This window comes from Streptomyces lienomycini (genome assembly GCF_027947595.1).
In the GTDB taxonomy this organism is placed as follows: Bacteria; Actinomycetota; Actinomycetes; order Streptomycetales; family Streptomycetaceae; genus Streptomyces; species Streptomyces lienomycini.
In genome coordinates this window covers 227,167-282,594 of sequence record NZ_CP116257.1, presented here as the reverse complement: position 1 = coordinate 282,594, position 55,428 = coordinate 227,167, and the positions used below count along the sequence as shown (strand labels likewise).

54 protein-coding genes and 2 pseudogenes (2 of these 56 cut by a window edge) are annotated in these 55,428 nt (G+C 73.0%); 15 read left to right on the top strand and 41 right to left on the bottom strand.

What is annotated here, in order from left to right; all coding sequences use genetic code 11:
• The 3 genes from mgtA to BJ961_RS01360 all read right to left on the bottom strand — a co-directional run.
• Positions 1–1,490, bottom strand: the 5' portion of a protein-coding gene (gene mgtA / locus BJ961_RS01370) for a magnesium-translocating P-type ATPase (RefSeq protein ID WP_381158316.1). It extends 1,081 nt beyond the left edge of the window; 1,490 of the gene's 2,571 nt are visible here — the first part of the coding sequence; it begins with the start codon at positions 1,488–1,490; its stop codon lies off the left edge, out of view.
• Positions 1,483–1,854, bottom strand: coding sequence for an ArsR/SmtB family transcription factor (locus BJ961_RS01365; protein WP_271319489.1), 372 nt, complete (start codon positions 1,852–1,854; stop codon positions 1,483–1,485). Before BJ961_RS01365 ends, mgtA begins: the two co-directional genes overlap by 8 nt.
• Positions 1,855–2,083: 229 nt before the next feature.
• The gene (locus tag BJ961_RS01360) at positions 2,084–3,856 is read right to left on the bottom strand and encodes a S9 family peptidase (RefSeq protein ID WP_408648753.1); all 1,773 of its coding nucleotides are present in this window, start codon (positions 3,854–3,856) and stop codon (positions 2,084–2,086) included.
• Between the two features lie 242 nt (positions 3,857–4,098).
• Between BJ961_RS01360 and BJ961_RS01355 the strand changes: the two genes are divergently transcribed.
• On the top strand, positions 4,099–4,953 hold the full coding sequence (locus BJ961_RS01355; RefSeq protein WP_271319487.1) for an SURF1 family protein: 855 nt from the start codon (positions 4,099–4,101) through the stop codon (positions 4,951–4,953).
• 91 nt (positions 4,954–5,044) lie between these two features.
• On the opposite strand, the gene BJ961_RS01350 is transcribed toward BJ961_RS01355, so the two are convergent.
• The 6 genes from BJ961_RS01350 to BJ961_RS01325 form a co-directional block, all read right to left on the bottom strand.
• Complete coding sequence (locus BJ961_RS01350) at positions 5,045–6,403, bottom strand: hypothetical protein (RefSeq protein ID WP_271319486.1); 1,359 nt, start codon at positions 6,401–6,403, stop codon at positions 5,045–5,047.
• Positions 6,400–6,972 (bottom strand): SigE family RNA polymerase sigma factor, encoded by a 573-nt coding sequence (locus tag BJ961_RS01345; protein ID WP_271319485.1) that lies wholly within the window; start codon positions 6,970–6,972, stop codon positions 6,400–6,402. Before BJ961_RS01345 ends, BJ961_RS01350 begins: the two co-directional genes overlap by 4 nt.
• A 505-nt stretch (positions 6,973–7,477) precedes the next feature.
• Positions 7,478–8,554 (bottom strand): aspartate-semialdehyde dehydrogenase, encoded by a 1,077-nt coding sequence (locus BJ961_RS01340; RefSeq protein WP_271319484.1) that lies wholly within the window; start codon positions 8,552–8,554, stop codon positions 7,478–7,480.
• A complete protein-coding gene (locus BJ961_RS01335; RefSeq protein ID WP_271319483.1) occupies positions 8,554–9,831 on the bottom strand; it encodes an aspartate kinase in 1,278 nt (425 codons plus the stop codon). The genes BJ961_RS01340 and BJ961_RS01335 overlap by 1 nt, the downstream gene beginning before the upstream one ends.
• A gap of 400 nt (positions 9,832–10,231) precedes the next feature.
• Entirely contained in the window at positions 10,232–10,675 is a 444-nt protein-coding gene (locus BJ961_RS01330) for a GNAT family N-acetyltransferase (RefSeq protein ID WP_271319482.1), read from the bottom strand.
• Entirely contained in the window at positions 10,672–11,859 is a 1,188-nt protein-coding gene (locus tag BJ961_RS01325; protein ID WP_271319481.1) for an MFS transporter, read from the bottom strand. Before BJ961_RS01325 ends, BJ961_RS01330 begins: the two co-directional genes overlap by 4 nt.
• Before the next feature lie 82 nt (positions 11,860–11,941).
• Here BJ961_RS01325 and BJ961_RS01320 point away from each other — a divergent pair, with 82 nt between their 5' ends.
• Positions 11,942–12,856: a LysR family transcriptional regulator gene (locus BJ961_RS01320; RefSeq protein WP_271319480.1), complete on the top strand. Its 915-nt coding sequence runs from the start codon at positions 11,942–11,944 to the stop codon at positions 12,854–12,856.
• A 15-nt stretch (positions 12,857–12,871) separates the two neighbouring features.
• Here BJ961_RS01320 and BJ961_RS01315 read toward each other — a convergent pair whose 3' ends face one another.
• From BJ961_RS01315 to BJ961_RS01305, 3 genes are all read right to left on the bottom strand, one after another.
• Positions 12,872–13,531 carry a DUF5063 domain-containing protein gene (locus tag BJ961_RS01315; RefSeq protein ID WP_271319479.1) on the bottom strand — a complete coding sequence of 220 codons (660 nt, stop codon included), beginning with the start codon at positions 13,529–13,531 and terminating at the stop codon, positions 12,872–12,874.
• Positions 13,524–14,123 (bottom strand): recombination mediator RecR, encoded by a 600-nt coding sequence (gene recR / locus BJ961_RS01310; RefSeq protein ID WP_087808111.1) that lies wholly within the window; start codon positions 14,121–14,123, stop codon positions 13,524–13,526. The genes BJ961_RS01315 and recR overlap by 8 nt, the downstream gene beginning before the upstream one ends.
• An 83-nt stretch (positions 14,124–14,206) precedes the next feature.
• Positions 14,207–14,560, bottom strand: coding sequence for a YbaB/EbfC family nucleoid-associated protein (locus BJ961_RS01305; RefSeq protein WP_271319478.1), 354 nt, complete (start codon positions 14,558–14,560; stop codon positions 14,207–14,209).
• Between the two features lie 260 nt (positions 14,561–14,820).
• Here BJ961_RS01305 and BJ961_RS01300 point away from each other — a divergent pair, with 260 nt between their 5' ends.
• Entirely contained in the window at positions 14,821–15,582 is a 762-nt protein-coding gene (locus tag BJ961_RS01300) for an SLATT domain-containing protein (RefSeq protein WP_271319477.1), read from the top strand.
• A gap of 37 nt (positions 15,583–15,619) precedes the next feature.
• Here BJ961_RS01300 and BJ961_RS01295 read toward each other — a convergent pair whose 3' ends face one another.
• Entirely contained in the window at positions 15,620–17,473 is a 1,854-nt protein-coding gene (locus BJ961_RS01295; protein WP_271319476.1) for a serine/threonine-protein kinase, read from the bottom strand.
• A 204-nt stretch (positions 17,474–17,677) separates the two neighbouring features.
• Between BJ961_RS01295 and BJ961_RS01290 the strand changes: the two genes are divergently transcribed.
• The 3 genes from BJ961_RS01290 to BJ961_RS01280 all read left to right on the top strand — a co-directional run bounded on the left by BJ961_RS01290 (position 17,678) and on the right by BJ961_RS01280 (position 20,666).
• Positions 17,678–19,033, top strand: coding sequence for an aspartate aminotransferase family protein (locus BJ961_RS01290; RefSeq protein ID WP_271319475.1), 1,356 nt, complete (start codon positions 17,678–17,680; stop codon positions 19,031–19,033).
• Between the two features lie 126 nt (positions 19,034–19,159).
• Positions 19,160–19,873, top strand: coding sequence for a GntR family transcriptional regulator (locus BJ961_RS01285; RefSeq protein WP_271319474.1), 714 nt, complete (start codon positions 19,160–19,162; stop codon positions 19,871–19,873).
• Positions 19,874–20,015: 142 nt separating this feature from the next.
• The gene (locus BJ961_RS01280) at positions 20,016–20,666 is read left to right on the top strand and encodes a hypothetical protein (RefSeq protein ID WP_271319473.1); all 651 of its coding nucleotides are present in this window, start codon (positions 20,016–20,018) and stop codon (positions 20,664–20,666) included.
• A 34-nt stretch (positions 20,667–20,700) separates the two neighbouring features.
• On the opposite strand, the gene BJ961_RS01275 is transcribed toward BJ961_RS01280, so the two are convergent.
• The 3 genes from BJ961_RS01275 to BJ961_RS01265 form a co-directional block, all read right to left on the bottom strand.
• A complete protein-coding gene (locus tag BJ961_RS01275; RefSeq protein ID WP_271319472.1) occupies positions 20,701–20,901 on the bottom strand; it encodes a hypothetical protein in 201 nt (66 codons plus the stop codon).
• Positions 20,902–20,980: 79 nt separating this feature from the next.
• Positions 20,981–21,469 carry a DUF3515 family protein gene (locus BJ961_RS01270; RefSeq protein ID WP_271319471.1) on the bottom strand — a complete coding sequence of 163 codons (489 nt, stop codon included), beginning with the start codon at positions 21,467–21,469 and terminating at the stop codon, positions 20,981–20,983.
• A gap of 204 nt (positions 21,470–21,673) precedes the next feature.
• Positions 21,674–22,957 (bottom strand): adenylosuccinate synthase, encoded by a 1,284-nt coding sequence (locus BJ961_RS01265; RefSeq protein WP_271319470.1) that lies wholly within the window; start codon positions 22,955–22,957, stop codon positions 21,674–21,676.
• Positions 22,958–23,143: 186 nt separating this feature from the next.
• On the opposite strand from BJ961_RS01265, the gene BJ961_RS01260 reads away from it, so the two are divergent.
• Positions 23,144–24,061, top strand: coding sequence for a diacylglycerol kinase family protein (locus BJ961_RS01260; protein ID WP_271319469.1), 918 nt, complete (start codon positions 23,144–23,146; stop codon positions 24,059–24,061).
• Between the two features lie 40 nt (positions 24,062–24,101).
• On the opposite strand, the gene BJ961_RS01255 is transcribed toward BJ961_RS01260, so the two are convergent.
• Positions 24,102–24,611 (bottom strand): GbsR/MarR family transcriptional regulator, encoded by a 510-nt coding sequence (locus BJ961_RS01255; protein ID WP_271319468.1) that lies wholly within the window; start codon positions 24,609–24,611, stop codon positions 24,102–24,104.
• Between the two features lie 88 nt (positions 24,612–24,699).
• Here BJ961_RS01255 and BJ961_RS01250 point away from each other — a divergent pair, with 88 nt between their 5' ends.
• From BJ961_RS01250 to BJ961_RS01235, 4 genes are all read left to right on the top strand, one after another.
• Entirely contained in the window at positions 24,700–25,617 is a 918-nt protein-coding gene (locus tag BJ961_RS01250; RefSeq protein ID WP_271319467.1) for an ABC transporter ATP-binding protein, read from the top strand.
• Positions 25,614–27,233, top strand: a complete 1,620-nt coding sequence (locus BJ961_RS01245) for an ABC transporter permease (protein WP_271319466.1) — start codon at positions 25,614–25,616, stop codon at positions 27,231–27,233. The genes BJ961_RS01250 and BJ961_RS01245 overlap by 4 nt, the downstream gene beginning before the upstream one ends.
• 123 nt (positions 27,234–27,356) lie before the next feature.
• Positions 27,357–27,821, top strand: a complete 465-nt coding sequence (locus BJ961_RS01240) for a cupin domain-containing protein (RefSeq protein ID WP_271319465.1) — start codon at positions 27,357–27,359, stop codon at positions 27,819–27,821.
• 67 nt (positions 27,822–27,888) lie between these two features.
• The gene (locus tag BJ961_RS01235; RefSeq protein ID WP_271319464.1) at positions 27,889–28,155 is read left to right on the top strand and encodes a hypothetical protein; all 267 of its coding nucleotides are present in this window, start codon (positions 27,889–27,891) and stop codon (positions 28,153–28,155) included.
• Here BJ961_RS01235 and BJ961_RS01230 read toward each other — a convergent pair.
• The 4 genes from BJ961_RS01230 to BJ961_RS01215 all read right to left on the bottom strand — a co-directional run bounded on the left by BJ961_RS01230 (position 28,138) and on the right by BJ961_RS01215 (position 30,683).
• Entirely contained in the window at positions 28,138–29,367 is a 1,230-nt protein-coding gene (locus BJ961_RS01230) for a cytochrome P450 (RefSeq protein ID WP_271319463.1), read from the bottom strand. The genes BJ961_RS01235 and BJ961_RS01230 overlap by 18 nt on opposite strands.
• Before the next feature lie 63 nt (positions 29,368–29,430).
• Positions 29,431–29,610 carry a DUF397 domain-containing protein gene (locus tag BJ961_RS01225; RefSeq protein ID WP_271319462.1) on the bottom strand — a complete coding sequence of 60 codons (180 nt, stop codon included), beginning with the start codon at positions 29,608–29,610 and terminating at the stop codon, positions 29,431–29,433.
• Positions 29,611–29,643: 33 nt separating this feature from the next.
• On the bottom strand, positions 29,644–29,832 hold the full coding sequence (locus BJ961_RS01220; RefSeq protein ID WP_271319461.1) for a DUF397 domain-containing protein: 189 nt from the start codon (positions 29,830–29,832) through the stop codon (positions 29,644–29,646).
• Positions 29,832–30,683, bottom strand: coding sequence for a helix-turn-helix domain-containing protein (locus BJ961_RS01215; protein ID WP_271319460.1), 852 nt, complete (start codon positions 30,681–30,683; stop codon positions 29,832–29,834). The genes BJ961_RS01220 and BJ961_RS01215 overlap by 1 nt, the downstream gene beginning before the upstream one ends.
• Before the next feature lie 223 nt (positions 30,684–30,906).
• Here BJ961_RS01215 and BJ961_RS01210 point away from each other — a divergent pair, with 223 nt between their 5' ends.
• A complete protein-coding gene (locus BJ961_RS01210; RefSeq protein WP_271319459.1) occupies positions 30,907–31,344 on the top strand; it encodes an ATP-binding protein in 438 nt (145 codons plus the stop codon).
• Here BJ961_RS01210 and BJ961_RS01205 read toward each other — a convergent pair.
• The 19 genes and pseudogenes from BJ961_RS01205 to BJ961_RS01115 all read right to left on the bottom strand — a co-directional run bounded on the left by BJ961_RS01205 (position 31,314) and on the right by BJ961_RS01115 (position 51,350).
• Positions 31,314–31,979 carry a response regulator gene (locus BJ961_RS01205; RefSeq protein WP_271319458.1) on the bottom strand — a complete coding sequence of 222 codons (666 nt, stop codon included), beginning with the start codon at positions 31,977–31,979 and terminating at the stop codon, positions 31,314–31,316. The genes BJ961_RS01210 and BJ961_RS01205 overlap by 31 nt on opposite strands.
• Positions 31,976–33,400, bottom strand: coding sequence for a histidine kinase (locus tag BJ961_RS01200; RefSeq protein WP_271319457.1), 1,425 nt, complete (start codon positions 33,398–33,400; stop codon positions 31,976–31,978). The genes BJ961_RS01205 and BJ961_RS01200 overlap by 4 nt, the downstream gene beginning before the upstream one ends.
• 13 nt (positions 33,401–33,413) lie before the next feature.
• The gene (locus BJ961_RS01195; protein ID WP_271319456.1) at positions 33,414–34,100 is read right to left on the bottom strand and encodes a response regulator; all 687 of its coding nucleotides are present in this window, start codon (positions 34,098–34,100) and stop codon (positions 33,414–33,416) included.
• A complete protein-coding gene (locus BJ961_RS01190; protein WP_271319455.1) occupies positions 34,097–35,557 on the bottom strand; it encodes a sensor histidine kinase in 1,461 nt (486 codons plus the stop codon). The genes BJ961_RS01195 and BJ961_RS01190 overlap by 4 nt, the downstream gene beginning before the upstream one ends.
• Positions 35,550–36,755, bottom strand: coding sequence for an acyltransferase family protein (locus BJ961_RS01185; RefSeq protein WP_271319454.1), 1,206 nt, complete (start codon positions 36,753–36,755; stop codon positions 35,550–35,552). Before BJ961_RS01185 ends, BJ961_RS01190 begins: the two co-directional genes overlap by 8 nt.
• Positions 36,748–37,737: an alpha/beta hydrolase gene (locus BJ961_RS01180; protein ID WP_271319453.1), complete on the bottom strand. Its 990-nt coding sequence runs from the start codon at positions 37,735–37,737 to the stop codon at positions 36,748–36,750. Before BJ961_RS01180 ends, BJ961_RS01185 begins: the two co-directional genes overlap by 8 nt.
• A 230-nt stretch (positions 37,738–37,967) precedes the next feature.
• Positions 37,968–38,882, bottom strand: coding sequence for an alpha/beta hydrolase (locus tag BJ961_RS01175; protein ID WP_271319452.1), 915 nt, complete (start codon positions 38,880–38,882; stop codon positions 37,968–37,970).
• Between the two features lie 191 nt (positions 38,883–39,073).
• Positions 39,074–40,309, bottom strand: a complete 1,236-nt coding sequence (gene kynU, locus BJ961_RS01170) for a kynureninase (protein WP_271319451.1) — start codon at positions 40,307–40,309, stop codon at positions 39,074–39,076.
• Complete coding sequence (locus BJ961_RS01165) at positions 40,302–41,117, bottom strand: tryptophan 2,3-dioxygenase family protein (RefSeq protein ID WP_271319450.1); 816 nt, start codon at positions 41,115–41,117, stop codon at positions 40,302–40,304. Before BJ961_RS01165 ends, kynU begins: the two co-directional genes overlap by 8 nt.
• Before the next feature lie 148 nt (positions 41,118–41,265).
• Positions 41,266–41,679, bottom strand: a complete 414-nt coding sequence (locus BJ961_RS01160; RefSeq protein WP_271319449.1) for a DUF3151 domain-containing protein — start codon at positions 41,677–41,679, stop codon at positions 41,266–41,268.
• A 204-nt stretch (positions 41,680–41,883) separates the two neighbouring features.
• Positions 41,884–43,338, bottom strand: coding sequence for an MFS transporter (locus tag BJ961_RS01155; protein WP_271319448.1), 1,455 nt, complete (start codon positions 43,336–43,338; stop codon positions 41,884–41,886).
• A gap of 73 nt (positions 43,339–43,411) precedes the next feature.
• Positions 43,412–44,443 carry a class II fructose-bisphosphate aldolase gene (gene fbaA / locus BJ961_RS01150; RefSeq protein ID WP_271319447.1) on the bottom strand — a complete coding sequence of 344 codons (1,032 nt, stop codon included), beginning with the start codon at positions 44,441–44,443 and terminating at the stop codon, positions 43,412–43,414.
• Between the two features lie 164 nt (positions 44,444–44,607).
• On the bottom strand, positions 44,608–45,180 hold the full coding sequence (pyrE, locus tag BJ961_RS01145; protein WP_271319446.1) for an orotate phosphoribosyltransferase: 573 nt from the start codon (positions 45,178–45,180) through the stop codon (positions 44,608–44,610).
• A gap of 10 nt (positions 45,181–45,190) precedes the next feature.
• Complete coding sequence (locus BJ961_RS01140; RefSeq protein WP_271319445.1) at positions 45,191–45,997, bottom strand: aldose epimerase family protein; 807 nt, start codon at positions 45,995–45,997, stop codon at positions 45,191–45,193.
• A gap of 51 nt (positions 45,998–46,048) precedes the next feature.
• A pseudogene (locus BJ961_RS01135) lies at positions 46,049–46,893 on the bottom strand (SRPBCC domain-containing protein).
• A 53-nt stretch (positions 46,894–46,946) separates the two neighbouring features.
• Positions 46,947–47,657, bottom strand: a complete 711-nt coding sequence (locus BJ961_RS01130; RefSeq protein WP_271319444.1) for a response regulator — start codon at positions 47,655–47,657, stop codon at positions 46,947–46,949.
• Positions 47,654–48,814: a sensor histidine kinase gene (locus BJ961_RS01125; RefSeq protein WP_328658528.1), complete on the bottom strand. Its 1,161-nt coding sequence runs from the start codon at positions 48,812–48,814 to the stop codon at positions 47,654–47,656. The genes BJ961_RS01130 and BJ961_RS01125 overlap by 4 nt, the downstream gene beginning before the upstream one ends.
• A gap of 251 nt (positions 48,815–49,065) precedes the next feature.
• A pseudogene (locus BJ961_RS01120) lies at positions 49,066–50,716 on the bottom strand (polyamine aminopropyltransferase).
• A 97-nt stretch (positions 50,717–50,813) separates the two neighbouring features.
• Positions 50,814–51,350, bottom strand: a complete 537-nt coding sequence (locus tag BJ961_RS01115) for a DUF2617 family protein (RefSeq protein ID WP_271319443.1) — start codon at positions 51,348–51,350, stop codon at positions 50,814–50,816.
• Between the two features lie 936 nt (positions 51,351–52,286).
• On the opposite strand from BJ961_RS01115, the gene BJ961_RS01110 reads away from it, so the two are divergent.
• Both BJ961_RS01110 and BJ961_RS01105 read left to right on the top strand, forming a co-directional pair.
• Positions 52,287–53,084: a maleylpyruvate isomerase family mycothiol-dependent enzyme gene (locus tag BJ961_RS01110; RefSeq protein WP_271319442.1), complete on the top strand. Its 798-nt coding sequence runs from the start codon at positions 52,287–52,289 to the stop codon at positions 53,082–53,084.
• 253 nt (positions 53,085–53,337) lie between these two features.
• Positions 53,338–54,528: a pyridoxal phosphate-dependent aminotransferase gene (locus BJ961_RS01105; protein ID WP_271319441.1), complete on the top strand. Its 1,191-nt coding sequence runs from the start codon at positions 53,338–53,340 to the stop codon at positions 54,526–54,528.
• 75 nt (positions 54,529–54,603) lie between these two features.
• Here the strand turns inward: BJ961_RS01105 and BJ961_RS01100 are convergent, their stop codons facing one another.
• Entirely contained in the window at positions 54,604–55,158 is a 555-nt protein-coding gene (locus tag BJ961_RS01100; protein ID WP_271319440.1) for a YbjN domain-containing protein, read from the bottom strand.
• 140 nt (positions 55,159–55,298) lie between these two features.
• On the opposite strand from BJ961_RS01100, the gene BJ961_RS01095 reads away from it, so the two are divergent.
• Positions 55,299–55,428 carry the 5' end (the start) of a hypothetical protein gene (locus tag BJ961_RS01095; protein WP_271319439.1) on the top strand. The gene runs 395 nt beyond the window's last position, so 130 of the gene's 525 nt are visible here — the first part of the coding sequence; it begins with the start codon at positions 55,299–55,301; its stop codon lies off the right edge, out of view.

Below are 55,428 nucleotides of genomic sequence, written 5' to 3'. Positions count from 1 at the left end.
GTGTAGGGGCGGGTGCGGGCCGCGCGCTCGCCGGTGGCGACGGCCAGCACCCGCACCCCCCGGGCCGCGAGCCGGGCGGCGTCCCGGGCCAGTCGCTCCCGCTCGGCCCCGTCCATCGTGCACCGCTCGAGCACGGATTCCGCCGCTCCCTTGACGAGGAGGGTGTGGCCACCGAGCAGGCCGGGAGTGCGCACGACGGCCGTGGACAGCCGGCGCACGGTGTCGAAGGGCAGCGCGGCCACCGGGTCGTACGCCATCGCCTCCTCCGGGTCGCAGGCGTCCAGGAGGGCCTCGTCGAGCGGGTCGGGGACGGGCAGGTCGGCGATGTGCAGGGTCCACCAGGCGTTGACCGCCGCCCGGGCCAGCACGTCCGGCGCCGCGCGGCCCGCGGCGTCGACGGCCTCGGCGGCCACCGGCCGGTCCTGGGTGAGCGTGCCGGTCTTGTCCAGGCACAGCACGTCCGTCGCGCCGAGGTCGTGCAGGGCGGGCGGTCGGCGGACGATCACCCCGTGGGTGCGGGCGAGCGTGGCCGCGCCCCGGGTCAGGCAGGTGGTGACGACCACCGGGAGCATCTCCGGCGTCAGTCCCACCGCGACCGCGACGGCGAACGGCAGCGTCTCCAGGCCGCGCCCGCGCAGCGCCGCGTTCGCCATGAGCACCAGCGGCGGAGTGAGCAGCACGAACCGGATCAGCACCCACGAGATGCCGTGCACCGAACGGTCGAACGCGCTCGGCGGACGCGGACCGCCCGGCGCGTGCCCGGCGGCGAACCGGGTGCGGGCGCCGGTGGCGGCCACCACGGCGGTGGTGCTGCCCGCGACGACCGTGCTGCCCTGGAAGCACATGTCCCGGCGCGCGAACGGGGTGTCCGTGCCGGGCGGTTCGCCGGCCTCCTTGGCCACCGGGGCCGACTCGCCGGTCAACGCCGACTGGTCCACGGTCAGCCCGTGGGCGCGCAGCAGCCGTACGTCGGCCGGGACCAGGTCGCCCGGCCCGAGCCGGACGACGTCGCCGGGCACGACCTCGTCGACGGGTATCTCGCGCACGACGGGATCGGCCCCGGGACCGGCCCGGCGCCGCACACTCACGGTGGTGGCGACCAGGTCCCGCAGGTGGTCCATGGCCCGCTCGGCCCGGTGCTCGCCGTGCGAGCGCAGTACGCAGCTGACCGCGACCAGGGCCAGGATCACCCCGGCCGTGCCCCAGGAGGCGACGGCGGCGGAGACCACGCCGAGGGCGAGCAGCACCGCCGTGAACGGATCGCGCAGGCCGCGCGCCAGGCGCACCGGCCAGGAGGCGGCCCGGCGCGCGGGCAGCAGGTTGGGACCGTGCGCGCCGAGGCGGACCGCGGCGTCGTCCTCGGTCAGCCCGCGTGGTGACGCGTCCAGCGCCCGGAGCAGTTGCAGGGAGGTCAGACCACCGGTCGCCGGAGCGTCGGCGGACCCGGGGCCCGCCGGCCGGGCCGGTGCCGCCAGGAGGCGGTCAGGCACCGGTCCCGCGCAGCCGGCGCAGCGGCCGGGCGCCCTGCTCGCGCTCCTGCTCGGTGAGCTGCCCGATCATGAGGCGCACCACCGCCACGACGCCCGGGTCGTCGACGTAGTACACCTGGCGGCGGCCCTCGCGGCGGGAGCGCACCAGGCCGGCCAGCTTCAGCTTCGACAGATGCTGGCTGACGGCCGGCAGCGCGCCGCCGACCTGCTCGGCCAGGCCGCTGACGTCCTTCTCCCCCCGGGCGAGGAGCCAGACGATGTGCAGCCGCGCGGGGGCGGCGAGCAGGCCGAACGCCTCCGCCGCCCGGCCCAGCACCTCGTGGGACGGTTCCTCCTGGTCCGTTCCCCCCGCTCCTGCCGTCACAGTCCCGCTCCTGTCCCGTTCGTCGCCCCGCCGGCCGTCGGACCCGCCGGGGCGGGCCCAGTCTAGGCGGCGGGTCCGGCGGCGATCCCCGGACGGACGTGCGCGGACCCGCCCCGGGCGGACTGATCGGCACCACCCTGACCGGCGGCTCCCTCGTCCTGCTCGTCGGCCACCGCCTCCTGTCCGGCAACTCCCGCCACTGACCGCCCCCCGGGCCGTCCCGGCGTGATCAGGCCAGGTGCCGCGCCGCGAAGTCCAGCTCGAGGCGCACCTGCTTGATCCGTTCGTCCACGACCAGGGAGCCGTGGCCCGCGTCGTAGCGGTACACCTCGTGGACGGCGCCCCTGGCCTCCAGGCGCTCGACGTAGTTCTCGACCTGGCGGATCGGGCAGCGCGGGTCGTTGACGCCGGCGGAGATGTACACGGGCGCCTTGACCTCGTCGACGTAGGTCAGCGGCGAGGACGCCTCGAAGCGCTCGGGCACCTCCTCGGGGGTGCCGCCCAGCAGGGTGCGGTCGAGGGCCTTCAGCCCCTCCATCTCGTCGTGGTACGCGGTGACGTAGTCGGCGACGGGCACGGCCGCGATGCCCAGCGCCCACGCCCCGGGCTGGGTGCCGACGCCGAGGAGGGTGAGGTAGCCGCCCCAGGAGCCGCCGGTGAGGATCAGACGCTCGGGATCCGCGAGGCCCGAGGTGACCGCCCACTCCCGCACCGCCGCGACGTCCTCCAGCTCGATGAGCCCCACCCGGTGCTTGAGGGCGTCGGTCCAGGCACGGCCGTACCCGGTGGAGCCGCGGTAGTTGACGCGGACCACCGCGTACCCGTGGTCGACCCAGGCGGCCGGGCCCGCGGCGAAGGAGTCGCTGTCGTGCCAGGTGGGGCCGCCGTGGATGTCGAAGACGGTCGGGAACGGACCGGCCGCGCCCGCCGGCTTCTGGACCAGGGCGTGGATGCGGCCTCCCGGGCCCTCCACCCACACGTCCTCCACCGGCACCGAGCGGGGCGACTTCATGCCGGGCGGGTCCAGGACGACCCGGCCGGTGGTGGAGCGGACGGCGGACGGCTCGGCGGCCGAGGACCACAGGTACTCCACGGTCCCGTCGGGCCGGGCGGTCGCGCCGGATACGGTGCCCGCGGGGGTCTCGATCTCCGTCAGCTCGCGCTCGGCGAAGTCGTAGCGGAACAGCTCGCTGCGGGCCTCGAAGCCGTGCACGACCAGCAGCCCGCTGCCGTCCGGATACCACTCGGCGCTGACGTCGCCGGGCAGCTCCAGCGCGAGGTCGGTCTGCTCGCCCGTCGCCACGTCCCACACCAGCGGCTCCCAGCGGCCCCGGCGCTGATGGCCGATGAGCAGCCGGGTGTCGCCGTCGACCGGCGCGAAGCCCAGCACCTCCAGGCCCAGCTCCTCCTCGCCGCCCCTGGTGTCGTCCAGCTCGGCGACCGTGCTGCCGTCGGGACGCAGGACGCGCAGCGCCGAGTGCATGGCGTCGCCGTGCTCGGTGTGCTCGATCGCGATCAGGGAGCCGTCGTGGGAGAGGTCGCCGACGCCCGCGGACTCGCGGTGCCGGTAGATCTCCGCCGGGGCGCCGCCGTCCCCGCGCGCGAGGTGGATCGTCGTACCGTCCTCGTCGGTGGAGCGGCCGATCACCGCCGTGCGGCCGTCCCGGCCGAGGGCGAGGCCCGCCGGGTAGGAGGGGTCGAGACCGGGCACGGCCTCCTCGTCCGCGCCGCCCGCGAAGGGCTGGCGGCGCCAGACGCCGAACTCGTCGCCGTCCTTGTCGTCGAACCACCAGATCCAGTCGCCGTCGGGCGCGAGCACTCCGTCCGTCGTGCCGTTGGGCCGGTCCGTGACCTGGCGCTGCTCGCCGCTCGACCGGTCCCAGGCGTACAGCTCGTACGTCCCCGTCGCGTTCGACACGAACAGGGAGCGGTCAGGGGCGTCCTCCGCCCAGTCGGGCAGGGAGACCCTCGGCGCCCGGAAGCGCTTCTCCCAGTCGGGCATCCGCTCGTCCCGCGCCTGCCGCTCGTCCTTGTTCACGTCCACGTCCCTGTCCACGTCCACGTTCGCGTCCCGGGGAACGGACCCGTTGCTCTCAGTCATGGCCCCATACTGCCCCGACCCGGCGACAACGCGCCGAGGAGATCCCCAGCCTGTGGACAACCTCCTCCGCCCGACCGCACCCGCACCCGTTTTCCACAGCCCCGAGGCGGGGTCTCCGGGGCGCGCACCGTACCGTGGAGGGCGTGTACCGGTTTCTGCTGACGCCCCGATGGTGGGGGATCAACGTCTTCGTCGTCCTGGCCATCCCCTTCTGCATCTTCATGGGTTCCTGGCAGCTGGGCCGCTTCGAGGACCGGGTGCAGGACCACGAGACCGCCTCGACCCAGCAGGAGTCGGCGGCCCGGGAAGCGGCACGCCCGCTGACCGGGATGCTGCCGGTGGACAAGGCGACGGTCGGCAAGCAGACCACCGTGAGCGGCCACTACGAGGACCAGCTGCTCGTCCCGGAGCGCAAGCTGGACGACCGGGAGGGCTTCTACGTCCTCACCCTGCTGCGCACCGACGCCGGTCAGGCCCTGCCGGTCGTGCGCGGCTGGCTGCCCGGCGACCCCGACCCGGCGAAGGCCCCGGCCCCGCCCACCGGCGAGGTCACCGTCACCGGGGCGCTCCAGGCCGCCGAGTCACCCGGCAGCAACGGCGTCAGCGGCCGCTCCGGGTGGCCCGAGGGGCAGACCGGCGCGATCAGCGCGGCGACGCTGCTCAACCTCGTGCCCTACGACGTGTACGACGCGTGGGTCACGCTGAACGCGGGCGACTCCGGGATGCGGGCGGTGCCCGTGAGCGCGCCGCAGAACTCGGGGCTCGACCTGAAGGCGTTCCAGAACCTCGGCTACACCGCCGAGTGGTTCGCCTTCGTCGGCTTCGTGATCTTCATGTGGTTCCGGCTGCTGCGCCGCGAGGTCGAACTCACCCGCGACGCGGAGCTGGGCCTGGTCACGGAAGACGCGGAGACCCGGGTGAACCCGGGGAGCACGGGGGGCGCCGAGGGCGGGCGCAGGGCCGACGAGGCCGAGGCCGAGGCCGAACTGACCTCCTGACCGGCGAGACCGGCACCGGCACCGGCACCGGCCGGAACCCGACCGGAAACCCGGCGGGCACCCGGCGCCGGGTGCCCGAACCGCGGGGCGGCTACGCGCTCGTGTCCGCGAGCAGGCCCGTCCAGTACACGGTCCCCACACACGCGTTGGTCACCGTGGCCGTCGCCGAGCCGGAGCCGCCCTCCGGGATGTACGTCACCGACACACTTCCCTCGTCCGGACCGTCCCCGGTCATCAGCTGGGCGGTGGGTCCGGCCTCGCCGCCGCCCGCCGAGGTGCCGCCCGCGGCGGTCGTGTCCCCGGTGGGCGAGGGTTCGCTCGTGGGCCCGCCGGTGCCGCCCCCCGTGGTGCCACCGGTGGTGGGGCAGGTCTCCGAGGGCACCCAGGCGAACCCCACCTCGTACGCGGAACCCGGCGCCAGGGTCAGCGAGGTGGCCTCCAGCGACGGGTCGGGCAGCCCGGCCGCCGCGTCCCCGGCGGCGTGCCGCGCGGTGCCGACCCTGGCGGCGTCCGCCGCGCCCGACGAGGCGGTGACCACGGTGCCGGGGCCGGTGACGGTACAGCCGTCCGAGGAGACGTTGGTGACGCGGAAGGTGCCGTAGACCACGCCCGTGGAGTCGGGGGCGGCGCTGCTCGCGACGGCCGGGCCGAGCGCCCCCGGCGCACAGGCGGGGACGTCGGCGGGGCTGCTGGCCGTGGGTGCGGTGCCGGGCGAGGATCCCGTGGCGGCGCCGCTCTCCTTGCCGCCGGGAGTCGCCTGGGGGTCGGCCTTGTCCTTGCCCTCGGGCGTGCCCGCCGAACCGGCGATGCCGCTCTGGCCGCCGGCCGGGTCCTTGCCCTGGGAGGCGCCGCCCTGGGCCTGCGAGGCGTTGCCCGCGACGGACGGGTCGGCGCCCCGGCCGGTGGAGTTGGAGACGTGCACGAGGGCCGGGACCGCCGTGCCGAGGAAGAGGGCCGCGGCCGCCGCGCCGACGACGGCCTGGCGCTTGCGGGCCCGCCGGGCGGGTACCGCGCGCCGCAGGTGCTCCAGGGTGCCGTCGCTCGGCTCCATCTCCCGGACCGCGTGCCGCATCATCGCGCGCAGCGCGGGCTCGTCGGCGTCGAACCCGTCGAGGCCCCGGACACCGAGGCGCCGGGTGCCGGACTCCTCGGTGACAGGCCCGTCGGCCGCAGGACCAGCGGTGACAGGACCCTGAGTGACGGGCTCCGGAGTGACGGGACCCTGAGCGTCGTGCCCCTGAACGTCGGGACCCTGAGCGTCGTGCCTCTGAACGTCGGGCCCATGGGCGTCGGGTCCTTGCTCGTCGGGGCCCTGGGAGTCGGGGCCCTGCGCGTCGGGGCCGTGGTTCACAGTTCCGTTCCCAGCGTGCGTGTGGTTGTGCTGTTGCTGCCCGTCGGGCGCGTCGTGCCCGGGGCGGGCGTCCGGCCGCGCGTCGTTGCCGTCGCTCATACCGGTGCCTCCATGGCCACCCTGAGCGCCGCGATCCCGCGCGACCCGTACGCCTTCACCGAGCCCAGCGATATGCCGAGCGTCTCGGCGACCTGGGCCTCCGTCATGTCCGCGAAGTAGCGCAGGACCAGGACCTCGCGCTGGCGGCGCTGGAGCCCCTTCATCGCCTTGATCAGCGAGTCCCGCTCCAGCTGGTCGTAGGCGCCCTCCTCCGCGCTCGCCATGTCCGGCATGGGCTTGGAGAGGAGTTTGAGGCCGAGGATGCGGCGGCGGAGTGCCGAGCGCGAGAGATTGACGACGGTCTGGCGCAGGTACGCCAGGGTCTTCTCCGGGTCGCGGACGCGTTTGCGCGCCGAGTGGACGCGAATGAATGCCTCCTGGACCACGTCCTCGCAGGAGGCCGTGTCGTCGAGGAGGAGGGCGGCGAGGCCGAGCAGCGAGCGGTAGTGCGCCCGGTAGGTCTCGGTGAGGTGGTCGACGGTGGTGCCCGCCGCCACTTCCTCGGCGCCGTCACGCTGGTTCGATATGCGGGCCGGCCGCGCTGCGGGCATCGGCGCGATCACCGGCATGCCACCGGCCGGACCGGCCACACGGGGACGGGCCGACCGAGCGGGTGGGACGGGCGGGCGCAGAGCGGCGCCCCGTGCCCCTGCGGTGAATTCGAGAACCTCTGCCACGCCAGTTGGACACGCCCACCCCCGTGAGGGTTGTACGTGCCGGGCGTCACGTTCCCGTGTCCGTCGGACAGCCGTCCGGACAGCCACCCGGCTGACGGTGCGTCATAGGCCCTCATCGTCCGCTCTTCCCTCACGTCCATGTGAACGAGCGTCCCCACGCCCGCCCTCGGCGTCCCCACGCCGACCCCCTCGCCCCCACGCCCTGAAAGGGTGACCGCAAAGACGCTCCCCGCCGCTCGCACGGTTGCGGAGGGCGGGGAGGAAATCCTCTGAAGGCACGGGTGCCTGTTACAAGTAGTCCGGACCAACTTCCGGATCACATCTCGTCCATGGATCCTACAAACGAAACCCACAGCGGCCAGGGGTTTTCGCCGACCGATGCACAGCTGACACGTGTTCAGCCGAACTCGGCGGCCACCAGCTCGGCGATCTGGGCGGTGTTCAGGGCGGCACCCTTGCGCAGGTTGTCACCGCACACGAAGAGTTCGAGCGCCGTCGGGTCGTCCAGGGCACGGCGTACCCGGCCCACCCAGGTGGGGTCGGTACCGACCGCGTCGGCGGGGGTGGGGAACTCTCCCGCGGCCGGGTTGTCGAAGAGCACGACGCCCGGCGCGGTGGCCAGGATCTCCCGGGCCCCCTCGACGGTGACCTCGCCCTCGAAACGGGCGTGCACGGTCAGGGAGTGGGTGGTGACCACGGGGACCCGTACGCACGTCACCGCCACCGGCAGCTGCGGCAGCCCGAGGATCTTGCGGGACTCGTCCCGCACCTTCATCTCCTCCGACGACCAGCCGTCCTCCCGCAGCGATCCGGCCCACGGTACGACGTTCAGCGCGACCGGCTCCGGGAACGGCCCGGTGTCGTCGCCGACGGCCCGCCGCACGTCGCCGGGGTGGGTCCCCAGCTCGGTGCCCGCCACCAGCGACAGTTGCCGGCGGAGCGTGTCGACGCCGTCCCGCCCGGCCCCGCTGACCGCCTGGTACGAGGAGACGACCAGCTCGCGCAGACCGAACTCGGCGTGCAGCGCGCCCAACGCCACGATCATGGACAGCGTCGTGCAGTTCGGGTTGGCGATGATGCCGCGGGGCCGCATCCGCACCGCGTGCGGGTTGACCTCGGGCACGACGAGCGGCACGTCCGGGTCCATCCGGAACGCGCCGGAGTTGTCGACCACCACCGCGCCCTTGGCGGCGGCGACCGGCGCCCACTGGGCGGCGACCTCGTCGGGAACGTCGAACATGGCGACGTCGACCCCGTCGAAGGCCTCCTCGCGGAGCGCCGCCACCTCGACCTCCTCGCCGCGCACGGCCAGCTTGCGGCCGGCCGAGCGGGGCGAGGCGATCAGGCGGATGTCGCCCCAGACGTCCGCGTGCTGGGACAGGATCTGGAGCATGACCGAGCCGACGGCCCCCGTGGCGCCCACGACGGCGAGCGTGGGCCGCCCGGCACGGCCGTGCCGTCCGGTGTCGGACATCAGCGGCCGGTGCCTCCGTAGACGACTGCCTCGTCGCTGTCGGAGTCGAGCCCGAAGGCGCTGTGCACCGCGCGCACGGCCTCGTTCACGTCGTCCTTGCGGGTGACGACCGAGATGCGGATCTCGGATGTCGAGATCAGCTCGATGTTCACACCGGCGTCGGAGAGGGCGGTGAAGAAGTCGGCGGTGACGCCCGGGTGGCTCTTCATGCCCGCGCCGACCAGGGAGATCTTGCCGATCTGGTCGTCGTAGCGCAGCGAGTCGAAGCCGATGCCGGAGCGGTTCTTCTCCAGCGCGTCGATGGCCTTGCGGCCCTCGCTCTTGGGGAGGGTGAAGGAGATGTCGGTCAGGCCCGTGGAGGCCGCGGACACGTTCTGCACGACCATGTCGATGTTGACCTGGGCGTCGGCGATCGTGCGGAAGATCGAGGCCGCCTCGCCCGGCTTGTCCGGCACGCCGACGACCGTGATCTTCGCCTCCGAGGTGTCGTGCGCGACACCGGAGATGAGGGCCTGCTCCACCTGCTTTTCCCCTTGCTTGATCGGCTCGCTGCTGACCCACGTACCCTGCAGTCCGCTGAAGCTGGACCGGACGTGGATCGGGATGTTGTACCGGCGGGCGTACTCCACGCAGCGGTGGAGGAGCACCTTGGAACCGTTGGCCGCGAGCTCCAGCATGTCCTCGAAGGAGATCCAGTCGATCTTCTTCGCCTTCGGCACCACGCGCGGGTCGGCGGTGAACACGCCGTCGACGTCGGTGTAGATCTCGCAGACGTCCGCGTCGAGCGCGGCGGCGAGCGCGACGGCCGTGGTGTCGGACCCGCCGCGGCCCAGCGTGGTGATGTCCTTGCTGTCCTGGCTGACGCCCTGGAAGCCGGCCACGATGGCGACGTTGCCCTCGTCCACCGAGGTGCGGATGCGGCCCGGCGTGACGTCGATGATCCGGGCCTTGTTGTGGACCGAGTCGGTGATGACTCCGGCCTGGCTGCCGGTGAACGACTGGGCCTCGTGGCCCAGGTTTTTGATCGCCATGGCCAGCAGCGCCATGGAGATACGCTCTCCGGCGGTCAGCAGCATGTCGAGTTCTCGTCCGGCAGGGATCGGGGATACCTGCTCGGCGAGATCGATCAGCTCGTCCGTCGTGTCGCCCATCGCGGAAACTACGGCGACCACCTGGTTGCCGTTCTTCTTCGCTTCCACGATCCGCTTGGCGACGCGCTTGATGCCTTCGGCATCGGCTACGGAGGAGCCTCCGTACTTCTGCACGACAAGGCCCACGTGCGCTCCTCGCTCAATCCGTCTCTTTCCGCACGTACGTATATGTACTGCGGTCGGCTCATTTTACCGAGCGTCCGGGTTTCACCCCTGCGGTATCGCATGGTGAGACCCGGGTACTCGTCCAGGCTGGCTCATGCCCAGGGGGACGCGGGTCACTCGGGAAAGTGCCCTGTGTCACACGTTCACAAGTGAGAAGGACCAGTCCACCCTTGGGGACCAGGATCGCGTCCGCGCCGCCCGGATGCCGCCCAGGTCGCCGGTGAGGATCGGGGCGTCGCCGAAGGCGAGGGAGGCGAGGGCGACGGTTGGTTGGGCGCCCTCCCTCCCCCCGCCCCGCCGCAACGGGCCGCGTCACGTGACCGGACGCGGGTCCGGCGGGCGGCCCGATGAGGCGGCGTCGTCATTCCTCCGGGCGGAGCAGCCCCGTGTCGACGGCTCGTCGCGGGTCGGACCAGACCGCCATCGCCGTGTTCATGTGGAGGAAGCCGAGCCTGCGGTAGAAGTCCTCGGTGCCGGGGGCGGCGTAGAGGATGATCTTCTTGTGGCCGTCCGCCAGTTCCAGGAGCCTGCGGACGATGTCCGACCCGAGGCCCCGCCCCTGATGCTCGGGATGGACGGCCACGTCGGCGATGTAGGCGCAGTCGACCCCGTCGGCCAGCGCCCGCCCCGCGCCGACGAGCACGTCACCGGCGTGGACGAAGCAGGTGTAGCGGCTGTTGCCGAACACCGTGGCGAGCACCTCGGGGGGTTTGTCGCCCAAGGGAGCCAGCAGATACAGCCGGGACAGCTCCTCCAGGTCCACCTCGTCGAGGCGGTGGGACCAGGTGTGGTTCTCCAACGTCACCTCACCCCCCGCCCGGCGACGAGCCGCAGCAGCAGCGAGGCCCCGGCCAGGACCACGCCGAACCAGATGACGCTCGTGACGCCGACGTGGTCGACGAACAGCCCGCCGAAGAGGGCGCCGAGCGCGATGCAGGTGTTGTACGCCATGGTGTTGAGCGACATGGCGGCCTCGAAGGTGTCGGGCGCCGAGGCGAGCGTCATGTTGATCTGGGACAGCTGCACGGCGCCGAAGGAGAGTCCCCACAGGACCAGCGCGACGACGGCGCCGAGTTCCCCGTTCCCGGCGAGGCGCAGCAGCAACAGGGCCGTCAGGAGCCCTACGAGACCGGTGACGAAGGTGCCGTGCAGGCTCTTGTTCACCGTGTGGCCGGCGACGAAGTTCCCGACCGCGCCGCCGACACCGAAAATGATCAGGACGGTGGTGACGAACGCGGACGAGGCGTCGGCGGTGTCCTCCAGGTAGGGGCGCACGAACGTGTAGGCGCCGAAGTGTCCGAGTACGAAGAAGACGACGACGAACAGCACGGTGCGCAACTGCCCGTTCCTGACCGGCAGGGTGAAGACCTCGCGGACGGACACCGCGTTCCGCGACGGCATCGAGGGGACGAGGGCCGCGACGGCGACGAGGACCAGGACGCTGAGGCCGGCCCAGATGCCGAAGGTGGTCCGCCAGTCGGTCCGTGCCTCGATGACGGTGCCGAGGGGGATGCCGACGACCGTGGCTATGGAGATGCCGGACATCACCACCGCGGCGGCCCGGTTCGCATGCCGTTCGGGCACGATCCGCATGGCCATGCTCACGCCGATGGCCCAGAAGACTCCGCTGGCGAAGCCCATGCAGAGCCGGGTGCCGAGGATCAGAGGGTAGTTCGGTGAGACGGCGGTGACGATGTTTCCCAGGGCGAGCACCGCGAGCAGCGTGGTCAGCAGCGGGCGCCGGTCGACGCGTCTGGTCCAGGCGACGATGAACGGTACGCCGAGGCCCGCGGCGACACCCTGGGCGGTGACCATGAGACCGGCGACGCCGACGGATATGTCCAGGCTCTCGCTCAGCGGGGTGAGCAGGCCCACGGGCATCAGCTCGGTGGTCAGGAAGACGAAGAGACTGGCCGTGATGGCGGCGACGCCCAGCCATCCCTTCAGCGACGAGGTCGAGGCCGGGGCCTCGTGGACGTGTGCGGACATGTCAACGAAGTCTGGTCGCGGCCGATCAATGAGTCCAACACATGCTTGTCACCTCATTTATCTTGACCCAAGATAAATGCTCATGGAGCTCCAGCAGATGCGCTACGTGCTCGCGGTCGCCGAGACCATGAGCTTCACCCGGGCCGCCGAGCGCTGTCTCGTCGTCCAGTCCGCCCTCAGCCACCAGATCGCGCGGCTGGAGCGGGAACTGGGCGCCAGGCTCTTCGAGCGCACCACCCGCCGGGTGCGGCTGACACCGGCCGGGGAGGCGTTTCTCCCGGCCGCCCGCCAGTGCCTGGCCGCCGCCGAACGCGCGGCCGACGAGGTGGCCGCCGCCGTCGGCGAAGTCCGCGGACAGCTCCGCGTCGGCGTGATCTCGTCCGTCGCCGCCGTCGACATCCCGCGCACCCTGCGCGACTTCCGCGGGCGGTATCCGAGGGTGCGCGTGAGTCTGCGCGTGGGCGCGAGCGAGGAACTCGTCGAGCGGGTCGGAGAAGGGGACGTTCAGGTCGCCTTCCTCGGACTGCCGACCACCGCGCGCCCCCAGGGGGTCGAGGCCCACGTGATCGGCCGTGACCGGCTCGTCGCCGTGGTCTCCCCCGATCACCCGCTCGCCGGCGGAGGGCCGGTCGACCTGCGACGGCTCGCCGAGGAGGAGTTCGTTGACCTGCCGGCGAAGACCGCCGGCCGTACCCAGTCCGACCTGGCCTTCTCCGCCGCCGGCCTCACCCGTGACGTCGCCTTCGAGGTGACGAACACACACTTCCTGGCACGGCTGGTCGGACAGGGCCTCGGCGTGGCGATGCTGCCCTCCGCCTACGTGCCCCAGCTCAGCGGGGTGACCACGATCCAGGTCACCGACGCACCGGCCCGCGTCGAGTACGTCGTCTGGCCTCCCGGCAGCCGCACGCCCGCGGCGACCGCGTTCCTCCGCCTGCTCGGCGTACCGGGCATGCCGCATGTCCGGGACGCCCCGGACGTCGGCGAGGAGACGTGAGATCCCGTCGCGCCGCTACTTGACCGGCCGCAGGCCCAGCGGGCCCGCGATTTCCCGCACCATGACCCGGCCGGCCTCCGACTCCAGGACCTCGTCGCCCAGTTCCTGGTCGGTGTCGAGGCCGTCCAGCTCCTCCAGGGGCTGGTTCAGGCGGACGTGGGCGACGACCGACTGGAGGGCGCGCAGGGTCGCGGAGGCGGTGGAGCCCCAGTTGGAGAAGTAGGAGAACTGCCACCACCACAGGGCCTCCGTGGTGCGCCCGGCCCGGTAGTGGACCATGCCGTGGCGGAGGTCGGTGATGACGTCGGTGAGGTCGTCGGAGATACGGGCCGGGACCGGGGCCTTGCGCGGCTCGTAGGGGTCGAAGACCTCGGAGTAGACGTCGATCGGGTCGAGGATGCGGGCCAGGTTCTCCCGGAGCGGGTCCACGTCCTGCTCCGGGCCCGGGTCGGGCTCGTAGCGCTCGTCGGGGACGATGTCCTCGTGGGCGCCCAGGCGGCCGCCGGCCAGCATCAGCTGGGAGACCTCCAGGAGGAGGAAGGGGACCGCCGAGTCCGGCTCGTCCCCCTTGGCGACCTCGGTGACGGCCACCAGGAAGCTCTCGATCTGGTCGGCGATCTGGACCGCGAAGTCGTCCGGGTTCTGGTTGGTCGCGTGCAGCGTGGCGTCAGACATCTAGGAGTCGTCTCCCCTCGAAGGCGCGGCCGAGGGTCACCTCGTCCGCGTACTCCAGGTCGCCGCCCACCGGGAGGCCGCTGGCCAGGCGGGTGACCTTGAGGCCCATGGGCTTGATCATGCGGGCGAGGTACGTGGCCGTGGCCTCGCCCTCCAGGTTCGGGTCCGTGGCCAGGATCAGTTCCGTGACCGTGCCGTCCGCCAGGCGGGCCAGCAGCTCACGGATGCGGAGATCGTCGGGGCCGACCCCGTCGATCGGGCTGATCGCGCCGCCGAGCACGTGGTACCGCCCGCGGAACTCACGGGTGCGCTCGATGGCGACGACGTCCTTCGGCTCCTCCACCACGCAGATGACGGAGGGATCGCGCCGGGGATCGCGGCAGATGTTGCACTGCTCCTCCTGCGCGACGTTCCCGCAGGTCGCGCAGAAGCGGACCTTGGCCTTCACCTCCATGAGGGCCTGGGCGAGCCGCCGTACGTCGGTCGGCTCCGCCTGCAGGATGTGGAAGGCGATCCGCTGCGCGCTCTTGGGACCGACGCCGGGCAGCCGCCCCAGCTCGTCGATGAGGTCCTGGACCACGCCTTCGTACAACGGACTGCCGTCCTTCCTGAGGTTCGTGCACTACGTACGGTAGATGGCTTCGGCCGGTCCGAGAAAGGCGAACCCGGATCCGATCAGAAGGGGAGCCCTGGGATGCCGCTGCCGCTGCCGCCGCCGCCCAGCCCCTGCGCGAGCGGGCCGAGCTTCTGCTGCTGGAGGTTCTGCGCGTTCTCGTTGGCCGCCTGGACCGCGGCGACGATCAGGTCGGCGAGGGTCTCGGTGTCCTCCGGGTCCACCGCCTTCGGGTCGATCCTGAGGCCCCGCAGCTCGCCGGAACCGGTGACCGTGGCCTTCACCAGGCCACCGCCCGCCTGACCGTCGACCTCCGTCTGGGCCAGTTCCTCCTGGGCCTTCGCCAGGTCCTGCTGCATCTTCTGGGCCTGCTGGAGCAGCTGCTGCATGTTGGGCTGGCCACCACCGGGGATCACGTTCGGCTCCCATCGCTTCCGGTCACTACGGTTTTGCCGTTCGGCACGAGCCTACGTGGTCCGGGCGGCCCTCGCCCCAGCACTCTTTCGAGTGATGCCGTGGGAGCCCTATACCTGATCAACGCCCTCGTCCGGGCGGAAAAGCGGCGGAACCCGGCTCTTCGCCACCCATTGGGCGGTAGGAAGGGTTCCGGCGCAGGGTTCCGGCGCATGAGTCCTCGCGGACGGTGAGCAGTACGGCGATCAGTAGGGAGTGCCGGGTGGGTCAGCCGGAGATGCAGCCCGAGGGGCCGCCGCAGGACGGGCGAGGCGGCGAGGGGGCGGCCGGACCGCCGCCGGGCGACCTGACCGGACGGGCGTTCCCCCTCGGCGACTGGACGCTGCCCGCCGAGCGGCTGGACGAGTTGTACCGGTGGGTGGAGCGGGGCGCGCTGGACACGGTGGCCTGGTACCTGGCGGACCGGGTGGGTAAGCGGCGCTGCGCCGTGCTGCTGCGGTGCGGGGCCGCGGCGGGGGCGGTCGCCGGGGCGGCGCTGCCGTTGCTGGACATGTCCCAGCTGGTGGGCGGGGCCGCGCCCTGGGGATATCTGGCGCTGCTGTGGGCGGTGGCGTGCGTGGCGGGGGACCGGTTCTTCGGGGTCACGTCCGGGTGGATGCGGGACGTGGCCGCGGCGCAGGCGGTGCAGCGGCGGCTTCAGGCGCTCCAGTTCGACTGGGCGTCGGAGAGCGTGCGGGAGGTGCTGGGGCCGGCGGACGGGACGGCGAGCGAGGCGGCCGAGCGGTGTCTGCTGGTGCTGCGGCGGTTCTCGGAGGACGTGACGGAGCTGGTGCGGGCGGAGACGGCGGACTGGATGGTGGGGTTCCGGACCGGGGCCGCGCCGTTGGGGTTGCAGTCGGGCCCGGCGGACGGAGCGGGGGCAGGGCGGTCCGAGGCGGGGTTCGTGGGGCCGGGAAGGTTCTCCGTGCCGACGAACGGGGCCCGGCCGAACATGCCCCGGCAGCGGCCGCCGGAGCCGCGGTGACGGTCCTTGCCGAGTGGGGCCCGTGGGTCAGGCAGGGTCACCGGCGGGTGTAGGTGAGGGTTTCGCCGGTGCTCGTGTTGGTGCGTTCCAGGGTGCCGTTCGGCAGCAGGGTGAGCCGGGTGGGCGCTCCGGGGGTGCAGGAGGCGGCGGGGCCGCTCGCGACCGTGGAGGGACCGACGTCCACGGGGCCGCCGGAGCCCGGGGCGCCGGCCAGGTCGGCCTCGAAGACGCAGTGGTAGGTGCCGTTGCCCGTGGGGCCGTCGGCGACGAGGGAGAGGACCGTGTCGCCCACGTCGCCCTGCTGGAGGGTCAGCCGCCGGGTGTGGACGCCGGAGGCGTTGTCGATGGTGGTGGCCCACGTCCCCAGGTAGGCCGAGGGGATCGTGCCGTCCCGGGGCGGGGTCGAACCGTCCGTGCCCGGCCCGGAGCCGGGGCCGGAGCCCGGGTTCTGGGACGCGGACGACGCGGGCCGGGTCGCCGGGTCGCCGCCGGCGCGGGTGCCGCCCGCGTCGTCCCCGCTCATCAGGGCGTAGACCGTGCCCCCCGCGCCCAGCGCGACGATCAGGGCGACGACGATCAGCAGCGCGGTGGAACCGCCCGTCCGGGAGGGCTCGTGCGGCGGGCCGTACGGCTGGGGGCCGTAGGGCTCCGGACCGTACGGCTGCGGACCGTACGACTGCGGATCGTAGGGCGGGGTCGCGCCGGGGGCACCGCCGTACGGCTGGTGGTGTCCCGGCGGCGGGGCGTTCCATCCCGGGGCCGGGGCGTATCCGTGGGCGGGCGGCTGGTGCGCCGGACGGTCGGGGGCGGCGGGCGGCGGCGTGGGCGGGTGCCCGCCCGCGACCCGGGTCGGGAGGTGGTTCAGCGGGGTGCCGCCGCTGCCCGGCTCGCGCGGCGACGGCGGACCGTCGGGCGCCGGGCCGGTGTCCGGGGGCCGCGGAGTCCCGGTGGGCGCGGGGTCCTCGGGGCCCTCGGGGTTCTCCGTGTCCAGCAGGCGTACCGCGTGCCGGCCGAGCTGGGCCACCAGCGCGCCGGGCAGCCACGGGTCGCGGGAGCGGCCGTCGCCGACCGTGTCGCGGGCGCCCGTGCGCTCCAGGATCTCGGCGAGGTCCGGCCGGGCGGCCGGGTCCTTCTTCAGGCAGTCCCGCACGAGGTCGGCGATGCCCTCGGGGACGCCCTCCAGGCCGGGTTCCTCCTGGGCGATGCGGAACATCAGCGCGTGCACGCCGCTGTTGGCGGTGCCGAAGGGCAGCTCGCCGGTGGCGGCGTAGGCGAGGACCGAGCCCAGGCAGAAGACGTCGCACGCGGGCGTGATCCGGTCGCCGCGCACCTGCTCGGGCGCCATGAAACCGGGCGAGCCGACCAGCGCGCCGGTACGGGTGAGGCCGCCGTCGGTCACCGTGTCCAGGGCGCGGGCGATGCCGAAGTCGATGACGCGGGGCCCGTCGATGGTGACCAGGACGTTGGACGGCTTGAGGTCGCGGTGGACAATCCCGGCGGCGTGGATGTCCTGGAGCGCGTGCGCGAGCCCGGCGGCCAGTGTGCGCACCGAGCGCTCGGGCAGCGCACCGTGGTCGTGCCCGACGACCTGCTGGAGGCTGGGTCCGGCGACGTACCCGGTGGCGACCCACGGCACCGCGGCCTCGGTGTCCGCGTCCAGTACGGGCGCCGTCCAGGGGCCGCCGACCCGCCGCGCGGACTCGACCTCCTGGCGGAAGCGTTCGCGGAACTCCTCCAGCGCGGCCAGTTCCTCGCGCACCAGCTTGACGGCGACCGTGCGCCCGCGGTCCGAGCGGGCCAGGTAGACGTGGCCCATGCCTCCCGCGCCCAGCCGCCCCAGCAGCCGGTAGGCGCCAATGTGCTGGGGATCCTCGCCCCCGAGCTCCCGCATGTTGCGCCGCCTTCCCCCCGTACGTGGGCAACAGGGCGAGGATAGTGCCGTGGCGGGCGGGCGCGGCGCCGGTGTCGTCCACGGTTCCGTAACGGAGCGGCTCCCCCGCGTCGGCGACACGTCGACAACCTGTCGTGGAAAGCCCACGAGCGCAGACAGGACGCCGATTCCGTTTCCGCATCGCGGACATCTACCCTCGGCCGCATGACCCCTCAGCCGAATCCCCAGGCCGGCGCCGCCGTGAAGGCCGCGGACCGCGCGCACGTCTTCCACTCCTGGTCAGCGCAGGAGCTCATCGACCCGCTCGCCGTCGCAGGCGCCGAGGGGTCGTACTTCTGGGACTACGAAGGCAAGCGCTACCTCGACTTCTCCAGCGGGCTCGTCTACACCAACATCGGCTACCAGCACCCCAAGGTCGTCGCCGCGATCCAGGAGCAGGCGTCGCGGATGACGACGTTCGCGCCCGCGTTCGCCGTCGAGGCGCGCTCGGAGGCGGCCCGGCTGATCGCCGAGCGGACGCCCGGCGACCTGGACAAGATCTTCTTCACCAACGCGGGCGCCGACGCCGTGGAGCACGCCGTGCGCATGGCCCGCCTGCACACCGGGCGCCCGAAGGTGCTCTCGGCGTACCGCTCGTACCACGGCGGCACCCAGCAGGCGGTCAACCTGACCGGTGACCCGCGCCGCTGGGCCTCCGACAGCGGCACCGCCGGGGTCGTGCACTTCTGGGCCCCCTTCCTGTACCGCTCGCGCTTCTACGCCGAGACCGAGGAGCAGGAGTGCGCGCGGGCCCTGGAGCACCTGGAGACGACGATCGCCTTCGAGGGCCCGGGGACCGTCGCCGCGATCATCCTGGAGACGATCCCGGGCACCGCGGGGATCATGATGCCGCCGGCCGGTTACCTGGCCGGGGTCCGCGAGATCTGCGACAAGTACGGCATCGTGTTCGTCCTCGACGAGGTCATGGCCGGATTCGGGCGGACGGGTACGTGGTTCGCGGCCGACCTGTACGACGTGGTGCCCGACCTGATGACCTTCGCCAAGGGCGTGAACTCGGGCTACGTGCCGCTGGGCGGTGTGGCGATCTCCGGCGAGATCGCCGCGACCTTCGCCGAGCGGCCCTACCCGGGCGGGCTGACCTACTCCGGGCACCCGCTGGCCTGCGCCGCCGCCGTCGCCACGATCAACGTCATGGCGGAGGAGGGCGTCGTCGAACACGCGGCACGGCTCGGCGCCGACGTCGTCGAACCGGCGCTGCGGGAGCTGGCCCGGCGCCACCCGAGCGTGGGCGACGTGCGCGGCACCGGCATGTTCTGGGCGCTGGAGCTGGTGCGGAACCGGGAGACCGGGGAACCGCTGGTGCCCTACAACGCGACCGGGCAGGCGGCCACCCCGATGGCCGCGTTCGCCGCCAGTGCCAAGGCGCACGGCCTGTGGCCGTTCGTGAACATGAACCGGACCCACGTGGTCCCGCCGTGCAACATCTCCGAGGCGGAGCTGAAGGAGGGCCTCGCGGCCCTGGACACGGCACTGTCCGTGGCGGACGAGTACACGGAGTAGGCCGGAACGGGCCGGCGGCCCCAACGCGTAGGGTGGCGTGCCCGTACACGGTAGACATGTGTACGAGTACGCCCCCGGACGGCGCCCTTCGGCGACGCCCCGAACGCGACGAGGAGACGCCCGACCATGCCCGGCTCCAGCGGTACCGGTGCCGTCACGCGCAGCACCCTGCGGCAGCAGATCGCCGACGCGCTCCGCGACGAGGTACTGGCCGGGCGGCTCCAGCCGGGGCAGGAGTTCACGGTCAAGGAGATCGCCGAGCAGTACGGGGTGTCCGCGACGCCGGTGCGCGAGGCCCTGGTCGACCTGTCCGCGCAGGGCCTCCTGGACGCCGACCACCACCGCGGCTTCCGCGTCCACGAGTACTCGGTGGACGACTTCCGCGGCATGGTCGAGGCCCGCAGCCTCGTGACCGACGGCATGTTCCTCGTCCTCGCCGCGGACCGGCGGGGCGGTCCGGACCCGGGCGACCAGCGCGTCGCCGCCGCCCTCGCCGGGGTCCGGCGGCGCGGCGAGGAGGCCCAGCGCGCCGCCGCGGCCGGGGACCTGACCGTCCTGATCGGCTACGACCTGCGCTACTGGCGCGAGCTGGCCGCCCTCTTCGACAACCCCTACCTCTCCGACTTCCTGCACCGGCTGCGCGTGCAGAGCTGGGTGTGCACCGTGCAGCACCTGCGCCGGCTCAGCGAACTGCGCGGCGCCCTGTGGTCGGAGCACGCCGCACTGGTCGACGCGCTCGCCCGCCGCGACATCCAGGGCGCGCGCTCGCTCGTCCACGCGTACAACGCCCACTCGCTCGCCCTCATCGAGCGGCTCACCGGGGAGCGGTCCGGGGGATGACGCGGGGAACGACGCGGGGGGTGCCCCGGGGGATGACCAACGCCCGCGGTGTCGTGGTCCGGCCCCAGGTGGGTATGGGACCTGCACGCAACGCGCACCGACTACGCTGCCCTGACCACCGTGCTGTGTGAGGAGCCCTCTTTTGGCCTGTGACCTGTGGCTGGTACCGCTCGTCGACGTCCTGTGCCACACACCGGACAACCCGTTCGCCGAGGAACTCGCGCAATACGACAAGGTGCTGGCCGAGGCCGGGCTGCCGCCGGTGCCGGTGTACCAGTACATGCCGGGGCTCTCCGGCGAGGTCGCCCCGGTGGCCGGGTTCGACTACGACGCGCTGCACTTCCTGCGCCGGGCGTACCTCCTCCAGGTGTGCGGGCTGCCGGTGACGCCGGTGGACGAACTCGGCGGCGACTACGAGCAGTTGCTGGAGATGTTCGAGTCGACGGCCCAGCAGTCCCACCTGGTGTGGCACTACGACCACGCGGGCGCCTACGTCCCGGTCGACTTCCCGCATCCGCTGGCCGACGACGAACTCCTCGCGGGCGGCGGGCCGTTGGGTTCCTCGCACGCCCTGCTGCGCGAGCTGGAGGCCGTCGCCCCGGCCCTCGGTATCGATCCGGCCAACCCTCCGGCCCCGCCGCGGCCGCCGCTCGCGCCGACGGAGCTGGAGGAACCGGCCGTGTCCGCGCCGTACGACTCCAGCCCCTTCGCGCGGGAGCGCCATGTGTGGCTGGGCCTGCACGCGGCGGCGACACGGAGCCTGGCCCAGGGATCGATGATCGTCTTCAGCTGATCCGGGCCCGTGCGACCCCGGTCAGCCGATGCCCTCACCGCACCAGGATGATCCCCGGCGGCCACAGCACCCCTTCGGCCAGCAGCAGCGCCGGCCCCAGGTGGACGGGGCACACCCGCAGGGGCGCGCGCAGATGCCGGGCGACCTCGAAGCGGCCGAGGTCGCCGCAGTTCTCGGGGCCGTTCTCGCCGCCGTACGGGCCCTGGCAGGAAGCGGCGCTGCAGCGGTCGGTCATGTCCCCGATCCGACACCGGCCCCCGGACCGGCGCTCGGTGAAGAGGGCCGAACGGAGCGGCCGGACGAACGCCCGGCGGTCACAGGACGTCGGCGTCGTTCAGACCGATGCACTTCCTGCTCTGCGGGATCCACTTCACGGCGGGATCCAGCGTGGCGAGGATGCCGCCGACCTCCTCGCGCGGCCCGGTGTACGTGAACTCCACGGCCGGTGAGCGGCCGTACGTCCGCAGGACGCTCACGCCGTCGCGCTTGAGCCGCGCCTCGTCCAGGACCCAGTCGACGCCGTCGGCGGTGACGCAGAGGTTGGTGTTGGGCTGCAGTTCCTCGGCGCCGCAGCGGAACACCGCCTTCTGGCCGCCCCAGGAGGCGACGCCGTCCCCGAGGGCCCAGTCGCGCGAGGCGCCCGGTATGTCGTCGGGGAGGCGGGAGACGATCTTGTCGCACTTGGGGTCGTCGGCGTGCGGCGCGGCGGAGACGTGGTGGCCGCCGACGTAGAAGGCACCGCCGGTCACGGCGACGGCCGCCACGGCCAGCCAGATCCATGTCCGGGTGGTGGGCTTCCGCATGTCCGCTCGCTCCGTGCTGTCCGTGATGACCGTGCTGTCCGTGGTGACCGTGGTGACCTTGTTGTTCCGGCCCTTGCCGGCTCGGCCAGCGTATCCGCCGTCCCGACGCCGACGGCCGGGGCCCCGTGCGGGGTCCCGGCCGCCGTGGTGCGTGCGCCGTGGTGCGTGCGCCGTGGTGCGTGCGCCGTGGTGCGTGCGCCGTGCCTACAGGAACGAGTTGATCTCGATCGTCTCGTCCCGGCCCGGGCCGACGCCGATCGCGGAGATCGGGGCGCCGGACATCTCCTCCAGGGCCTTGACGTACGCCTGGGCGTTCTTCGGCAGGTCGGAGAAGGACTTCGCCTTGGTGATGTCCTCGTTCCAGCCGGGCAGCGTCTCGTAGACCGGCTTCGCGTGGTGGAAGTCGGTCTGCGAGTACGGCAGCTCCTCGACGCGCTTGCCGTCGATCTCGTACGCGACGCAGACCGGGATCTGCTCCCAGCCGGTGAGGACGTCGAGCTTGGTGAGGAAGAAGTCGGTGAGGCCGTTGACGCGGGTGGCGTAGCGGGCGATCACCGCGTCGAACCAGCCGCAGCGCCGGTCGCGGCCGGTGGTGACACCGCGCTCGCCGCCGATGCGGCGCAGGGCCTCGCCGTCCTCGTCGAACAGCTCGGTGGGGAACGGTCCGGCGCCGACGCGGGTCGTGTACGCCTTGAGGATGCCGATGACCCGGCTGATCTTCGTCGGGCCCACGCCGGCGCCGGTGCAGGCGCCGCCCGCGGTCGGGTTCGACGAGGTGACGAAGGGGTACGTGCCGTGGTCGATGTCGAGCAGCGTGCCCTGGCCGCCCTCGAAGAGGACCACCTTGTCGTCGTCGAGGGCCTGGTTGAGGAGCAGGACGGTGTCGGCGACGTACGGGGCGAGCTTGTCCGCGTAGGCCAGCAGCTCCTCGACGACCTGGCCGGTGGCGATGGCGCGGCGGTTGTAGAGCTTGGTGAGCATCTGGTTCTTGACGTCGAGCGCCGCCTCGACCTTCTGGGTGAGGATCGACTCGTCGTAGAGGTCCTGGACCCGGATGCCCACGCGGTTGATCTTGTCGGCGTAGGTCGGGCCGATGCCGCGGCCGGTGGTGCCGATCTTGCGCTTGCCGAGGAAGCGTTCCGTCACCTTGTCGACGGTGACGTTGTACGGCGTGATGATGTGAGCGTTGCCGCTGATCAGGAGCTTGGACGTGTCGACGCCGCGCTCGTTCAGCCCGCTCAGCTCGGAGAACAGGACCGACGGGTCGACGACGACACCGTTGCCGATGACCGGCGTGCAGCCGGGAGACAGGATTCCGGAAGGGAGCAGGTGCAGGGCGTACTTCTGGTCGCCCACGACTACCGTGTGGCCGGCGTTGTTGCCGCCCTGGTAGCGCACCACATAGTCGACGGAGCCACCGAGCAGGTCCGTCGCCTTTCCCTTGCCTTCGTCACCCCACTGAGCACCGAGCAGCACAAGTGCGGGCACGCGCGTACACCCCTTCCGGGCGGGGCATGTCCAAGGTCGAGGGCGTACGCGGTGTATCTGACACCGCGTGCACCGCGACCGTCGTTGGCCGCCAACCGTCGGACCGGATGCCCCGGTATAGACGAAGCCCCTGGCGCAATAGCGCAAGGGGCTCTTGCACAAAGATGCTACCCGAGGAAGCGAGGCATGGCCGAGGTGGCGACTTCCGCGAGCTCTTCCGCGAACCCTTCCGCGAGGTCCGATCCGCTTCTGGTGGTCGTCGACCCGGTCGCCCGGCGGGCGGACGGGGAGTCCGTCCGGATCGCGAAGGACGTGCTCAGCGCGGGTGCGTCGCATACGAAGGTGTGTCTGCCGGACGGTCCGGAGGAGTTCGCGCGGGCGCTGCGGCGGCGCGGTTCGCGGCGCCCGGTGGTGGTCGGCGACGACAGTGCGCTGCTGCGGGCCGTCACGCTGCTGCACCGGCAGCGGGAGCTGACGGGCTGCGCGCTGTCGGTGGTGCCGGTGGGGCCGGTGCTCGGTCTCGCCCGGTCGCTGGGGCTGCCGACCGGGGCGGTGGCGGCGGCACGCGCCGTCCTCGACGGCGCGGAACGGCGCCTCGACCTGCTCGTCGACGACAGCGACGGGGTGGTGCTGGGGGCCGTGCGGATCCCGCCGGCCCCGCTGCCCGTGCCCCCGGCGCCCGTCCGTGCCAAGACGGCGGACGCGGGGCCGGGCGGGCCGGCGCCCGCGCATCCCTGGCTGCGGACCTGCCAGTCCCTCGTACGCACGCTGGCCTCCTCGCGTCCGGCCCGGACCGCCCTCGTCCCGGGGGCGGCCGGTACGGCGCGGCTGCGGGTGGAGGTGGACGGGGCGACGCTGGTGGACCTGGACCAGCCGGTCGAGGGGGTCACGCTGACGCCGGGCGCCGGCGGGCTGGCCCTGGTCGAGGTGCGGCCGCTGTCCGTGGGCGCGGAGGCGACGCCGCTGACGGCGAGCGGACGGACGGTGACCGTGTCGGGCGCGCACTTCCGCTACCGGGCCGACGCGGTGGTGTGCGGACCGGTGGGGACACGGACGTGGGTGGCACGGGAGGGGGCGTGGGGGCTGACGCTGCCCGCGGGGTGAGGGCCGCTCTCTCCCACGCCGCCCGAACCGGCGACGCTGCTCAGCCCCGCCCGAACCGCTCCTCCCGGTGCACGCGCCAGCGTTCCATCATGGCCGCGATCTCCCCGTCGATGAACTCGAAGAAGGCGAGCGTCTCGGCCATGCGGCGGCCCGCCGGGGTGTCGGCGCCGAGGCTGGCGACGCCCTCGCTCAGGGCGCTCTCCCAGCGTTTCAGGATGGCCTCGCGGCTGGTGAGCGCCTCGTACCACTGGTTGCTGTGGACCCGGTAGCGCTCCCGGCGGGAGCCGGGTTCGCGTTCGCGCGCGACCATGTGCTGCTGCGAGAGGTAGCGCACGGCGCCGGAGACGGCGGCCGGACTGATCCGCAGGCTCTCGCCGAGTTCCGCGGAGGTCAGCGAACCCGAGTCGGAGGCCAGCAGCGCGGCGAAGACCCGGGCCGGCATGCGCTGCATCCCGGCCTCGGCGAGCTGGGCCGCGAAGCCTTCCACGAACCTGGACACCGCCTCGGGGTCCCGCCCCGGTTCCGCCGCTTCCGCTGGTTGCGTCGTCATCCGTCGATCATCTCGCACCCCGGGCCGCCCATCATCCTGACGGTTTCTTAACTTCACAAGTTTCTGAAACAAGCGTACTTTCCACATCATGACGAAGGCAATCAGCGTCTCCGGACTCCACAAGTCGTTCGGACGCACGCACGCTCTGGACGGCCTCGACCTGGAGGTCGGGACCGGCGAGGTCCACGGGTTCCTCGGACCCAACGGCGCCGGCAAGTCCACCACCATCCGCGTCCTGCTCGGCCTGCTGCGCGCCGACTCCGGCGCCGCGCAGGTGCTCGGCAGGGACCCGTGGGCGGACGCGGTGGAGGCGCACCGCCGGATCGCGTACGTCCCCGGCGACGTGACGCTGTGGCGCAACCTCTCCGGCGGAGAGGTGATCGACCTCTACGGCCGGCTGCGCGGAGGGCTCGACCGGGGACGCCGGGCCGAGCTGGTCGAGCGCTTCGAACTCGACCCGACCAAGAAGGGCCGCACCTACTCCAAGGGCAACCGGCAGAAGGTGGCCCTGGTGGCCGCGTTCGCCTCCGACGTCGACCTGCTGATCCTCGACGAGCCCACCTCCGGACTCGACCCGCTGATGGAGGAGGTCTTCCGGCGCTGCGTGGAGGAGGAGCGCGAGCGCGGGCGCACCGTGCTGCTCTCCTCCCACATCCTCAGCGAGGTCGAGGAGCTGTGCGACCGGGTCAGCATCATCCGCAAGGGGCGGACCGTCGAGAGCGGTTCCCTCGCCGACCTGCGCCATCTGACCCGGACCAGCGTCACCGCCGAACTCTCGGGCGTCCCGGACCGGCTCGACGGCCTGCCCGGCGTGCACGGCCTCGACGTCCGGGGCCACCGGGTCCGGCTCCAGGTCGACGCCGGCGGGCTGGACGCCGTACTCCGGGCGCTGGGCGAGACCGGCGTGCGGTCGCTGACGTCGACGCCGCCGACGCTGGAGGAGCTGTTCCTGCGTCACTACCGGGCCGACGACGCGGAGTCCCCCGCGGAGGTGACGGCCCGATGACCGCCACCGCCGACGCCACCACCACGGCTCTCGCAGCCCGGCCCCGGGGCTCGCGCCGGCTCGCCGGCACCGGCACGCTGCTGCGCCTCGCCCTGCGCCGCGACCGGGTACTGATCCCCGTCTGGGCCGGGGTGAACGCGCTCATGGTGCTGTCCATGCCGGGCACCCTCGAGGGCCTGTACGGCACCGCCGCCGAACGCGCCGACCTGCTGCGGCAGATGGAGACCAACTCCTCGCTGCGGGCGCTGGTCGGCCCCGTCTTCGGCGACAGCCTCGGCGCGCTCACCGCCTGGCGCGTCGGCCTGTACGCCGGTGCGCTCGCCGCCGTGATGAGCCTGCTGATCGTCGTACGGCACACCCGGGACGAGGAGGAGAGCGGACGGCAGGAGGTCGTCGCCTCCGGAATGGTCGGCCGCCGGGCCCCGCTCACGGCGGCGCTGCTCGCGGCGGCGGTCGCCAACGCCGTCCTGGCGCTGCTGATCGCCGCCGGACTGGCCGGGCAGGGGGCGGCCGGGGCCCTGGCCCTCGGCCTCGGGGTCGCGGGCGTCGGGATGCTCTTCGCGACCACGGCGGCGATCGTCGCCCAGCTCACCGAGAGCGCCCGGCTGGCCCGGGGCCTGACGGCGGCGGTGCTGGGCGGGGCCTTCGTCCTGCGGGCGGCGGGCGATTCCGCGACGGACGACGGCTCGTCGGTGTTGACGTGGGTCTCGCCGCTGGGCTGGCTGGAGAACCTGCGGGCCTTCGCCGGCGAGCGGTGGTGGGTCCTGCTGCTGCTCGCGGGCGCGGCGGTGGCACAGGGAGCGGTGGCCTACGGCCTGGCCGGGCGCCGGGACCTCGGCATGAGCTTCCTGCCGACCCGCCCGGGACCGGCCGCCGGACGCCTGCGTACGGCCGGTGCGCTGGCCTGGCGCCTGCAGCGGGGCGGCGTCCTCGGCTGGAGCATCGGCTTCCTCCTCGCCGGGCTCGTCTACGGCGGGATGACGGAGGGCGCCGCCGATCTGGTCGGGGACAACGAGCGGACCCGCGGAATCATCGAGCGGATGGGCGGACAGGCCGGGCTCACCGACGCGTTCGTCTCGGCGATGGTCGGGATGCTCGGGCTGGTCGCCGCCCTGTACGTCGTGGCGTCGGTGCTGCGGCTCGGCGGCGAGGAGACGTCCGGGCGCGCGGAACCGGTACTGGCGGGCGCGGTGGGCCGGCTGCGGTGGGCCGCGGGCCACCTGGTGATCGCCTTCGGCGGCGCGGCGCTCATCATGCTGCTCGCCGGGCTCGGCTTCGCCGCCGGGTACGGGCAGGACTTCGGGGCGATCGTGGGCGCGTGCCTGGTGCAGTTGCCGGCGGTGTGGGTGGTCGGCGGGGCGGCGGTACTGCTGTACGGGCTGCTGCCCCGGGCTGCGGTGGCCGCGTGGGCCGTCGCGGGCGCGGTGCTGCTGCTCGGGTGGGTCGGACCGGCGCTGGACGTGCCGCAGGCCGTGCTGGACGTGTCGCCCTTCGGCCACCTGCCGAAGCTGCCCGGCGGGGAGATGAGCTGGCCGCCGGTGCTGGTGCTGGTCCTGATCGCCGGGGTGCTGGTGGGGGCGGGGCTAGTCGGGCTGCGGCGACGGGACCTGACGTGACGTACGCCGGGGGGCCCGGCGTCGAGATCCGGACAGATCGCGGCGGACCGCGGCGGACCCTTGCGCGGAGGCGAAGCAACGGAAATAGTTGAACACTAAACCACAACGAAGGGGAGCACCCACATGAGCGTCGCGTTCGTGCGCAACCCCGGCGACGGCACCCACTACCGCTACTACGACAGCGTCCAGGAACAGGTCGTGTCGACCACCGAGACACAGGGAGTGGTCAGCGTCGCGCGGGTGACCGCGCGTCGGTCGGACGCACCGCCCCTGCACGTCCACAGCCGTGAGGACGAGAGCTGGGTGGTGCTGTCCGGCCGCGTCCGCTTCTGGATCGGCTCGTCCTCGCTCGACGCGTGCGACGTCCACGACGCCGGGCCAGGCGCCTACGTCTTCGGTCCCCGGTCGATACCCCACACGTTCCAGCCGCTCACCACGACGGCGGAGTTCCTGGTCATCAACAACCCCGGGGCGATCGAAGGCTACTTCCACTCGGTCGGCGAGGCCGACGCGCGTCACGACGCGGACCACGTCGACTCGCTCGCCGAGTACGGGGTGGCCCTCCTCGACGCCCCGCCCCAGGCATAGGGCGTCGCGACTGCCGCTTCCGCCCCGCCGTGAAACCGGCGCGGGGGGCGCGGACGTCCTGACGGGCATGAAACGAGACGCGGGGACGTACGGCGGCTGCCTGGTGTCGATGGCGGGTGCCGCGGGGGCCCTGTGGCTGTGGGGCGCCTCGGACCGCACGCAGCGGCACCTCGGCAACGGGTTCGAGAACAACGGGCAGGATTTCGGCGCCGTTCTCACCGAGTTGCCGTTGGTCTTCCTCGCCGGGGCCGTCGTGCCCGCCGTGGTGTGGGGGCTCGGGGCGTGGCTGCTGGGACGGCGCCGGCGCCCCCAGCCGTCACAGTTCCACGCGTAGCTCCGTCAGCCCGCGCATCACGAAGTTCGGCCTGCGTTCCGGTTCCGCCGCCAGACGCAGCCCCGGGGCCCGCTCCAGCAGGGACGTCATGGACGCCGCCAGCTCGATGCGGGCCAACGGGGCGCCGATGCAGTAGTGGATGCCGGCGCTGAAGGAGATGTGCGGGTTGTCCCGGCGGGTGAGGTCGAGGCGCTCCGGGTCGGTGAAGACCGCCGGGTCGTGGTTGGCGGAGCCGAACAGCATCGCCACCTCGGCGCCGCGCGGGATCGTCGTCCCGTCGATCTCGATCTCGTCCAGGACCCAGCGTTCGAAGAGCTGGAGCGGGGTGTCGTAGCGCATCAGCTCCTCCACGGCCGACGGGACGAGGGAGTGGTCCGCGCGCAGGGCCGCCAACTGGCCGGGGTGGTGGAAGAGCGCCAGCCAGCCGTTGGTCGTGGCGTTCACCGTGGCCTCGTGACCGGCGTTCAGGAGCAGGACGCAGGTCGAGATCATCTCCTGCTCGGTGAGGCGGTCGTCGTCCTCGTCGTGGGCCGCGATCAGCCCCGAGATCAGGTCGTCGCCGGGGTCCTTGCGGCGGGCCGCGATCAGGGCGCGCAGGTAGTCCGAGAAAGCGAGCGACGCGCGGACCGCCTTCGCCGCCGTCTCCTCGGACGGGTTCAGCTCGTACATCCCGCAGATCTCCGCCGACCAGGGGCGCAGCGGGGCGCGGTCGGACTCCGGGATGCCCAGCATCTCGGCGATCACGGCGACCGGCAGCGGCTCGGCCACGTCCGTCAGCAGGTCGCCGCCGCCCTCCGCGACCATCCGGGCGACCAGGTCGTCCGCCAGTGCGTGCACGTACGGCTTCAGCCGCTCCACCGTGCGCGGGGTGAACGCCTTCGACACCAGACGCCGGATACGGGTGTGGTCCGGCGGCTCCAGGTCGAGCATCCCGTGGTCGTTCAGCGTGTGGAACGGTTCCTGCTCCGGCGGGGGCGGGGTGCGGCCGAACTCCTCGTGGCTGAAACGGTGCTGGTACGTCCGGCCGAGCCGGCGGTCGCGCAGCAGCGCGGACACGTCGGCGTGGTGCGGGACCAGCCACTGGTCGCTCGGCTCGTAGTAGAGCACGCGCCCCCGGTCCCGCAGCTCGGCGAAGGCGGGGTAGGGGTCGGCGACGAACGCCGGGTTCCAGGGGTCGAACGCGAGGGTGGATTCATGGGATGCAGCCGTCATGGACGGACGATAGGAAACGAGGAGCCCCCCGCGAAAGGGCCCGGACGAGGTCAGAGGCCCTCGTCACCGGTCGCGCCGCTTGACGCCCTCGACGAAGGCGGTGAAGGAGGAGGCGGAGACGGAGACGGTGGCTCGGGCGGGAGCCTTGGAATCACGGATAGCTATGTGTGTGGCCGTCTCCGCGATCTCGACACAGGTGTCGCCTTCGCCGCCATCGGAGTAGGTGGACTTCCGCCAGATCACCACAGCTCCTTCGTCAACCGGTGAATGAGATCCTCACGCCCCAGGCCGAGGGTGCCGCTTGATGCCCTCGACGAAAGCGGCGAAGGAAGGCACGGGGACGGAGAGGGTAGCTCGGGCGGGATCCTTGGAATCACGGATGGCTATACGGGTGACCGTCTCCGCGATCTCGACGCAGGTGTTCCCTTCTCCGCCGCCGGAGTAGGTGGACTTCCGCCAGTTCATCAAAGCTCCTTCATCAAGCGGTGAACGAAGTCCCGTGACTCCGAGGGGTTCAGCGACGACTTCTTCACCGTACGGAAGAGTGTTCGGAGTCGGTCCAAGTGTGCTGCCGCATCGACGAACAGGGTGCCGGTGGGTGAGTCGAGGAGGCCCGTGTCCAACTTGGGCACCGGCCCGCCCAGATACATCATCGAGGCGTCAGCACCCGCGAAGCCGTCCCGGTCGACCGGGACGATCCGAACTGTGGCGTGCCCCTTTTCGATCTCGTCCAGGATGAGCCGAAGCTGAGCCACAGCCGTCTGGCGGTCGGCCACACGAACACGCAGTGCGAACTCGTGGATCACCGTCTCGTACGGGGTCGGCATGTCACCCTCGATCGCCTTTCGCCGTCGCATCCTGTGCTCCACGCGCGGCGCCAGTTCTCTCTCGGGCAGATCAGGACGCATATACCTGAAGACCGCCCGAGCGTAGTCCGAGGTTTGGAGAAGACCGGGAACGTGCGTAATCACGACCTCCCGCAGGAAGGTCGCGTGGTGTTCCGCCTCGGCCACATCCAGGTTCACCTGGGGCAGAACTCCTCGGTAGTCGTCCCACCAGCCGTGTGACCGCTCACTGGCCAACGACGCCAGAGCGTCGATGAACGCCTCGTCCCCGCAGCCGTAATGGGCTGCAAGTCGACGAACGCGCTCCGCGCTGACACCCGAGATACCCAACTCCACCTGACTCATCTGCGCCGAAGTCGAGTTCAGAAAGGCCGCCACCTCCCGCGCCCTCATGCCCGTCGCCTCACGCAACTTGCGCAACTCGGCGCCCAGCCGCACTTGCCGAGCGGTGGGATTGATCCTCGGCGCCATACGTTCTCCGTCCCCAACGCCTCTGCACACGTGCCACGTTCGAGTGCCTGATTATGACAACAGCTTGCGTGAGGAGAAATTACTCCTCTACCGTCGGTGACGCGACGCACACGCTGCGGAACACCGGGGCACCGGAAGCGCACCGCACCGTCCTGCCATGACGGATGCGGCATGGACACCGCCCGGAGGCCGCACCCTCCCCTCCTCCGAACGGAGTTGCCGCATGCCCGAAGACGAGTCCTGGGAGTACTCCCTGTACATCCCCAACGACCCGCGCGCAGTCACGATCAGTCGCCGCACCCTGCGCCTGATCCTCACCATGCACGGACTGATCCGCCTCGTCGATGTCGCGGAGCTCCTCGCGGCGGAGCTGATCGGCAACGCCGTGCTGCACACCAAGGGCCCCGCCGCACTGCGGGTGCGCTGGTCGCCACCGGGGACGCTACGGCTCGGGGCGTGGGACACGGATCCCGAACCGCCCGGCGCTCCCGCCCGGTTGGCGGACGTGACCGACGACGAGAGCGGCCGGGGGCTCGCCCTCGTCAGAGCCTGCTCCGACCTGTGGGGCTGGCAGCCACTCTCCCGGTTCGGCAACCGGGGCAAGTACGTGTGGTGCGAACTCGGCGCCCTTCAGCCCGGCGTCACCAGCCGCGCCTCGTAGGCGAAGACCGCCGCCTGGGTACGGTCGCGCAGGCCCAGCTTCACCAGGATGCGGCTGACGTGGGTCTTGATCGTCGACTCGGCGACCACCAACCGCTCGGCGATCTCCGAGTTGGACATGCCCTGCGCGATCAGGACCAGGACCTCCGTCTCGCGCTCGGTGAGGTCGCCGTACGCCGCCTGGGCCGAGGGCATCAGGCGCGGGGTGTCGGACAGCTTGGAGAACTCGGTGATGAGGCGCTTGGTGACCGAGGGGGCCAGGAGGGCCTCGCCGGACGCCACCACCCGGACGCCGTCGGCGAGCTGGCGGGCCGAAGCGTCCTTCAGGAGGAAGCCGGACGCCCCGGCGCGCAGCGCCTGGTAGACGTACTCGTCGAGATCGAAGGTGGTGAGCACCAGCACCTTCGCCGCACCGTCGGCCGCCACGATCTCCCGCGTCGCCTCGATGCCGTTCAACTCGGGCATGCGGATGTCCATCAAGACGACGTCCGGGGCGAGCTCGCGGACCTTCGCCACCGCCTCCCGGCCGTTGACCGCCTCACCAACGACCTCGATGCCCGGCATCGCGTTCAGCAGGACCGAGAAGCCCTCGCGCACCATCATCTGGTCGTCGGCGATCAGTACGCGGATCGTCATGCTTCACCCTCGGTCTGCACCGCGACCGGCAGGAACACCGCCACCTCGTACCCTCCGTCGTCCGTCGGTCCTGCCGTCATCTCGCCGTTCAGCATGGAGACGCGCTCGCGCATGCCGGTGATCCCGTGCCCGGCGCCGGGCGACGGCTTGACCAGGGTGTTCGGTGGGACGGCGGTGTTGACGACGCGCAGGCCCAGGCCGCCCAGGACGTAGGAGACCTCGACGCGGGCCGTCGCGCCCGGTGCGTGCCGCAGGCTGTTGCTCAGCGCCTCCTGCACGATCCGGTACGCCGACAGCTCCACGCCCGGCGGCAGCTCACGCACCGCACCGGTCACCGCCTTGTCGACGTGCAGGCCCGCCTCGCGCACGTTGGCGAGCAGGGCGTCCAGGTCGGCCAGGGTCGGCTGCGGGGCGTCCGGAGCCTCGTAGTCCTCCGCGCGGACGACGCCCAGGACGCGGCGCAGCTCGGTGAGCGCCGCCACCGCGTTCTCCCTGATGGTGGCGAAGGCGCGCTCCAGCTCCTCCGGCGGATTCTCCACCCGGTAGGGCGCGGCCTCCGCCTGGATGGCGACCACCGACATGTGGTGGGCGACGACGTCGTGCAGCTCGCGGGCGATGGTGGTGCGCTCCTCGAGCAGGGTGCGGCGGGAGCGTTCGTGCGCCGTGACCGTCTGCTGGGCGGTCACCTCCTTGCGGGCGGTCTGTCGTATGTGCCAGAGACAGACCACGAGCAGGGCGAACGCGGACGTCACCGTCATGGGCGCGCTGTTCGTGTAGGAGTACGACCCGCCGAAGAAGGCGTCCGAGAGGAAGGCATAGGCGAACGTCAGGGCCCACATCCAGACGGCGGTGCGGGGCCGGGTGCGCAGCGCCACGACGATCAGCACGGTGAGGTGGCAGACGAACGCGCCAGGTATCCACGGCCAGTCCCACCCGGAGCCGTTGATGAGCGCGACCAGCGGGGTCACGGCGACGGACATCCAGAACGCGCCGATCGGCCGCACCAGCGTGGCGAGCACCGGGAGGGCGCACAGGATGCCGGTCAGCAGGGCCGGGGCGTCACCGCCGGGCAGGTCGCCCGAGAACGTGCCGACGACGAAGGCGATGAACGCGGTCGCTCCGACCACCGCGTGCGGGAGGTACCGCGCGTCCGAGCGCAGCCGGCCGGGCAGCCGGCGGACGACGGGGCCGTCCGTGTGCCGGGGCGGCAGGACGCGGTAGGCGAAGGGGTCGTGGAACAGGTCCTGGCGCAGTCCCCACAGGGACGTCCGGACCAGCCGGTACTCCTGGCTGCGGGTCCCGCCCTCGTGCTGCTGGTGAGTCGTCTCGGTCACGCTCACACGGTAGGCCGACCGGGAGTGGCCGGTCGTCCCCGTGGAGAGGGGTTCTCCGGCATCCGTCTCAAGTACTACGGGGGCCACTGCGCGTCGCTCCTCAGTAGCCCGAGGGGCGCACCAGCCCCGACTCCCACGCGAACACCGCCGCCTGCGTCCGGTCCCTGAGGCCGAGCTTAACCAGGATCCGGCCCACATGGGTCTTCACCGTCTGCTCGGCGACCACCAGGCGCTGCGCGATCTCCGCGTTGGACAGGCCCTGCGCGATCAGGGCGAGCACCTCCGTCTCCCGTTCGGTCAGCTCGCCGACGCGGGCCTTCAGCGGGGCGCGCGGGCGGTCGCCCAGCCGGGAGAACTCGGCGATCAGCCGCCGCGTGATCCCCGGCGCGAGCAGGGCGTCACCGGCGGCCACGACCCGGACCGCCTCGGCGAGCTGGTCGGCGGACGCGTCCTTCAGTAGGAAACCGGAGGCCCCGGCCCGCAGCGCCTCGTACACGTACTCGTCGAGGTCGAAGGTGGTCAGCACCAGCACTCTCACCTCCGGGGTCTTGTCGGTGATGCGCCGGGTGGCCTCGATACCGCCCAGCTCCGGCATGCGGATGTCCATCAGGACGACCTCCGGCGCCAGCTCGGCGACCTTGGCCACGGCGTCCAGGCCGTCCACCGCCTGCCCGATCACCTCGATGTCGGGCTGGGTGTTGAGCAGCACGCTGAAACCCTGCCGGACCATCTGCTGGTCGTCGGCGATCAGCACGCGGATCACGCGGCCGTTGCTGCTGGTCGTCATCGGGTGTCGTCCTCGGTGGAAGGGGCGGTGGGTGGGGCGGTGGACGGGTCGGTGAAGGGCGCCGTGGAAGCGTCGGCGGGACCGGAAGGGTGGGAAGGGTCCGAAGGGCCGGTGAAGAGCCCGGCGGGCAGGTCGGGGCCGTCGGACGGCAGGAACGCCGCCACCTGGTAGCCGCCGTCCGGCATCGGGTGGGCCGTCAGCGTGCCGTCGAGCATCGCCACCCGCTCCCGCATGCCGAGCAGCCCGTGCCCCGCCCCCTGGGAGGGCGCCGGGGCGCGCGTCGGGCGGGTGTTGGAGACCTCCACCCGCAGCCCGATCGGAAGGTGGGTGAGGTGGACCCGGGCACTGGCGCCCGGCGCGTGCCGCAGCACGTTGCTGAGCGCCTCCTGCACGATCCGGTACGCCGACAGCTCCACTCCCGGCGGCAGTGGTCTGCGTGTCCCGCTCGTGCCGGTGGTGACGGTCAGCCCTGCGGCCCGGGTGTTCTCCACCAGCGCGTCGAGCCGGTCGAGCGTGGGCTGCGGGGCGTGCGGAGCCGCCTCGGCCCCCGCGGCCGCTTCCAGCACGTCCGGGTGCTCGGAACGCAGTACGCCCAGCACCCGGCGCAGCTCGGTGAGGGCCTCCAGCGCGTTCTGCCGGATGCCGGCGAGGTTTTCCTTCAGCTCGTCCGGCGGGTTCTCGACGAGGAGGGGAGCGACCTGGGCCTGGATGGAGATCACCGACATGTGGTGGGCGACCACGTCGTGCAGCTCGCGTGCGATGCGGCCGCGCTCCTCCAGCAGGGTGCGCCGGGCTCTCTCCTCGGCGGTGAGGGACGTCTGCTCGGCGAGTTCCGTGCGGGCCTCCCGGCGGCCTCGCAGGGCGATGCCGAGGACGACGACGACCGTGAACAGGATGACGGCGAGCTGACCGGTCGGGAGGTAGTTCGGCGCGCCCACCACGCCCTGCACCAGGTAGGTGGTGAGCGCGGTCAGGGCCAGCGCCTCCAGGGACACGCGCGTACGCACCCGCAGGGCGAGCAGGAGCAACACGAAGAGGTGTCCGATGAGCCCGGCGGCCGTCCACGGCCAGGTGAACTCGTAGCCGCCCGGGACCATCTCGGCCCGCACGGCGAAGGCCCCCACCAGCATGCCCGCCATCGACAGCCACCACGCCGCGACCGGTCGCCACAACGCAAGCGCCATCGCGCCCGCCTGGGCGACGGCGAGGAGGAAGGCGAACCCCGGTTCGACCCCGCCGTTGTCCCCGAGTTGGGCGGCGTCTCCGAGCAGCACACCGAGTGCGGCGAGGAGGACGATCCCGTGCGGGAACCAGCGCAGCCACACCGACGGCGGCAGCGGGTCCGCCCGCCAGGTCCACAGGTCGTCGTGCAGCACGCGCATCACGTGCCCGGCCCGGACCCGTGACCGGGCCCACTGCCGTTTCCCCCATCGCGTCACGGGAGCCAGCCTAGACATGACGTGCACCCGCCGTACTCGTCCGGCCCTGTGGACGATGCGTGCGCACGACCCGAGAGGGGCGACGCCCGCGGCCGCGCTCGCAGGAGCGGAAGGCTGCCCAGCAGCCGGTCAGGACCAGCGCGAACACCGGGAGCCAGGCGAGCCGTACCGCGACCCAGCCCAGATCGTCGGGGCGCGTGTGCAGGCCGGGCAGCCGCCCCGCGAGGAGACCGGTGGCCGTGGTCGCCATCAGCGCGGTCTGGTGCCAGAGGAAGATCGTCATCGCCGAGAGGTTGACCACCGCGACCGCGGCCCAGGCCACGGGGCGCCGCATCGCACGGCGCAGCCGCTCGCGCAGCAGCAGGGCGAGGCCGCACTGTGCCAGGCCGAAGGTGACGGCGGCCAGGGTGGGCGGGTTGAGGTTCGACACCGACGCGCCGGGGACACCGACCATCGACGCCGGGTAGCCCGCCCAGGCGACGAGCGCCGCGGTCGCCGCCGTGCCCCCGGCGAGCAGGAGCCAGCCCGTGCGGCGGTGCTCCAGCTCGCCACGGGTCCAGGCGGCACCGAGGGAGTAGGGGACGAGCCAGCCGGCGGCCAGGTTGATCCAGCCGAGCCAGGACGGGGCGCCGAACCCGAAGCGCAGGAGGTCTATGTGGAGGACGACGACCAGCGGCCACAGCGGGTGCAGCCGGGCCAGCAAGGGTGTCGCCGCGGTCAGTGCGGCGAAGACCAGCAGGAACCACATCGGTGACAGCGCCAGCTTCACCAGCGTGTGCACGGTGACGAACTCCGCGCCCGTCAGGAGCAGCAGAGTCGCCGTCGCCGTCCACAGTCCGAGGACGGCCAGGACCGGTCGGAACAGCCGGGACAGCCGGGCGGTCAGCCAGCGGGCGTAGGAGTCGCCCCGGGCGCGGGCCGAAGCGTATCCGCGGGTGGCTGCATGACCGCCGACCAGGAAGAACACGGCGAGGGTCTGGAGGGCCCAGGAGACCGGGGCCAGCCGGGGCATGTCCCCCAGCGGGCTGGCCGCGTGCAGGGTGTTGCCGTCGGCGACCAGGGCGGTCACCAGCCAGTGCCCGAGGACGACCCCGAGGATGGCGAGGGCGCGCAGGGCGTCGACGGCCCGGTCCCGGTCCTCGGGGGTGGCCGCGTCGATGCGGGCGGCGGCCTCGCGCAGGGGGCTGCGCGGGGGCGCGGGGGCCAGGTCAGTCATGGGTCACCTCGGTGGTCTCGCCCAGGGCGATCCGGGCCAGGTTGGTCAGGGAGGGGGATCCGGGGTCGAAGTAGTCGCTGTGGCCGCCGTCGCCGGTGTCGAAGACCCGTGCGCCGAAGCCCGGGCTGGTCGGATCGGTGCCGAAGCCGAGGGTGGTGCCGAACAGGTCGGCGCTGAGGTGCGGCACGTGCTCCACCCAGTCGTCGGCTCCCCGCCCCGCCCATATCCGGGCGTCGGTGTGCAGGCCGGCGGCCGTGTCGGCACCCGTGCCGGGGCTGCCGACCAGGGCGATGTCGCTGACGTCCAGGCCGTCGGCGGCGCGGGCGCAGACGACCGAGCCGTAGGAGTGGCAGAGGAGGGCGAGACGGGTGTCGGGCCCGGTGATCCGGCGCAGGTCGTCGACGAGGTCGCGCAGCTCGGGGGCGGCCAGGTCGGCACGGCCGGTCGTGGCGACCGTGGTGCTGACGGTGCCCGGCGTCGTGTAGCCCAGCCAGGCCACGACGGCGGTGCGGGTCCCGGCGGGGGCCTCGGCGACGAGCTGCCGGTGCAGGGCGAGCGCGGCGGCGCGGAAGCGGCCGTAGGTGTCGAGGCCGGTGTCGGAGCCCGGGACCAGGACGGCGACGCGGTCGGCGTGCGCCAGGTCGCCGAGGACCTCGGTGGCCAGTCCGGCGCCCCGGCCGTCGAAGGCGAGGAGACGGCGGGAGGGGTCGGCCATCGAACGGTCCGCCGCCGCGCGGTGGCGGTCGCCGTGGTCCGCGGCCATCCGGGACGCCTGCGCCGCGTTGGCCCGGTTGGCGGCGTACGTCTTCTCCAGCGTGGCGGCCGTCGGGGCGGCGAGCACGGCGGGGGCCGGGGCGGGGATCTGGGGCCGCGCGGCGCCGGAGAGGGGGAGCACCACGGCACCGGCGATGAGGGCGGCGCAACCGGTGCGGCGCCATCTGCCCACGCGCCGCCGCCAACGTACCGTCGTCCCGGGCCCCATGGCCTCTCCCCTCCCGCACGCCCGTCCATCGGGCGCGTCTGACAGGGAAGTTATGAATTGGGCCGGGTAACCCGCGTCCCGCCAGGGGACTCACCTGCGGGGTAGCTCTCAGGTATTACGGGTACGACGTGCCGCCGCACGGCGGGGCGACCGCCTCTCATCTGAGCGGCCCGAGGACAATATCGGGGGAAGTGTTCACGCTTTTTACAACACCCCCTCCCTCCCCCGGCTCACCAAGCCAGTTGTGCGATCTCCTCCGCCACCACCGCGCACGCGTCCGCCGCCGGGTCGATCAGCGGGTAGTGGCCGACGTCCTCCAGCAGGGTCACGCCCACCACCTCCCCCGCCTTCGCCGCCGCGTCGGCGTACGCGTCGGCGACCGCCTGCGGAACGTCCACGTCGGCGCGGCCCTGCACGAGGGTCGTCGCGATGCCGGTGGGCAGCAGCAGAGCGGGGTCCGCGTAGGGCCGGCGTTCGGAGAACAGATCGCCGTCGCCGAGGAACTGCCGGGCCGCACCACCGCACACGCCGAGCTTGTCGGCGACCTCGAAGTCGGCGATCGGCGCGAGGGCGACCACGCCGCGCAGGAGGGCCGGACGGTCGGTCCGCCACGGGGCGTCGGCGGGCAGCAGGTGCCGGGCGGCGGCCCACAGGGCGAGGTGGCCGCCGGCGGAGTGGCCGGTGAGCACCACACGGCGCGCGTCGGCCCCCGGCAGGTGCCGCCGGACCAGGTCGGGCAGTGCGTCCAGCGCGGCGGCCACGTCGTCGAAGGTGTCGGGCCAGCGCCCCGCGACGGGCTCCCCCGAACCGTCGCCGTCGCCGTCGCCAGCAGAACCTTCCGCGCCGCGCCGGTACTCCACACTGGCCACGGCGAAGCCGCGGCGGGCCAGGAAGCCGGCGAACGGGCTGATATGACGCCGGTCGTACGGAGCGCGCCACGAGCCTCCGTGCAGCACCACCACCACGGGAGCCGCCTCGCTCGGGCCGACCGCACCGCGCGGCAGGTGGAAGTCGATCACCTGGTCGGGATGGTCGCCGTAGCCGGCGGTGCTGTCGGGCTCGACCGCCGGGTGGGAGAAGGCCGATTTCTCTTCCGCCGCGTCCCTCGCGGCAGCGGTGCCCGGTTCTGCGGCGGCGTCCGGCATGCTCAACCTCTCAGCGACGAAACGGTGTTGGCGGACCCGGGGAATGAAATCGGCCGTTGGCGGGACGTTATCAGGCCGGTGACGTGCACGGACACGGGGATGTGACGCTGGGTGAGGGCCGGACGGTGAGGACCGGACGGTGAGGGCCGGGCGACTCGTCCGGCCCCCACCTCCCTGTTCCGGCCCGCGACTCAGCCGGCCAGCGTCCCGGCCAGCACCCGCGCCGCCCGCTCCACGTCCGCGAAACCCACGTACAGCGGGGTGAAGCCGAAGCGCAGCACGTCCGGGGCCCGGAAGTCCCCGACCACCCCGCGCTCGATCAGCCGCTTCATCACCTCGCCGGCGTCGTGGCAGCGCAGCGCGACCTGGCTGCCCCGCTCGGCGTGCGCCGCGGGGGTCACGGACTCCACGCGGCCGTCCGGGACGCACTCCTCGACGCAGCGCAGGAAGAAGTCGGTCAGCGCCAGGGACTTGGCCCGGACCGCCGTCACCGAGACCCCGTCCTCGTCCCACACGTCCAGCGCCGCCTCCAGGGCGAGCAGGGAGAGGATGTCCGGCGTACCGACCCTGCCGCGCGCCGCGCCGGAGGCCGGCGCGTAGTCGGACCGCATGCCGAAGGGCTCGGCGTGCGAGTTCCAGCCCGGTAGCGGGGAGTCGAAGCGGTGCTGGAGATCGCCGCGGACGTACAGGTAGGCGGGTGAGCCGGGTCCGCCGTTGAGGTACTTGTAGGTGCAGCCGACCGCCAGGTCGACGCCGTGCTCGTCGAGCCCGACCGGCAGCGCGCCCGCGCTGTGGCACAGGTCCCAGACGGCGTACGCCCCCGCCGCGTGCACGGCGGCCGTGAGCGCGGGCAGGTCGTGCAGCCGGCCCGTGCGGTAGTCGACGTGGTTCAGGAGGACCGCGGCGGTGCGGTCGCCCAGGGCGCCGGGGACCTCGGCCGGGCTCACGGGCCGCAGCGCGCACCCCGTCATCCGGGCCGCGGACTCGGCGACGTACCCGTCCGTGGGGAAGGTGGTGGCGTCGACCAGGATCTCGTCCCGGACGGGGCCCCCGTCCGCACCGTCCTCCTGCGCCATGCGCACCGCCGCGACGACCGCCTTGAAGACGTTGACGCTCGTGGAGTCGCCCACCACGATCTGCCCCGGCGCCGCGCCGACCAGCGGGGCGATCCGGTCGCCGATCCGCTCGGGCGCCGTCCACCAGCCGCTCTCCTCCCAGGACCGGATGCGCAGCTCACCCCACTGACGCCGTACGACGTCCTCCACGCGCGCGGGGACGTGCGCGGGGAGGGCGCCCAACGAGTTGCCGTCGAGGTACGTCACGTCGTCGAGGACGAACCGCGCGCGCACCGCGGCCAGCCCGTCGGCGGCGTCCAGTTCCGCCGCCTCGCTCACGAGGCCCGTCCGTTCAGAGATCGCCTCAGACATACGACCGCGCCGTCCACAGTTCGGGGAACACGTTGTTCCGGGCCCGCTTCTCCAGCCAGGCCACCCCGGCCGAGCCGCCCGTGCCCGTCTTGGAGCCCATCGCGCGGCGGGTGGCGACCAGGTGGTCGTTGCGCCAGCGCCACACCAGCTCGGCGACGTCGGTGAGGGCCTCGCCGAGGCGGGCCGGCTCGCTGTTCTGGTCACCGGAGTAGACGGCCGTCCAGGCGGCCTCCACCTCCGGGGCGGCCTCGTACTTCCGGGTGACGTCCCGCTGGAGCACGGCGTCGGGGATGTCGTACCCGAGCCGGGCGAGCAGCCGGACCACCTCGTCGTACAGGCTCGGCTCGTGCAGCGCCTTCTCCAGTTCCGCGTGGACGCGGGGGGCGCCGCGGTGCGGGACGAGCATGGACGCGGACTTGTCGCCGAGCAGGAACTCCAGGCGGCGGTACATCGCCGACTGGAAGCCGGAGCCCTCGCCGAGGGCGGACCGGTAGGAGTTGAACTGGGCCGGGGTGAGCTGCGCCAGCGGGGTCCAGGAGGCGTTGAGCGCCTCCAGCTCCCGCACCGAGCGCTTGAGCGCGTCGGTCGCCACCTGGATCCGGTCCTCGCGCAGGGCGCGGGCGGCGGTCTCCCATTCGTGGACGATGACGGTGAACCACAGCTCCATGACCTGGGTCGTGACCAGGAAGACCATCTCTCCGGGATCGTCGGAGAGGGTGTGCTGGAGGTGGGTGAGCACGTCCGCCTTGACGTAGTCCTCGTACGGCGTGCTGCCCTCGAAGTCGAGATTCGGGGCTTCGTGGGACATCGCTGTCTCCTGATGTGCACGGGTAGCGGTCCGCCCTGCCGTTACCGGCACGGGGCCCCGGTCCCCAACGGCATCCTCCGCAATGGTCGCAGGAAACCGCAAGGCCCGCCCGCGCACGGCGGACGGGCCCGGCGTCTCGAAGAGACGGTCAGCCCAGCACCTCGGCCGCGGACGGCGAGGAGTCCTTCAGGAACTGGCTGCAGCGCTCGTACTCCTCCTTCTCGCCGATCGCCTGGGCGGCGCGGGCGAGGGCGTGCAGGGCGCGCAGGAAGCCGCGGTTCGGCTCGTGCTCCCAGGGCACCGGCCCGTGCCCCTTCCAGCCGCTGCGGCGCAGGGCGTCCAGGCCGCGGTGGTAGCCCGTACGGGCGTACGCGTACGACTCCACGACGCCGCCCCGCTCGAACGCCTCGTCGGCCAGGCGGGCCCAGGCGAGCGAGGACGTCGGGTACTTCGCGGCGACGTCGGTGGGCGAGGTGCCGCCCGCGAGCAGCTCGCGCGGCCCGGGGTCGTCGGGGAGGTGGGTCGGGGGCGGTCCCCCGAGGAGGTTCTCGTGAATGGCCATGGGACAAGTCTGCGGTATCGCCGGAGGCGGCCGGGCGGGGCCACCCGTGCGGCGGGGTGGGGCGCGTTGCCGGGTACGGGTGCGCTGTGGTTGAGCACCCGGTTCCCCGCGCCCCTTGAGGGCGTCACCGGGGCGTCGGCCGGGGCGGTGCCCCGCGTTTCCTTCCGTGCGCGGTTCCCCGCGCCCCTTGGGAGCGGGGCCCTCCTACGTGGTGTGCTCCCCCTCCAGCGGGGGTGTCAGGACCGAGCCGTGGGTGCGGCACTCGGGGCGGGGGCAGTCCGGGGCCGGACGTCGGACCGTCGTGAAGGCGATCACGGAACCCGCCACCAGGACGCCCGCGCAGATCAGCATCGCCGGTCCGAACGCGTCGTCGAACGCCCGCGGCGACCGGTACGCCTCCTCCCCCATGCCGGTGAGCAGCGGCAGCGCGGCGACCGCGACGAGCCCCGCCGCACGGGCCGCCGCGTTGTTGACGCCGCTGGCGAGACCGGCGCGGGCGGTGTCCACGGCGGCCAGCACGCTCGCCGTCAACGGCGCGACCAGCGTGACCATGCCGAGGCCGAGCACCACCAGGGCGGGCAGCACGTCAGCGAGGTAGGACGCGCCCGGACCGACCCGCAGCATCAGGACCATCCCGGCCGCGCAGAGCAGCGGACCGACGGTGAGCTGGAGCCGCGGACCGAGACGCTCGGCGAGTTCACCGGAACGGGCGGAGAGCAGCAGCATCAGGACGGTGGTCGGCAGCAGGGCCGTACCGGCGGCCAGGGCCGACCAGCCGACGGCGACCTGGAACTGCAGCGCGGCGAGGAAGAAGAAGCCGCCGAAGGCCGCGTACACGCACAGCGTGACCACGTTGACCGCCGTGAACTGGCGGGAGGCGAAGACGTCCAGCGGCATCATCGGGTCCTTGCCGCGCCGCTCGACGACGACGAAGGCCACCGCGGCCGCCAGCCCCGCCACCGCGCTGAGCGCCACCGTCCAGGACGCCGTACGGGCCTCGATCAGCGCGTAGGTGAGCAGCGCGAGGGCGGCGGCGCCCAGCACCGCGCCGGCCACGTCGAACCGCGTGTGGGCGCGCTCGTCCGAGGACTCCGGTACGTGGCGCAGCGCGATCGGCGCGCACAGCAGCGCCAGCGGGACGTTGAGCAGGAACACCCAGCGCCAGCCGGCGCCGTCCACCAGCCAGCCCCCGAGGAACGGCCCCACCGCCGCGCCGACGCCCCCGAACCCCGACCACAGGCCGACCGCCCGGCCCCGGTCGTCGGCGTGGAAGGACGCCTGGATGAGCGCGAGCGAACCCGGGGTGAGGAGTGCCCCGCCGACGCCCTGGAGGGCGCGGGCCGCGATCAGGACCCCGGCGTTCGGGGCGAGACCGCACAGCAGGGACGCGGCGGCGAACCACAGCACGCCCAGGACGAAGATCCGGCGGCGGCCGAAGCGGTCGCCGAGGGCGCCGCCGAGGAGGATCAGCCCGGCCAGCGTGACCATGTAGGCGTTGACGGTCCACTGCAGGGCCGCGAGGTCCGCGCCGAGGTCGCGGCCGATGTGGGGCAGCGCGACGTTGACGACGGTCGAGTCCAGCAGGGCCATGCTGGAGCCGAGGACGGTGGTCAGCAGGATCCACTTGCCCTGCGGTGAGGACAGCCGGACATCGGGCATGCCCCCAGGTATACAGCGAGCCCGGCGCGCGCGGCGCCGGGCTCGTGGACGCGGTCGGGTGACCGCCGGAGAACTACTTGATCTTCGTGCCGGCGGACCGCAGGTGACCGCAGGCCTCGACGACGCGCGCGGCCATGCCGGCCTCGGCCAGCTTGCCCCAGGTGCGCGGGTCGTAGGTCTTCTTGTTGCCGACCTCGCCGTCGACCTTGAGGACGCCGTCGTAGTTGCTGAACATGTGGTCGGCGACGGGACGCGTGAACGCGTACTGGGTGTCCGTGTCGATGTTCATCTTGACCACGCCGTTCTCCAGCGCGGTCGCGATCTCCTCGGCGGAGGAGCCGGAACCGCCGTGGAAGACGAAGTCGAACGGCTTGCTGCCGGCCGGCCGGCCGTACTTCGACGCGATGCCCTCGTTCAGCTCCTTGAGCAGTTCGGGGCGGAGCACGACGTTGCCCGGCTTGTACACGCCGTGCACGTTGCCGAAGGACGCGGCGAGCAGGTAGCGGCCCTTCTCACCGAGGCCCAGGGCCTCGACGGTGCGGACCGCGTCGTCGACCGTCGTGTAGAGGGAGTCGTTGATCTCGTGGGAGACGCCGTCCTCCTCGCCGCCGGTCGGGGTGATCTCCACCTCGAGGATGATCTTGGCGGCGCGGGCGCGCTCCAGCAGCTCCTGGGCGACGGAGAGGTTGTCGGCCAGGGTCTCGGCCGAACCGTCCCACATGTGCGACTGGAAGAGCGGGTTGCGGCCGGCCTTCACGCGCTCCTCGGAGACCGCCAGCAGCGGACGGACGTAGCCGTCGAGCTTGTCCTTGGGGCAGTGGTCCGTGTGCAGGGCGACGGTGACGTCGTACTTCTCGGCGACGATGTGCGCGAACTCGGCGAGGGCGACGGCGCCGGTCACCATGTCCTTGTTGTGCTGGCCGCCCAGGAACTCGGCGCCGCCGGTGGACATCTGGATGATGCCGTCGCTCTCCGCCTCGGCGAAGCCGCGCAGGGCCGCGTGCAGCGTCTGGGAGGAGGTCACGTTGATGGCCGGGTAGGCGAACTTTCCTGCCTTCGCCCGGTCCAGCATCTCGTTGTAGACCTCGGGAGTTGCGATGGGCATCTGTCCGCTCCTTGTATGTGCGGGTGGGCGTGTTGTTGCTTATGGCCCTGACCTAGGACTGGGGGGCGACGTCATCGTCGGCCCCATCCTTCCAGACGGAACGGGAATACCCGAGCGGACCCCGGTCCCGTCTCGGCCCCTGGTCCTCCCTGGTGCCCCTGGTGTCAGTCCAGGCCCAGCTCGTCCTTGTCGTACGCGTATCGGTACGGCACTCCCGCGCCGTCCTGGATCTTCTCCGCGGCGCCCGTCGCCCGGTCGACGATCGTCAGGACGGCGACCACCTCGGCGCCGGCCTCGCGCACGGCCTCGACGGCGGTGAGCGGGGAGCCTCCGGTGGTGGAGGTGTCCTCGACGACCACGACGCGGCGGCCCTTGATCTCCGGGCCCTCGACGCGGCGCTGCAGCCCGTGCGCCTTGGCGGCCTTGCGCACGACGAACGCGTCCAGCCTGCGGCCCCGCGCGGCGGCGGCGTGCAGCATGCTCGCGGCGACCGGGTCGGCGCCCATGGTGAGCCCGCCCACCGCGTCGAACTCCAGGTCCGCGGCCAGGTCGAGGAGCACCTGCCCGACCAGGGGCGCGGCCTCGCCGTCGAGGGTGATGCGGCGCAGGTCGACGTAGTAGTCGGCCTCCAGACCCGAGGAGAGGGTCACCTTGCCGTGCACCACGGCCTTGTCCTTGATCTGCCGCAGCAGCTCGCCGCGTGTGCCTGGCGGCACTACTTCGTTGACATCCGTCATGTACGCCAGCTTAGAGGCGGCGCCAGGACCAGGTCGTCGTGGCCTCCAGCGGCTCCAGGGGCGTGACCAGGCGCGGGAGGGTGTTCAGGCCGTTGGGCGGCCCGGTCTGCGGTTCCACGCAGACGGCGGCCTCCTGCTCGTCGTACACCACGACCCACTGCTCCCGGCTGGCCACCTTCAGCTCCAGCCGCCCCGGCCAGGTGAGGGTGACGTCGACGCCGTCGGGCATGCCGAAGCAGTCGTCCCAGGGGCCGGGCTTCGGCTCGACGCGGTGGCCGGTGGGCAGGTGGTCGTCGCCGCGCTCCTCCTGCCAGGCCGGGTCGAAGGCGAGCGCGACGTCCGCGCCGTTCTCACCGTTCTCGCCGCCGAGGGTGCGGTTGAACCAGGGGTGCCAGCCGACCTGCGCCGGGAAGGACGAGTCGTACGTCTCCACGGACATCGTCAGCGTCAGCGCGTCCTCGGCGAGGGCGATCACCTGGGTGACGCGGCCGGTGTAGGGCCAGGGGTCGGCCAGGTCGTACGTGATGACGGCCTCGTCCGCGGTGACGCGGGCGGTGCGCCAGGCGGCGTCGCGGGCAGTGCCGTGGATGGCGTGCGGCGGGGAGTTGAGCGGCATCCGGTGGACGGCGGCGCCGTCGCTGAAGCGGCCGTCGCGGATGCGTCCGCACCAGGGGACCATCGGGAAGCAGCCGTAGCGCTCGCCCTGGCGGAGCAGTTCCGTGCCGCCGACGCGCAGCCCGCCGATCCGGCCGCCGTTGCCCGGCAGCACGGTCGCCTCCGCGTCACCCGCGGTCAGCGTGATGGGTTCGTTGCTCACCCCCCGACCCTACTGGGGCGATCAAGGGCGCCCCACCCGGCCGGCGGGCGTTCAGCGGCGTCTGCGCAGCGCGCGGCCCACCACGATCGCCGACGCCACGGCCAGCGCCGCCGCGGGTGCGGCCCAGCGCAGCGGGGCGCCGACCGCGCTCGCCTGCGGCGCGGGCACGGGGCGTACCGGCCGCGCGGCGGGGCGTGGTCCACCTCCTCGGCGCTGCGGCCGATCATCGTGCGGCGCGCGTGCGCGGCCTCGGCGGGGGGCTGGACGACCGGCTCCTCCCCGGTGCCCGGCACGTCCCCGGTGCCCGGCAGGGCCTCCTCCGGCGCGTCCTCGTCCTGCTCCCCGCTGTCGTCCGTGAGGGAGGACGGGGGGACCTCGGTGTCGAAGACGGTGGCGTGCCGGGTCTCGGGCTCCGTGTCCGTGCCCGTGTCTGTGTCTGTGTCCGGCTTCTGGGCGGGGGGTGCCTGCTCCGCCCGCGCCGCCGCGCCCAGGTTCTCCGCGAACCGGGTGAGCAGCCGCGTCGCGGCCGACCCCACCGACTCCGGCGGCAGCTCCGTGACCCGGCCGTCCGCGGTGGCCGTCCCCGTGAAGGTGAGGGTGGACCCGCCGTCGGCGTCGCCGGTGCGCAGGGTCAGGGCGAGCGTGACCGTGCCGGTGCCGCGGGACTCGGTGGCGTCGCCGTCGACGGCGTACGTGCCGTCCTCGCGCGCGGACAGGCGCAGGGTGCCGCGGTAGGTGATGGAGTGGCTGCCGATGCGCACCTTCAGCCGGCCCGCGACGGGCTCGGCACCGGCGTCCTGCTGGAGCCCCGGGACCGCCCGGGCGACCCGCGCGGGGTCGGCCAGCACGTCCCTGAGCCGCTCGGCCGGAACCGGAACGAACACCTCATGCTCCATGTCAGCGCAGCCTACCCAGCGGGCGCCCCTCGCACCCACCGGTCGGCACAAAGTCACCCGGCGCCCGCGCTCCCCGGCGTCACCAGTCCCGTCTCGTACGCCACGACGACCGCCTGGGCCCTGCTGGTCAGGCCCAGCTTGGTCATCGTGCGGTTGAGGTGGGTCTTCACCGTGGCCTCGCTGATGAACAGGCTGTCGGCGGCCTCGGCGTTGCTCAGGCCGCCGGCCACCAGTTTCAGGACCTCGGTCTCGCGGCCGGTCAGCGTCGTCAGCGCGGGCGGCGGGCCGTCGTCCGCGGGGCGTGTCCGTCCCGTGTCCGTCATCCGCGTGAACGCCTCCACCAGGCGCCGCGTGACCGCGGGGGCGAACAGCGCGTCGCCGCCGTGCACCGCGGTGACCGCGGCCAGCAGCCGTTCGGGGCCGGCGTCCTTGAGCAGGAAGCCGGAGGCGCCGGCCCGCAGGGCGCCGTACACGTACTCGTCGAGGTCGAAGGTGGTCAGGACGAGGACGCGGGGCGCGGGGTCCACCGCCTCGGTCAGGATCCGCTCGGTGGCCTGGATGCCGGTCATGCCGGGCATGCGGATGTCCATCAGGACGACGTCGGGCCGTGTCCGCGCGGCCAGCGCCACCGCTTCGGTGCCGTCGGCCGCCTCGCCGACGACCTCCATGCCGGGGGCGGCGCGCAGCAGGGTGGCGAGGCCGCTGCGGACGAGGAACTGGTCGTCGACGACGAGCAGTCGGATCGGGCGTTCTGCGTCGGTCATTCCCGGACGGCGTCTCCCCGGCGTGCGGCTTGTACCGGCGTCGGCAGGGTCAGGCGCACGCCGAATCCCCCCTCGCTGCGCGGGCCGACGACGATCGTCCCGCCGTAGAGCTTGGCCCTCTCCCGCATGCCGATCAAGCCGTGTCCGCCCCGCTCGGCGATTGTGTCCAAAACCGTCCCCCCGGCCGCCCCGCCGTCGGTCACCGACACCGCCACCTCGCCCGCGCGGTAGGCGAGTTCCACGGCGGCGTCCGCGCCGGGCGCGTGCTTGAGCACGTTGGTGAGGGCCTCCTGCACCACCCGGTAGACGCACAGCTGGACGCCGGGCGGCAGGGGGCGCGGGGTGCCCGTGACGGTCAGCTCGACACCGACTCCGCCGGTGCGCACCCGGGTGACCATCTCGTCGAGCTGTCCGAGGCCGGGCGCGGGAGCGCCGTCCGCGCCCTGGACGCCGTCGGCACGCAGCAGGCCGAGCATGCGGCGCAGTTCGGCCAGGGCCTCGCCGCTGGCGCCCTCGATGGTGTCCAGGGCGTCACGTGCGGTGCGGGTGTCGGAGTGGAAGACGAAACGGGCCAGTCCGGCCTGGACGTTGATGACGGCGATGTGGTGGGCGACCACGTCGTGCAGTTCACGGGCGATCCGCACCCGTTCCTCGGCGACCTCGCGCCGGGCCCGGTCGGCCTGTTCGGCCCGGAGCCGGCGGGTGAGTTCACCGGTCCGGCGGGCCACGTACCCGAACCGGCACAGCACCAGCGGGAAGCCCACGGCCTGCCCCACCACCGAGGCCATCGACCCGGTGCCGCTGAGTGCCCCGGCGTAGATCCAGACCCCCGCGAGCAGGGCGGCGCAGGCGGCCGCGGTGCGGGTGGGACGCAGGGAGGCGACGGTGTACACGGCGAGCATGGGGCCGAAGGAGCCGACGACGGGCCAGTAGCCGAGGGTGACGTAGACGGCCCAGCAGGCGTGGACGGCGAGGCAGACGGTGACGGGGGCGCGGGTGCGCAGGACGAGGGGGAGGGTCAGCAGGGCGACGAGGGTCCAGGCGAGGGGGTCGAGCGCGGGCCACCCCTGGGTGACGGCCTCGGTGCCGAGCAGTACGGCAACGGTCGTCAGCGCCGCGGCGATCAGACCGTCGGCCGCCAGGGGGTGCAGGCGCATTCCCGCAGCGTAGGTCCGCCGCCCGGCGTCGGCGTCATCCTTCCGCCGTACCGCGGAAGTTGCAGGAACCGGGCGTCTACCGCGCCGGGTGGGCTCCGCTCTCCACCCACCGCCGGATTCCGGGACGGTCGGGACGGCCGTAGGTTCTCGGTGCGAGCGATCCGCAGGGGGGTGTGGCGGTCCGTCCCGTACCCGGGGGAGGGCCGGGCCGCCGCACGGGGGGATCGCGGTCGCCGCACCCGGGGCCGGGCTCAGTACCGCGGGTGCACCAGCGTCGAGGGCGGCAGCCCGGGGAGCCGGGCACGGGAGGCGTCCCGGACGGCCCGGGCCAGGGACCCGGGCGTGAGGGTGTGCGGGCGGGGGCCGCCGGGTCGAGGCGCGGGACGGGGGCCGTACGGGCGGCCAGGAGGAACCCCCAGCCGCGGGGGCGCGAAGCTCGGCGGCCGGACCTCCGGGGCCCGCCGCCGAACCGTCGTCGCGGGCGCCGACGCGGTAGGCGACGGCGGGCAGGCCGGCCGCGCGGAGGGTGGCGTCCACCGTCCAGAAGTCCCGGGAAGGTGCCGAGACCGGCCCGGCGTGGACCGCCAGCCGCCCGTCGGGGGCGAGCACTCGCCGCAGGAGGCCGTAGAACTCCTGCGAGTACAGCTTCGTACTGGCCGTCATGCCCGGGTCGGGCAGGTCCGAGACCACCACGTCGTACGTCGCGGAGGGCGTCGAGCGCAGTCGGTGGAACGCGTCCCCCGTGCTCACGTGGACGCGCGCGTCGCCGTAGGCGTCCTCGTTGAGGGCGGACAGGCCCGGGTCCCGCCGGGCCAGGCGGGCGAGCCCGGGGTCGGGCACCAGGACGTCGACTCGGCGCACGCCCAGATGGCGCAGCACCTCCCGCACGGCGAGGCCGTCGCCGCCGCCGAGGATCAGCACGCGCGCGTGCGGGCCGCTCATGGCGGGGTGCACCAGCGCCTCGTGGTACAGCCGCTCGTCGCTGCCGCTGACCCGCAGCCGCCCGTCCAGGAACAGGGCGAGGGGACGGCCGTCGGTGTCGCCGGTGAGGACCACTTCCTGCACGTCGGTGCGCACCGCCACGCGGACGTCCTGGCCGTAGACGGCATGCCGGGCGGCGCGCTCGAAGTCGTCGGCGAGGACGGTCGCCGTGGCGAGCAGGGCGAGGACGACGGCGTTGGCGGTCAGCAGCAGCCAGCGGGCCCGGCGGCTCAGGTCGCGCCGGAACAGGCCGAGGACCAGCGCGGCACCGACGACCGCGTTGACGGTGCCGGTGAGGAGCGCGCCGGTGAGCTGCCCGAGGAAGGGCAGCAGCACGAAGGGGAAGGCGAGGCCGCCGACGAGCGCGCCGACGTAGTCCGCGGCGAACAGGTCGGCGACGGCGCCGCCCGGGTCCTGGCGGCGGACGCGCTGGATCAGCTCCATGAGCAGCGGCACCTCGGCGCCGATCAGCACCCCGATCGTGAGCGAGAAGGCGACCAGCAGCACGCGCGGGCCGTCGGCCCACAGGCCGCCCCAGCCACCGGTCCAGGCGAAGACCGCGTACAGCGCCATCGCGCTGGACCCGCCGACGAGCGCGAGGGCGGCCTCGAGCGCGCCGAAGCCGGCCGCCGCGAGACGGCGCAGCCGTTTGGCGGCGAGCGAGCCGAGGCCCATCGCGAAGACCATGACGGACAGGACGACGGACGCCTGGGTGACGGAGTCGCCGATCAGGTACGAGGCGAGCGCGACGAGTTCCAGCTCGTACACGAGCCCGCAGGCCGCGCACACGAACACACCGGCCAGTACCAGGAAGCGCCCGACGGCCGGCCGGACGGGCAGCCGCGCGGGCGCTTCGGGACCGCAGGGGCCGCCCCAGGACGGCGGGGAGCCGGGCGGGGCGGGGGCGTGCGGTTCGATCACGGGGTGACGTTACGTCACTCCAGCACTGCGCTTCGTCACCCACACGTGTGAAATTCGGGGCCTGTCGGGCATCGCAGGTTTATCCGCCTCTCACCGCTCACCCCACGGACGCGCCGAGCCGGGGCGCCGGTACGCGCACGCCCACCCGGGTCCGGGTCGCCACCAGCTGGCCGTCCTGCGGGTAGGCGTGCCAGGTCCGCCAGAGGACCTGCCCCTCGTGCCGCTGGGCCAGCAGTGCGGTGAAGGCGTGCGGACTGCCGGGGAAGACGCCGGCCAGCCCGTGCGGGTGGTCGGCGACCAGGGCGAGCAGTTCCTGGGCGCGGCCGGCGAAGGAGCCCGGCGTCAGCACCTCCACGCGGGCGGCGAACTCGTACTCCCAGTCGCCCACCCGCTTGGCGACGCCGAGCGGGAGGGGGGTGCTGCTGCCGGGGATGCACGCCACCGTCTCCGAGCAGCTGCCCCGCTCCTCCTCGAGCAGGACTTGGTGGGAGGCCCCCAGGAGCCTCAGCTGGAGTTTCGCGTCCGTCAGTTCGACGTCGAGACAGGCGAGCGCGGGCAAGGGCTCACGCCCGAGGGCCCAGGCCAGGTCTGCGGCGCGCGTGTCGGTGTAGGCGGTTTTCAGGGTCGTGAGCATGGATCGGCTCCGCAAGCACACAAGGAGAGGAAGGTGTGGGGCCTGCGCATCCCGGTCACTGCCGGGGATGCGGCCCGCTCAGCCCAGTCGGCCGGTCAGGAGGGGGGTCAACAGGTCGTCCGAGGAGCTGCGTTGGTGATGGAGAGGGAATCATGAACTGTGGTGCCGCCACAGCGTTTTTACCCAACTTCGTGGCGTTTCCATCCCTCAGGGGGCTCCACAGCTCAACTGTTCAACCATGGCGCACACCCCGCCCGAACGGCGTGCGCCGGTGTGTGGGAGCGCCCACCGGGTTCACGGCCCGGCGGGCGCTCTTCGTGGGGACGCGGGACCCGGCCCCAGGAGCGGGCCCCGTGAGGGGATGCGTTTCCCCCTGGCCGGAGCTCAGCTGCCCCGTGTCAGCTGCCTCCGCCGCATCCGCCGCCCCCTCCCCCGCAGGACGACCCGCCTCCGCAGGAAGAGCCGCCGCCGCAGGAGTGGCCCGAGTGGTGTCCGCCCGAGGACGAGCCGTCCCCGCCCCCGTCCCCGGCCCACCAACTGCCGCCGCTTCCGCCGCTGTCGCCGCCCCCGCCGGTCCAGCCGGACTTCCTGCCGCCCCTCGCCCGAACGGGGCGGGGGGCACGCCGGCCCACCACGAACAGCCTGATCAACAGGGCTGCGGCCAAGATCAGGATGACGCCTGCGATCATGGCTCCACCCTCCTTCCGTTTCCGGGCCCGTGCCCGGAAGGTCCCCCGAAGCAATCCCCCGTCGGATGCCTCGCTGCGTATGGATCACGTCGTGAAGCTCGTTGCGTGAACGGGGGATGCCCACCGGCGCCGCGCGGCAAAGCAGAGTTGAGCAACTTCTGAGGGTCCTCCGACAAGACCGTGCACGCGCCGCCCCGGCCGTGAAAATCGCTGTCCGACGGCCGGAACACGGTGGTAGAGAGTCCGGGTGACGACAACACTCGCGTTCCCCGTCCTGCTCCGGCTGATCGACGAACGGTCGCGCGCCTTCCGCGCCGCGGTCGCCTCCGCGCCCGACCTCGACGTACAGGTGCCGACCTGCCCCGAGTGGACGCTGTTCGATCTGGCGCGGCACATCGGCGAGGGGCGCCGCGACTGGGCCGCCACCGTCGCCGCGGGGCCCGCCGAGGCCAAGTCCGCGGCGGAGGGCGCCCCGGCCGCGCCCCGGGAGCGCGAGGCGCTGTCGGCCTGGCTGGCGGAGTCCACGGAGCGGCTGCTGGACGCGCTGCGGAAGGCCGGCCCGGACCGCGGGTGCTGGACGTGGTGGGGTTCGTCCCAGTCGCCGCGGACCAGCGGCGCCGTCGCCCGGCACCAGCTCCAGCAGCTCACGGTGCACACCTACGACGCCCAGGTCGCCGTGGGTGCCCCGGAGCCGCTGCCGGACGAGGCGGCGCTCGACGGTGTCGAGGAGTTCCTGTCGACCTGCGTCGCGACGACGAGTGCCTGGCCGCACGAGCCCAGCGCGTTCGACTTCCACGCCGCCGAGGGCCGCTCCTGGCGCCTCACGGTCGACGGCGACGGGGCACGCTGCACCCGTGTCGCCGCGCCCGGCACGACGCCGGACGCCGCCGAGGACGGGGTTCCGGACGCGGCCGGCGTCTCCGTGCACGGCACGGCCGGTGAGCTGGTCCTCTTCGTGTACGACCGCATCCCGGCGGGCTCCGTGCGGATCGAGGGGGACGCGGGCCTGTTCGACCTGCTCCGCGCGTGGGAGCCGGAGGAGTAGGACCGGTGCCGGGGGCGCCGGGGGGGGTGCCCGGGCGGAGCCGCGCCCGAGCCGTGCGAGGGCGGTCGGCCAGGGCCGACGACGGCCGACGACGACGGACGTCGACCGGCCACGCCCAGGACCGTCGACCGGCCACGCCCAGGACCGTCGACCGGCCACCCCACGTCGGAGGGGGTGCCCGGAGCGCCGGCGCGGGCGGCCGGGGCCGACGGCGGGTTGAGGAACCCCCGATCCTCGGCGCAGGATGACCGCCATGACCTCGATGAGCTCCAGCGCCCGCCCCCTCCTGAACCGCCGGCTCGCGGAGTTCGGGACGACGATCTTCGCCGAGATGTCCGCCCTGGCGGTGACGACCGGGGCGATCAACCTCGGTCAGGGGTTCCCGGACACCGACGGCCCCGAGGAGGTCCGGGAGGCCGCCGTACGGGCGTTGCGCGACGGGCGCGGCAACCAGTACCCGCCGGGCCCCGGCGTCCCGGAGCTGCGCGCCGCCGTCGCCGACCACCAGCGGCGCCGCTACGGCCTGTCCTACGATCCCGACACCGAGGTGCTGGTCACCGCCGGCGCCACGGAGGCCATCGCCGCCGCCCTGCTGGCCCTGCTGGAGCCCGGCGACGAGGTCGTCGCCCTGGAGCCGTACTACGACTCGTACGCGGCCTGCATCGCGATGGCGGGCGGTACGCGCGTGCCCGTGACGCTGCGCCCGCACGAGGGCACGTTCCGGCTGGACCTGGACGAGCTGCGCGACGCGGTCACCGACCGCACCCGTCTGCTGCTGCTGAACACCCCGCACAACCCGACGGGCACGGTCCTGACCCGGGACGAGCTGGCGGCGATCGCCGAGCTGGCCGTGGAGCGGGACCTGCTGGTGGTGACCGACGAGGTGTACGAGCACCTGGTCTTCGACGGCGCCGAGCACATCCCGCCGGCGTCCTTCCCGGGCATGCGCGAGCGCACGGTGACCATCGGGTCGGCCGGCAAGACGTTCTCGTTCACGGGCTGGAAGGTCGGCTGGATCACCGCCGCGCCCGCCCTGGTCACGGCGGTCCGCTCGGCCAAGCAGTACCTGACGTACGTGGCCTCGGGGCCCTTCCAGTACGCGGTCGCCGAGGCGCTCGCGCTGCCGGAGTCGTACTTCGCCGCCTACCGGCGGGACATGGAGGCCAAGCGGGACCTGCTGGCGACGGGACTGGCCGAGGCGGGCTTCGGCGTGTTCCGCCCCTCCGGGACGTACTTCGTCACCACCGACATCCGTCCGCTCGGCGAGAGCGACGGCTTCGCCTTCTGCCGTTCCCTGCCCGAGCGCGCCGGTGTCGTCGCCGTCCCCAACGCGGTCTTCTACGACCACCGGGAGGCGGGCGCCCCCTTCGTACGGTTCGCGTTCTGCAAGCAGGTGCCGGTGCTGAAGGAGGCAGTGCGGCGGCTGGGGGCCCTGGCGGGGTGAGCGGGGCGGCACACGGGAGAGCCCGGCTCCGGAACGCCGGGGCCGGGCTCTCGCGCGTGGTGCCGCGGGGGAGGGCTACTCGCCGTCCTCGCCGTCCTTGCCGTCCTCGTCGGACGGCTTCTCCGACTCGTTGACGTCCTGCTCCAGGCCGAGCTGCTCCACGAGCCACCGGTCGAACTCGATGGCGGCGCGGACCCAGCTGACCGTCGAGGAGACGAAGTGCTCCAGGCTGACGCCCATGCCGATCAGCATCTGCGCCTCGCCGATCAGGCGGACCGTGCCGTCGTCGTGGGTGTGGGAGTACACCTTGGGCCACAGGGTGCGCCGGTTCCAGTCGTCGACCGACTCCAGCAGCTGGGGCTTCTCGTCGATCTGGTGGGGCCGGTCGTAGAACGTCCGCACCGAGAAGACCTGCTGGTCCCCCTCGCCGCGGAACATGAAGTACGTACGGAACTGCTCCCACGGCGCCGCGAGGTCGCCCTCGTCGTCGACGACGTACTTCAGCTCCATCTGTTCGAGGAGCTGCTTCACAAGATCCTGATCCGGGACGACGGGGCCCGCCGGTCCTTGGGGCTGCGGCTCGGGCTGCTTGCCCCCGAAGTTCGGAATCGAGGACGGGTCGATGCTCACCGTGAATTTCCCTTCGTACGGATTCCGGCCATCCTCCCCCATGCGGGGAGGGGCGTGGCAAGCCCGCCGTGGGCCTGTCAGCCCTGGGCTGACATGATCCGGCCGGTCGGGTGGACCGGCGGAGCGGACGGGGGCGGGGCATGAAGCGGGCACGGGGTACGGCGGCGGGTTGTGGGAGCGGCGAGGACCCGACCCGGGGACGGACCAGGTGGTGGCTGTTCGCGGGCCTGGTGTCCCTGGCAACACTGGTGCTGCTCCCTGTCCTGGTCG

Excerpts from the sequence above, each read along its gene's own strand:
- BJ961_RS01360 (WP_408648753.1), bottom strand. The coding sequence starts at position 3,856 with ATGCCCGACTGGGAGAAGCGCTTCCGGGCGCCGAGGGTCTCCCTGCCC.
- BJ961_RS01350 (WP_271319486.1), bottom strand. The coding sequence starts at position 6,403 with ATGAGCGACGGCAACGACGCGCGGCCGGACGCCCGCCCCGGGCACGAC.
- BJ961_RS01345 (WP_271319485.1), bottom strand. The coding sequence starts at position 6,972 with ATGCCGGTGATCGCGCCGATGCCCGCAGCGCGGCCGGCCCGCATATCG.
- BJ961_RS01340 (WP_271319484.1), bottom strand. The coding sequence starts at position 8,554 with ATGTCCGACACCGGACGGCACGGCCGTGCCGGGCGGCCCACGCTCGCC.
- BJ961_RS01325 (WP_271319481.1), bottom strand. The coding sequence starts at position 11,859 with ATGTCCGCACACGTCCACGAGGCCCCGGCCTCGACCTCGTCGCTGAAG.
- BJ961_RS01320 (WP_271319480.1), top strand. The coding sequence starts at position 11,942 with ATGGAGCTCCAGCAGATGCGCTACGTGCTCGCGGTCGCCGAGACCATG.
- BJ961_RS01315 (WP_271319479.1), bottom strand. The coding sequence starts at position 13,531 with ATGTCTGACGCCACGCTGCACGCGACCAACCAGAACCCGGACGACTTC.
- BJ961_RS01295 (WP_271319476.1), bottom strand. The coding sequence starts at position 17,473 with ATGCGGGAGCTCGGGGGCGAGGATCCCCAGCACATTGGCGCCTACCGG.
- BJ961_RS01290 (WP_271319475.1), top strand. The coding sequence starts at position 17,678 with ATGACCCCTCAGCCGAATCCCCAGGCCGGCGCCGCCGTGAAGGCCGCG.
- BJ961_RS01285 (WP_271319474.1), top strand. The coding sequence starts at position 19,160 with ATGCCCGGCTCCAGCGGTACCGGTGCCGTCACGCGCAGCACCCTGCGG.
- BJ961_RS01275 (WP_271319472.1), bottom strand. The coding sequence starts at position 20,901 with ATGACCGACCGCTGCAGCGCCGCTTCCTGCCAGGGCCCGTACGGCGGC.
- BJ961_RS01270 (WP_271319471.1), bottom strand. The coding sequence starts at position 21,469 with ATGCGGAAGCCCACCACCCGGACATGGATCTGGCTGGCCGTGGCGGCC.
- BJ961_RS01260 (WP_271319469.1), top strand. The coding sequence starts at position 23,144 with ATGGCCGAGGTGGCGACTTCCGCGAGCTCTTCCGCGAACCCTTCCGCG.
- BJ961_RS01255 (WP_271319468.1), bottom strand. The coding sequence starts at position 24,611 with ATGACGACGCAACCAGCGGAAGCGGCGGAACCGGGGCGGGACCCCGAG.
- BJ961_RS01250 (WP_271319467.1), top strand. The coding sequence starts at position 24,700 with ATGACGAAGGCAATCAGCGTCTCCGGACTCCACAAGTCGTTCGGACGC.
- BJ961_RS01245 (WP_271319466.1), top strand. The coding sequence starts at position 25,614 with ATGACCGCCACCGCCGACGCCACCACCACGGCTCTCGCAGCCCGGCCC.
- BJ961_RS01240 (WP_271319465.1), top strand. The coding sequence starts at position 27,357 with ATGAGCGTCGCGTTCGTGCGCAACCCCGGCGACGGCACCCACTACCGC.
- BJ961_RS01235 (WP_271319464.1), top strand. The coding sequence starts at position 27,889 with ATGAAACGAGACGCGGGGACGTACGGCGGCTGCCTGGTGTCGATGGCG.
- BJ961_RS01230 (WP_271319463.1), bottom strand. The coding sequence starts at position 29,367 with ATGACGGCTGCATCCCATGAATCCACCCTCGCGTTCGACCCCTGGAAC.
- BJ961_RS01220 (WP_271319461.1), bottom strand. The coding sequence starts at position 29,832 with ATGAACTGGCGGAAGTCCACCTACTCCGGCGGCGGAGAAGGGAACACC.
- BJ961_RS01215 (WP_271319460.1), bottom strand. The coding sequence starts at position 30,683 with ATGGCGCCGAGGATCAATCCCACCGCTCGGCAAGTGCGGCTGGGCGCC.
- BJ961_RS01210 (WP_271319459.1), top strand. The coding sequence starts at position 30,907 with ATGCCCGAAGACGAGTCCTGGGAGTACTCCCTGTACATCCCCAACGAC.
- BJ961_RS01205 (WP_271319458.1), bottom strand. The coding sequence starts at position 31,979 with ATGACGATCCGCGTACTGATCGCCGACGACCAGATGATGGTGCGCGAG.
- BJ961_RS01195 (WP_271319456.1), bottom strand. The coding sequence starts at position 34,100 with ATGACGACCAGCAGCAACGGCCGCGTGATCCGCGTGCTGATCGCCGAC.
- BJ961_RS01190 (WP_271319455.1), bottom strand. The coding sequence starts at position 35,557 with ATGTCTAGGCTGGCTCCCGTGACGCGATGGGGGAAACGGCAGTGGGCC.
- BJ961_RS01185 (WP_271319454.1), bottom strand. The coding sequence starts at position 36,755 with ATGACTGACCTGGCCCCCGCGCCCCCGCGCAGCCCCCTGCGCGAGGCC.
- BJ961_RS01180 (WP_271319453.1), bottom strand. The coding sequence starts at position 37,737 with ATGGGGCCCGGGACGACGGTACGTTGGCGGCGGCGCGTGGGCAGATGG.
- BJ961_RS01175 (WP_271319452.1), bottom strand. The coding sequence starts at position 38,882 with ATGCCGGACGCCGCCGCAGAACCGGGCACCGCTGCCGCGAGGGACGCG.
- kynU (WP_271319451.1), bottom strand. The coding sequence starts at position 40,309 with ATGTCTGAGGCGATCTCTGAACGGACGGGCCTCGTGAGCGAGGCGGCG.
- BJ961_RS01165 (WP_271319450.1), bottom strand. The coding sequence starts at position 41,117 with ATGTCCCACGAAGCCCCGAATCTCGACTTCGAGGGCAGCACGCCGTAC.
- BJ961_RS01160 (WP_271319449.1), bottom strand. The coding sequence starts at position 41,679 with ATGGCCATTCACGAGAACCTCCTCGGGGGACCGCCCCCGACCCACCTC.
- BJ961_RS01155 (WP_271319448.1), bottom strand. The coding sequence starts at position 43,338 with ATGCCCGATGTCCGGCTGTCCTCACCGCAGGGCAAGTGGATCCTGCTG.
- fbaA (WP_271319447.1), bottom strand. The coding sequence starts at position 44,443 with ATGCCCATCGCAACTCCCGAGGTCTACAACGAGATGCTGGACCGGGCG.
- pyrE (WP_271319446.1), bottom strand. The coding sequence starts at position 45,180 with ATGACGGATGTCAACGAAGTAGTGCCGCCAGGCACACGCGGCGAGCTG.
- BJ961_RS01130 (WP_271319444.1), bottom strand. The coding sequence starts at position 47,657 with ATGACCGACGCAGAACGCCCGATCCGACTGCTCGTCGTCGACGACCAG.
- BJ961_RS01125 (WP_328658528.1), bottom strand. The coding sequence starts at position 48,814 with ATGCGCCTGCACCCCCTGGCGGCCGACGGTCTGATCGCCGCGGCGCTG.
- BJ961_RS01115 (WP_271319443.1), bottom strand. The coding sequence starts at position 51,350 with ATGCTCACGACCCTGAAAACCGCCTACACCGACACGCGCGCCGCAGAC.
- BJ961_RS01105 (WP_271319441.1), top strand. The coding sequence starts at position 53,338 with ATGACCTCGATGAGCTCCAGCGCCCGCCCCCTCCTGAACCGCCGGCTC.